At 50.8% G+C, this 57,671-nt stretch carries 9 protein-coding genes and 1 pseudogene (2 of these 10 cut by a window edge); 3 read left to right on the plus strand and 7 right to left on the minus strand.

The window, feature by feature from the left end; translation table 11 throughout:
* The 3 genes from ACOMHB_RS10820 to ACOMHB_RS10830 all read right to left on the minus strand — a co-directional run.
* Nucleotides 1-10,848 carry the 5' end (the start) of a TcdA/TcdB catalytic glycosyltransferase domain-containing protein gene (locus ACOMHB_RS10820; protein WP_448216627.1) on the minus strand. It extends 16,662 nt beyond the left edge of the window, so the window shows 10,848 of its 27,510 coding nt (coding positions 1-10,848); it begins with the start codon at nucleotides 10,846-10,848; the stop codon falls past the left edge of the window.
* Nucleotides 10,849-10,971: 123 nt separating this feature from the next.
* Nucleotides 10,972-11,832: a hypothetical protein gene (locus tag ACOMHB_RS10825; protein ID WP_448216628.1), complete on the minus strand. Its 861-nt coding sequence runs from the start codon at nucleotides 11,830-11,832 to the stop codon at nucleotides 10,972-10,974.
* 309 nt (nucleotides 11,833-12,141) lie between these two features.
* Complete coding sequence (locus tag ACOMHB_RS10830) at nucleotides 12,142-13,995, minus strand: hypothetical protein (RefSeq protein WP_448216629.1); 1,854 nt, start codon at nucleotides 13,993-13,995, stop codon at nucleotides 12,142-12,144.
* Nucleotides 13,996-14,283: 288 nt separating this feature from the next.
* On the opposite strand from ACOMHB_RS10830, the pseudogene ACOMHB_RS10835 reads away from it, so the two are divergent.
* A pseudogene (locus ACOMHB_RS10835) lies at nucleotides 14,284-14,520 on the plus strand (ISNCY family transposase); the annotation flags it as partial.
* Between the two features lie 186 nt (nucleotides 14,521-14,706).
* Nucleotides 14,707-16,401 carry an ankyrin repeat domain-containing protein gene (locus ACOMHB_RS10840; protein ID WP_448216630.1) on the plus strand — a complete coding sequence of 565 codons (1,695 nt, stop codon included), beginning with the start codon at nucleotides 14,707-14,709 and terminating at the stop codon, nucleotides 16,399-16,401.
* A gap of 293 nt (nucleotides 16,402-16,694) precedes the next feature.
* Here ACOMHB_RS10840 and ACOMHB_RS10845 read toward each other — a convergent pair whose 3' ends face one another.
* The 3 genes from ACOMHB_RS10845 to ACOMHB_RS10855 form a co-directional block, all read right to left on the minus strand.
* Nucleotides 16,695-17,234 (minus strand): DUF29 domain-containing protein, encoded by a 540-nt coding sequence (locus ACOMHB_RS10845; RefSeq protein ID WP_448216631.1) that lies wholly within the window; start codon nucleotides 17,232-17,234, stop codon nucleotides 16,695-16,697.
* 419 nt (nucleotides 17,235-17,653) lie between these two features.
* Complete coding sequence (locus ACOMHB_RS10850; RefSeq protein ID WP_448216632.1) at nucleotides 17,654-46,165, minus strand: TcdA/TcdB catalytic glycosyltransferase domain-containing protein; 28,512 nt, start codon at nucleotides 46,163-46,165, stop codon at nucleotides 17,654-17,656.
* 30 nt (nucleotides 46,166-46,195) lie between these two features.
* A complete protein-coding gene (locus tag ACOMHB_RS10855) occupies nucleotides 46,196-54,145 on the minus strand; it encodes a hypothetical protein (protein WP_448216633.1) in 7,950 nt (2,649 codons plus the stop codon).
* Nucleotides 54,146-56,433: 2,288 nt separating this feature from the next.
* Between ACOMHB_RS10855 and ACOMHB_RS10860 the strand changes: the two genes are divergently transcribed.
* Nucleotides 56,434-57,066 (plus strand): LysE family translocator, encoded by a 633-nt coding sequence (locus ACOMHB_RS10860; protein ID WP_448216634.1) that lies wholly within the window; start codon nucleotides 56,434-56,436, stop codon nucleotides 57,064-57,066.
* A gap of 75 nt (nucleotides 57,067-57,141) precedes the next feature.
* On the opposite strand, the gene ACOMHB_RS10865 is transcribed toward ACOMHB_RS10860, so the two are convergent.
* On the minus strand, nucleotides 57,142-57,671 hold the final stretch of the coding sequence (locus ACOMHB_RS10865; RefSeq protein ID WP_422133289.1) for a NarK family nitrate/nitrite MFS transporter. The gene runs 940 nt beyond the window's last position; only the last 530 of its 1,470 coding nucleotides appear in the window; its start codon lies beyond the right edge, outside the window — the gene reads right to left on this strand; its stop codon occupies nucleotides 57,142-57,144.

Consider the following 57,671-nt stretch of genomic DNA (forward strand, 5'->3'; position numbering starts at 1 on the left):
ATCGCCTACGGTATAACCACCCTCAGGTATTTTTCTTAAAACAGAGACCATTGTCTTGGTCGCCTGAAATAAAGCTGAGGATTCACTGAGATAAGCCGAGAGCGGTTTGGGCCCGGTAATGATTTCAATGATAGAGCGACCCTCATGGATATCCGTAGACAGGAGCATATCAGGATAATCAGGGTTAATAAGCTCATTAGCATTTGATTGACTGCGTGCAAGCAATTCGCCGTCTTCAGCATCCACTTTTGTGATGAGATTCTCTATTTCAAGACCGATCTGTCCTCTATAATCGTCCCGACGGGTCTCTGGAGTTTTGCTCTTTTTTTGTAATCCCTTAATGCCAAGTTCAGGCAGAATTCTTTTTCGAATAGTTTCAAAATCGCTGCTGACACCTTTCAGCCGATTTGATGCAACAATATAACCTGCTATCAGGCTTGATCTTGAGAAACTTTGATAGTGTCCAACCAGCATTTTATCTTCGGTGAAATACTGGCTCGGATCCACTTTCAGGATACAACCGGTATTATCAACCAGAACCGGCTGTGGCGTTTTTGTAGTGGATGGATCGGGAGGAGTAATGACCAGTAAGAGCCGGACAGAGTCGGGTATTTTGGCCTGGTCGAAGCCTGTCCCGAAAGAACCATCAATAACGCCCTGATTCACCAGAGCCCGGAGATCACCAAAGACCTGGCTCTGATCCTCTGCCAGGGTGTCGGAAAAAGCCTTGAATTCAGAGGTGGTTCTGAGCAATCGAAGGGTTTTGATAATCTCATTGCGTAATGAAAACAGTTGTTTGGAAGGAGTATTGTTTTCTGGATCATTGTTTTCAAGAACATTGTTTTCAAGAGCATTGTTTTCAAGAACATGTTTGATAAACCGGGCAGAGAACAAGATCGCGATCTTCGAAACCGAACCCTTATCGCCATAGGAATCCGGTGTCACTTCACTAATAATTCCGGGGCTGTTCTCCTTTATTTCACTGCTATAGACGTCCGTGTCATGAGAAAACGTTTTGCCTGAAGGGTTTTCAATATTAGCCAGATCTGCAAATAACCTTTTCTTGTTTCTGGCGGATAAACCAGATCTGGCTATTCGTTGTTTTAACATCTGGTAATCCGGGTCCTGCAACTGCAGTGCAGACCTCAGTTGTGAATCCCGCATCTGTTTCCAGAACTCTGCGTGTACTTTAACCAGACCTTCTGAAAAAGTACAAACAGAGCCCACCGGGGCTCTTGCAAGGTGACGAATAACGTTTCTGACCGAACGGGAGAGATTTCCTTCCTCAAACAATACCTCCAGTGCCTGCCGGAAATCATCTACAGTACCCTCGGCAAACTTAAGCCCATGGTCATTGCTATCAAGGACCAGTTCACGATAAAGCGGGTCGCCGGGATCCGGTAACCGCCGCATTGTCATACTGTTGTCAAAGCCGAACTCACCAAGAGGATCACTATAGAATTGTGTTTGCCATATCTCCGAAGCACTGTTGAGAATGTATGGGTTTGCCCCAATTAACCGCAGTTGCAGGAATAGAGCCATTCCGTAGGATTGGGTCATCACCCGGGCCAGGTTGGCATCAGACGAATAATGCTCTACATCCTTCAATCCAATCTGGAGGAAAGGCCCGGCTATTTCCCAATCCAGGACAATTACCCGACTGTCCGCGAGCAACCGGTCTTGTTCCGGGCGAACACTAATGGGCACCCTTCTTGCGACAAAACCAGTCTCTATCTCCCATTTGCGCCAGGCCAAAAGGGCATCGACGAATTCATTAGGTTTGCTGAAATAACGAAGCAAAGGCTTCAGCCTATCTAGGGTTCCATCCAGTTTGTACAGCTCACGCAGCTGAGAGCGATAGGCTCTGTGCTGGATGGTCGAGAAAAAAAGGGGTGAACGAGCCCCCAGAGTGGTTTGCGCGGTAAAACGCTGATGCTTGTCGACAGGTATCAAATCGTCGAGAAAAACCTTGCGATGACGGCTTCCTGAAGGTGGGAGCTCAACGATGAAGACCCTTTCGTCGGGGGCCAGGGCGAGTAATTCTGCGATCAGTAACCTCTCCTGGTGATCGGGTTTCTGATCAGTGTCCAGGGCTTTTTCTGCGTTGGTCACCAGACGAAGCAACAGTCTTCGTATCAGGCTTCGCAGAGCATCAGGCTCCGTGTCCATGTTAATGACTTCATTGGCCAGTGTGACTACATCAGCCAACGGCAGTTGGTCTATTTTTTCATCAAGCTGCTGTCCTGCCAGGGAGTCTGAGTGTTGGGTAAAGGCTGACTCAATGGTATTGATCAGTGTCCGGGCATCACGCGACCCAAGCGGACCAGAGGACTGAAGCATAGACAGGGTATTGCGCAGATTATCCGGAAAAGCCAGGCTCTTGCTCTCTGGCACGTCCACCAGAACATAAGTTTCACCCGAAAGGTCGGTGACAACAGGCAGGTACTTGTTGTGTTTGTCGCTATCAAACGCCTCGCCACTGGCCAGAGACACAGGATCAGTAAAACTGAAATCGCCATCAGGATCGTGCTTCAGCCTTTTGTTAATCCCAAGGGAAAGGCTTGCTTGCAGCGACTTTCTCTGTTCGCTCCTTTTTCTGGCGTTCAGTCTCAGTACTTTTTTGTCTGCTTGGTCCGTCAGATAGTGACCCAGCAAATCTTTCAGAGACTTGATATACCAATCGCTCAAGTCGGAAAAGTTAGTTTGTGACCGTCGGACCGAGAGGGCAAGCAGGTCATCTTTTTCGAATACTGAAGCTATCAGGTCAGGGCTGGAGATCCGGAACGGGTCTATGTCATTGCCACCAGGTGCGACAATGTCCTGCAAAGACCCAAGCAACAGGCGAGTAAACAATGCTGTCATCTCTTTGGATGGCGGGTTTGCGACTTTCCGGGCCAGTTGATACCCCGCCTGCTGGGTCCGGAAAAAATTCTCCCGGGCAAAGGGATCGCCATAGGCCACCAGACCCACCCCGGAAAACGGGTCACCGATTGAGTCTGCGCGGACAAAGGCGCTCATCTGACGTTTTTCTTGTGGCTGAAGCTCTTTTGAAGCCCCGGCCCGGGCAACAGGGAGTTCGACATCGGCAGTCGGCAAAGGCATCAACTGGTAAGGAGAAAGGTTATCACCGGTGTTTTGATAGAGTCGACGGTTGTAATCCTCAATCAGATCGGAGAGTTTCTGCCTGCCATTGTTTTCGATAATCGCTTCAAGCAGTAAACGTTTGGCTTGTTGGAAATCAGGGTCACTCTCTTTACCCAGACGAACATAATCCCTGCCGGTGGGCAAAACGGGCAAATTCCGGAGTTTTTTCACCACCCCTTCTGCAACCGGGAGCTTGCGGGTTATTAACTGCCCCTGGGCGTCTTTCTCAAGTACCAGCTTGACGTGAGGGTCTGACTGTGACCAGAGCACATCGCCGTCGGCGGGCAGCATGCCGGTCCATTTGCGCCCCAACTCATCCACCGCCACCAGGGCGTTACGGACAGTGATTCGTTTTGTCCGGATTGCAGCAAACAGAGTCCTGGCAAAACCTTCCACGGGGAAATGCTCCCCACCGGCATCCGCGCCACAACCCACCAGGCTGACCGTTTTGACAAACCGCTCACCGCTTATGCGCTTGATTACTTCGGCCAGTTGCTCAACTGTTTTCCCGCCCAGGAGAAACTTGTCGGAGCCGTCTCTTTCCCCCGGATCTCCCGGAACCTGACTGCCGTGGCCAACTACAATAATGCGGGTGTCGTCTTTAATAAAGTCAGCTTGCAATTCTTCAAGCTCAGTGTTGAAGCCTGTATCCGGGTCGAACAGGGTACCATCAGAATCCAGAATTATATGGCGGCTGAAATCGGGCTCGTATTTGTTTGCCAGATATAAGCTGGCTTTGGTTTCATTGTCGCTGTCATCCAGTTGCAGAATGACCTGGTTTTTGTAATGGCTGTCTTGCTCAGCGATCAGGGCATAACGCTGGGTTTTATCAGCATCGGGTACCCAGCTACTGGGACTTTCATCAGTATCGACACTGGTTAAATCAATCTTTGATAAAGGATTGATTCGCATGAAAGAGGATTGTTCGTCAAGATCATTAATGTCTTTTCTTGAAAAAAAAGTAGACATATAACTCCGGGTGATCTCTGTAAACACACGGGACCCGGATATATACATCGCCGATCTGGAATCACGCAGTATTCCATCTCTGCGATAATAAAAATAGGTGCTGGCAGTTTTTCTTGGAATATTTAATTCCCTACTGATTGATTTTACAAGTTTGTTTTTATCTGCATCGGAAATATCCAATGGTTTATCGATATGTAAACGTTCAATCAATTGATAACGTCTTAGGATATTTTGCTTAACTTCATTGAGAACCTCACTGTCAGGTGGCGCGATAATCAAGTTATTATTGGCGAATATGTTGTCTTCATACTTTAATCTTATTTCCACTGAACCAGGAATAACCCTGAGGGAATCCGGGAAGACAAAAAGAGGTTTTTCGCCGTGATTAGCTATGGCTTCTTCGATTGCTTTAACAAAATCAGGGTATTCTTCCCTTACTCTGTCATAGTATTTATCGCGTTCAGGATCAGGTGTCCTGTCAAAAAGCAGCTGCTCCGGCCCTTCCTGGGAAAGATAATTAAGAATTGCATGGTTAATGGGGTAAGCCGGACCGACCCAACCGCCGTCAAAGAAAAATTTTTCCGGAAAACTAATGTGCTTAAACAATTCCTTGTTAAAAGCAGGTAGAATATCAACATCCAAATAGACCCCCCCTCCTTGCTTATCTGTGGCTTGCTTATTTTTGGCAAGTACTTCCACTCTTACCAAATCTGATGCAGCGGCTAAAATCCACCTGAGTGCAACTTCTTTCTGGTACCACTCTTTCAGGCTGGCTTGATCGTCTGTCTGCCAGAGTTGATTGATGTCTGCCAGCCTGAATTTAGCGGGTTCAGAGCTGCCCTTAAGCTTGGTTATCTCGTCCTCCAGCGCCTTGATTTGCTTCAGGCTTTCACTTTCTATTTTCTCTAATTCACTTCGATCCATACTCAAATGGTTGACTAAAAACGTCTTTGCCATGTCGTCGAAGGATTTACCCTCTGCGATGCCTTTTTTTATAGTGCTATAGGCCAGATCTTGCAGCTCATTCAAGCGTTCCACAAATTCATCCCTGACATTTTCTTTTTTCAGGAATGATGCGGGTATTTTCTCAGCGGCAACCGTTTTATGCATTTCCCGGGCAAGTACGTGGGCTAAAAACGCGTTCGGATCATACCAGAGCGTCATGGACCAGGAGGGAAACTGTGAAACCCAGATCTTTAGATAGTCTCCAACACCTTTTTTGAGCGGACCAATCCAGACAGTGTGAAACTCTTTAGGTACCTCAACCAAAGTATCCAGCAGGTACTGCTTTATTGTGGCGCTCAGGTAGGGGACTGCTCCTTCACCCACAAACGTTTTGGGCAGGTTTTCCTGCATCTGATAAACAAGGCCGTATTTTTCAAGGGCGGTTCCATCCGTGCGAAGAGATTGGTCAAATTGTTCAATTTTTTTCTCCAGCGACGCTAAATCATACGAACCAAGCATACCCAGACGGGGCTTCAGGCTGCGCTGGAACATCGCCAGAGTCGGTATTGCATCATCGGGATTGACGGGCCCCAGTAACCCGCTGTTCTGTGACAAAACATACGACATTTGTCGTAATCCCACAGAGCTTTCAGCGAGCAGGTCTTGTTCAGGCAAACGCTCAACTTTGACGCTCCCGTCACTCTTGCGCACTGCTTTCAGTTTGTCAGATTTGTCGGACAGTGACCAGGTTACCAGACCGGTATCCGAAAGCAGGCCAACCCAAAGGCGACCCCAGATATCGACTCTCAAAAGACCGTCCCGGGCAGTTACTGACGAGGTTTTTGTGGTTGTCAGGGTTTCTTTCAGATAATCGCTGACATGCCCATCGTTATCGATGCCTGAGCCAATCAGGTTGATGCTTTTAACCGGCGTATCACCGGTCAATTCATTGATTTTTTTAGACAGATCTGACGCGCTTTGACCGCTCAGGGTAAATGTCCCATCGCTGGATTTGCCCAGACCTACCACATGAATCCGGCTATCACCGTCCAGAAATCTGCGAATGTCGGCATTATTAACCTTTGCACCGGTCTCACCATCTGACCAATGATCGCTGCCAATGACCAGCCAACGGATTGAGTTGTAACTTTCTCTGGTTTGTTCTCTGGTTTGTTGGCGGTTTTTATATTTTTCAAACAGGTAGCGACTGGCCTTGCTAATTGGGTTAGCATCGCCAGGCTCCATCTGGATAACCAGTTGTTGACTGTATTGGCTATGCTTTTGTGGAGCGGTGTACACATAGCGTCTGATATCGTCTTCTTGGACCAGGCCAGCGACCGCTTCGCTGGCAATGGTAAAGCGTGCTCCGTCAGAAAGTTTAAGAGCATCAATTAAAGCTTCGAAGCCTGTCGTCCAATTCATTAAAACTTTGCTTTCCCTCAGAGCCTGATTACCATTGAAGACTTGATAGCCTTTCGTAAACCTTTGTACACCTCCGAATCGATAATAAGGTAATCTCCCATCAACCTTGTGACTGGTTACGTACAATTCTTTTTGTTGGGCATCTGGCCAATTTTTCAAGCGGTACAACTGAAATCGATCAATCTCTTCGTATTGTAATAAGAGCGTGTTAAGAGCAAACTGAATGCTTGGATTTTCTGGTTTTGCCGCAAAAAATAAACCCGGATTTTTTTTTGATGGCAGGTAGGTCTGATAGGGTATGAATTGAATTTTCTCTAAAGGCTTAAACAGTTGCGAGGGATCAGCAGCCGCCAGACGCCGCTCAATGTCGCTCTTCAACTTGGGGTATTTTTCACCTAACCAGGCGATATCGTCTGAAATCTTCTGTGTAATGGCGGGATCCTGGTTATCAGGAAGGAATTCTTTGCCAAGCCGCTGGACGACCAGCTGGGTCTGTACTGCCCTTACCCTGCTCCAATCCGCATTGCTGACGTTTGAATCATCAAGCCCCTTGAAAAGATCCTCATTAAATGCAGGCGTAAGCGACGTGTCAGAATAAACGCCACCAACACTGGCAATAATCCTCAGTTTTACCAGTGCATTAGCCGCAGGCTCATGATTACGCAACCCCAGTTCTCTGTAATAGTAATTTTCGGCATCCTTACCGTCTTTCCCGTAACCATCGCTCCAGATATCATTAATATCTTTTAAGGTGAACTTCGCGTTGGGATAAGCAGACTGTATCTCCTGTGCAAATTCCCGTAAGGGTTTTTGCAGTTGTTCTTTTTTTTTGTCAACGTCCGTCTGGTACTTGAGTCGGCTGACCAGAAAATCCTTCACCGCCTGATCAAACTGCTGGCCCTGTTCTATTTTTGGTTTTATGGCTTGCCAGGCCTCATCTTGTAAATTCATCAGGTCTTTCAGTAAATTCGATTCAAAATCGGACGGATTACCGGGACTGGGTTGGCCGGTCAATTTACTGGTCACTGATTCTTTGAGCGCTTCCCTAAGTACACCGGCGAGCATTGCCTTGGGGTCATACCAGAGGTTTATTCTTAAAGCGGATTCTGAATTGGCCAAAATCCATGTCCGGATACGCTTCAGCTCCCTATCAGTTGGGTTAACGCTAACAAAATGCAGCTGCGAAGGGACTGTATCCAGGTTGGTTTCTAACCAGCTCCAGATGTCTGAAGCCAGTTGCGCAAATTTTACACCGGTTACCTGCGGGTAAGTTCCAATCAGGTTGACGAGTTTTTCGGAGACCTTTAATACCGAAACAAATGTCAATGGCTCATTCTTATGGCGATGGCTATCAAGCATCACAAAAGACGAGAGCAGGTCTTCAAAACGTGCGTTAAGGTCTGCGTTCATAACGCGGTGATACCCTAATAACGGCCCAAATTCCTTATTGAACGTCTTGGCGTCAGGAATCAGTTGGCCGATTGATTTCGGTGCTGAACCTTCAGCAGGATCCGTATCGGAACGGCGAACCCTGCGAGCTGCCGCCGGATCGGTGATTGTGGGATAGCGCCAATGGAAGGGCGGCTGCAGACCACCAATCGGAGTCATTGTGCTAACCGGTGTCATTGTGCCAATGGACGCCAGTTGCAGGCGATAGCTGCCGTTCCCGTCAGGTTCTGCCGTCAGTTCCACGTGACGCCCCAGAGAGCCGTGTCCGGTTACCGCCAGACGCATGGACTTTCTGTTGTCTGTCTCTGTCGTTTGATTAAACCTTACCTCAACGGGAAGGGTGTCTTTGACCATTACCTGACGGGGGTTCACTACCGGTAACGGCAGTTTGTCCTGTCCGGGATAGTGCCGTGGCAAATCAAGCTCAGCACGAATCCGGTTTTTGGCCGCATTGGCATCTTCTTCTGGTGCCAGCCCAAGGGCCAGCCGCAATGCCTCCCCCAGTTGGTAAAAGAACGAAAGATGGCCTGACAGCCAGCCGAAACCATAGGGCAGGTCTCCCTCGTCCGGATCAAAATGGATGACCGTGAATGTGCCGTCATTGGTTGTCTGGTTAACCGGTATGAACGTATCATTATTGGTTGTTTGGTTAACCTGTACGAGATCATTAACGGTATCATTTTTTGTACTATGCTTGATCGGCAGGTAGGTCAGCGGACCGGACTTACTGCCGGGTAATGCACCATTGCGACCGGGGATAATTAAACTGACATACTCTCCGGGGATCGTCCTGTTACGCTCATCGGGAGAGACTTTCATTAAACCTTGGTCGTGTATATCACCAAGGGTGTCAGGTCTTATCGGGATCGTTAGGTTACCCGCCAACATCCTTAACGCATCGGTATTGTTCAACCGGTGTCTGAACAGGTCGCTGGCATCCACCAGTTGCCACAGGTCACTGCCGAGGGTCTGGTTACTGGAACGGGTCAGGTAGTCAGGCGTCAGGTAAACTCCTACTCTCTCACCCAGAGCTTTGAGGGTAAGGAATCTGCCCCGAACGCTGCTGGTGCCGTTGTTTAAGAGCGACTCCGGCTCGGCCAGACCGTCGTATTCATCCTGTTGTGCTTCGTCATTTTTCTTCAGGCGCTGAAGATTTGCCAGAGCCGTATTGTTGGGATCTCGGGCGATCAGCCAGTCCAGACTGTCATCAAGCGCCCTGCGGAAAAACCATTGTTCACTGCGCAACGGTTGTTCGTCGTAAACGGTTTCGATGGCCTTGAGCAAATCCGCCATTTCCCCGCCTGTACGGTTACTCTCCGCTGACGCCTGCCAGTCTCCCATAACGCTGGCAAGTGCTGGCGCCAGCCCGTCACCTTGATAAAGTTCCCGGACGGCATCAACAAAGTCTTCCGCTGTGCCACCTCGTTTCCTGAGATCATGGCGTTGGCCTGACACCAGTCGCTGGTAGAGATCGCCGGACTCTTGTGGCCATTGCCGGGCCTGGTAGCGTTCATCAAGCCCATAATGCGGTTGCAGTGCTTTCAGCCTGTTGTCAGTGATTCCCCAGAGCTGTTCAATACCGGCCACAGCCACGGCATTGTCGGTCAGGGTTTTTCGCCATGCAGGTACCAACAGGGATGACAGTCCGTGTCCAAGAGCCTCGTCAGAGTGCCGGGAAAGATCAGCGGCCCCCAGACGAATCAGTGGCTGACTGTCGTTTGTGAAGGTTGCGTCACTGTCAATAAACAATCGGTCGGACTCTGCCTTGATAAGAGGGACCTTGTTATCCGGGCCACCCGGATCACTGGCAATCTGCAGTCCGTGAAGAAAAGTCAGCAATTGCCGGTTAAAACCACCGTATAGAAACAGTCCTGCCAATTTCTTGAGGTCAAAAACCAGCCGCTGGAGCGTTTGTGCCGGATCCTTGTAACCGAGTGAATGGTAGCTTTCCACATCAAGGGTGATGTCGGCCAGTCGCAGTGGCGGAGCGGCGTCGCCCTGGGGGTATACCCTGATGTCTATTTCTGTTCCGTTAACCCGGGTGCGGTAACCATCGCCAAAAGCAGGGCAGGCTATTGTCTCGTCGATGTGCAAAAGAGGCGCGACGGGTGTGAAAGCATAATAACTGTCAGGCACTGGTCTGGTAACATTGGCTGTTGGGACGATCTCCTCGCTTTTGAGCCAGGCAAGTGTTTGACCAAGATCGTTTTTAGAATGCCAGTGTCTGGCTTGCAGTTGGGCACTTAGAGGAGTTGGCGGCTTCTCAGGATTTTTTGGGGCATTGAACAGATCAGGAAGCAAAGACTCCAGCCAATAGAGTGAAACCGGTGATACTTTCTGATTCAACCATTTGGCAGCCAGGGTTTCAGAGATAAAGTCGAGCTGTGTTTGAGTGGCTATAGCGGAAACCACGTCATCAGTCTGGCTGATGGGAGACGGGATTAAACCACCACTATTTTCTGCGGAACCATGCTGGCGAGCCTGAAATTCTGACCAGAAGTTATTGGGGTCACAGGCTTCATAAACGACCATTGCCATATTTTTCAGCAACCTGGCAACGAGTTGGTCAGCTCCGAGCGATTGCCCGATTAACAATGTAACGCCATCGTCGTCATAAAAGATATTCTGACCCGGCAAATCAGAGTCAGACAGGATAATACTGATATTCCGATGTAAATAGTGGGGAAAAAAACCGGACTGCTCGATTAACCAGAAGGCTCTGTCAATGGCTGTCCTGACCGTACTGATGTGTGCTGGCGTGGCAAAGGCTGATCCGGGGCTGGCCTGATCCGTTGACAGTCTGATGCTAAAAATATCGGTATTAACAATGGCCGGGTAAAACCAGCCATCGCTGGTCTTGAACCACTGCCTTTTGGGAGTAGAATTGAGAGGATTTGTATCAGTTAGATTGGCGGGCATGCAGGAAGCTCTCCTGAGCTGTAATGAATTCTACCGAAGTACGACAGTGGGCAAGACCAATTTGAGTAATGCAACAGATGTCGTTTATCAGTAATATCACTGTGTTAATGATTTCTGAGTTTTTCAACCCTGACTCATCGTAGTCGAAGGTAGCGGAGTCGTCAGGTTTTGTATCATTCCCTGGCTTGCCGATGGTACAAACGACGTGCTCTCGCCACTGCGATTGCCCGATAGGGCACTGAGGTCCTGAACCAGTCGCTGGTAGTGCTGGTAAAGTTCCGTATCATTCACGCTTGCCATCACTGGTTGCTCACTTTCCGCTGTACCCGTTCCAACGTCGCCTTCCTCACCTCCGACCAGGCTGCACAGGTAATTAACCAGCCGTTGCCCCCTGGATCTCAGGCTTAAGCTGATGGCATCAGAGCCGTCAGCTGCGGCAAAATGAATCAGTTTGCTCCCGGCCCGTGTTCGCCTGCCCAGCGGCAGGCCCCGGCGAATCCAGGCGGCCAGGATAAAACTGCCGCCAGTGACCGGAGGTGGCATCAGGCGGGATAAACCGGCGGGGCAACGAGCCTGGTCACCGCTGTCAGTGGCATTACGCCGAGCCAGCGAATGCCAGCTTGCCGCCTGCAAATCTGCGAGGCTAACACCAGCCATTCGAACACGGTTAAACGAAGCAGGGGCGAAGAAGAGCTTTACCGCGCCATTTTCTTCTGCATTCTCCAGCTCCAGACTGACAAGGTTATTGCCAGAGCCGGGGTGGACACTGGCACCCCTGCTTTTAAGGTGGAAAATATCATTTCCCGAATCTCCATACAGCCCGGCCTCGGGCTTGGCAGTACCTGAGAAGAAAAACACGTCATCACCTGGCCCGCCATGCACTGGTGCTGTGATATTGCCAAGCTGGTAAGTGCCATCCAGTCGTTTATCAACCGTCAGCCTGGAGTGAGCAAATAAAAAGACACCCTTATATTTGACAAACAATCCAACTTGTCTACTTTTTCCCTGTGTCTGATTTCTAGTTCCGGCAGGACAGGTTATGGCCGGTGCGCGAAGTTCGCTGAGCGAGAGGTTCTTGACCCGGTTTCTCCACACTGGTTTCAAAAGCCTTATAAAATACCCTTCTCACGATTCCAGCGTTCCGGGCACTTGCAGAAGTTCGAGTTCCGCATTGGACGCCTTAAAAACCACTATCTGCTGGCCGTTGATGGTACGCAAACCTTTTTTCTCCGGAAAGCTGCACGGTGACGACTGCTGTGTAATGAACAAGGGCAAAGCCAGTGAGGCTTACTATCACCAACTGATGGGAGGCTGTATTGTTTTATCAATAACAGCAGTGTTTCTGAAGATATTAATATTGCTTCCGGATCCAATTGCAATCTGAGCCAATTCCGAGATTTTGCCCTGGAATGCGTTACCAATTATTTCGAGTTTGTTTGACAGGTTATTGATGTTGCGAAGATTAATGAATATTGCTTCCTCGGGAATCATACTGAGTTTTGTTGTGTGGATGGTTTCACCAATGACCTTGTTATTAGCGAAACGTAAGCCTGGGTCCGTGTGCAAATCATTGGTGGATGCATCCAGATTCGCAGAACAATGAATGTTAACTGCGGCCCAGACAGGGAGATAAAAAACGTTGTTCTCTATAGATAGTGCCCCATAATAGCAGCTTGTGTGGACAATAACGTGAGTTTGAGTACCTGGATTAACTCCGGTTGGCTGGAAAGTAATGTGTTTTATATGATTGTCTGCTGTTTCTCCAAAATTGAATTTGTCATCGTACTGAACGCCAACTCCGATCATGTATCTACTTGTAAAGTTATCATGAAGCTTGATAACAATTTCAAAACCGTCATCAGCAGCCCCGATGATGTCCTGACCGCTCTTCAAAACGATTGCATTGGCGATAAGATATTCAACAGTGGGCTTACCTGTCACGAGGGCAACGGTTGAAGAAGTTGTTTTGGAGGAAAGCAAGATAACAGTGTTATCAGGAATCTGTTTTATCAACTCACTTAAGTCATCTGCAGGGTCGGCACTGAGAACAACGCAATGTCGTTCCCTGACAAGATCACTGTCGTCGATTAGCCGTTTTTGAACCCCCGTCGTTTGACCTCTGAGAGAGCTGCATAATTTCCTTGGAGGGGAAGTTGCAGTAGTAGGAGCTGCAGTAGTAGGAGCTGCAGTAGCATTAGCAGGAGCTGCAGTAGCATTCTGTTGATAGGTACCGTTTATTGGATAGTCGGGATGTAGGCCAATCTTGCCCAGGGTTCCTGCATAATTAATTTCTATGGGTGTTGATGCTTTAGTGGGTGTTGACTCTTTAGCGGCTCTTGACGCTGAAGTGGCTGTTGACTCTTTAGTGTCTGTTGACACTGTAGCGGCATTTACCGGGCAAGCATTACTATTCGAAAAATCCAGCGCATCCAGAAATTCAGTTCTCGAAGAGCAATTGGCTGTTAACACACGTAGGTCGGCTTTTTGGCAAAGAAGCTGATCATTGGAGATAGATCCAGAATTCGTTATATTGCCATTGATAAAGCTGTTCACCGCCGTGGTGTTGCCAACCGTACCTGTAACGTACCCCCCCCCGATGCCGGCGTGTGCAAGCCTGCCCGAGGTTTCGACCGTGCTGTTCACCGCCGTGGTGTTGCCAACCGTTCCTTTTACCTGCCCCCCCCCGATGCCAGCGTAATTTTTATCACCATTGGTGAGAATATGAACATCTTTCGCCCAGATATTACTGACTGTGCCAGTATCATCAACAACACAGGCTGCTAACCCGGTCGTGTTCTGGGAAGTTATACTGGCACCAGTAAAGTGAAGGTTCCTGATGCTGCCTTTCAGAGTGTCAATAAAACAGTCAGACAGGCCGCTGATGGTACGGCACTGCCCATAGTACTCCCCGGTGAATGGGTGGGTATCATTGCCAATGGATTGATAGTCTTTAGTGACAACAATATCTGCTGTCTGTTGATAGGTACCGTTCAGTGGATATTCTCGACCAATCTTGCCCAGGTCTTTTGCATCATTAATTTCTATGTGGGCTGTTGACGCTTTAGCGGGTGTAGATTGAGTGGTCAGGGGCAGTAACAGAAATACAGGAGCGATGAACAGAGCCGAATTGTGCTGCAACTTGATCATTTTCAGGACTCCTTGGAAAAGTCGGTAGGAAGCCTGGACGCTGTGTTTATAGTTTTCCATTAATATGATTATGGTGTTGCAAGAAAACAGGCGGATCTTTTTGTCAATCCTCTCTTTAGTGCTGCTATTCAGGGTATTAGCCATGACTCCTGAGCCGTTCATATACAGGGCAAGGGCGCTGCAACAGCCTCTTTTAAACGAGGGGGTGAATCACTCAGGCTATAGATTCAACAATATGGCCAGAGAGGCTATGATCCCCAGAGCATTGGTCACTGGGGTTGTATCAATGAGAAGATTTTTTCATTGTTCGAACGTCATACCGAATGGATCAGCAAAGGTAAGGCTGGAACCCCTGTAGAGCCTGGCCTCAGAGTCTGCGTATTGCAGGATCAGTTCGGCTTTACCCTGCATCATCTGGTCATGGGAAAACAGATGAACGACCAAGTTACTGTATCTATTGAAGAAGGTGCCAAACAGAGATTTCCCCAGGTACCACAAGTCAGTTATGACCGGGGTTTCTTATCTACGCCGTCACCATGGATGCACGACGAATCGTGTCTAACTTCACACTCGCGTAGGCTGTCCCGGTAAAGTCTGCGCAGACGTTGGCTCTTGATCCAATGCTTTGCCAGCAACTATTTTGAAAAACCTTGGTACTACTTTTGATCAGCTACAATTTCCATGTTTTGCTCGCTACTTGGTTCTTCTCACATGAAAACTCCATCCTACTTTGCAGCAAGACAGCAAACAAGCTTGTTATTCATGCCTCCTGATTCATCTGTAGTTATGCCTGATATTTCCGTTATTGATAACCCTGAAGTTAATACTGATGCCGATCGCGCTGAGCAAGAGCAATTATTTACACATTTGCAAAATGAGGTTCGCCAAGGGAACGTTGAAGAAGTTGGCAACCTGTTAGATGCTTCTCCGGATTTAATTAATCAATTGGATTCCTTTGGAAATACGCTGTTGCATGTAGCTGCAACACAGGGGGACGCAAGTACCTTAGAAGCACTCTTGAATGCGGGGGCAGATATAGAGATACTTAACAATCAGCAACACTCACCACTGCACTTAGCAATCATTAACAATTATCCTGAAGCTGTAAAACTATTGATAGAAAGCCCAGCTCGTATTTCTGAACGATTGAGAATTCTCAATCAAGAAGACTCTCAAGGCAATACACCTCTTCACTTAGCAGTATTGGCAAGGAACACTAAAGTCGTGACTTTACTTCTTAGTAATGGTGCTAGCCAGGAACGATCCAACAATTATGGATTTACACCACTGTACCTTGCTGCTATTAATGGAACACAAGATGCAATAAAAGTGTTATTAGACTGGAAATCTGCGATTTCTCAAGATGAAGTGTCAGCACTTTTTCATATTGCCGCAAATTTCAATAGTGAGTCCCTTATGGAAGGTTTGCTAATTAGAGGTCTACATCATGGGTTTAAGTTCTATCAACCATGCATGCCTGATACAATGGACCAGTTTTGCGTTCAAACTGAGTCAGGTCTAACTGTCTTACATGAGGCGGTTCTTGCTAATTCATATTCTGTAGTAAGGCTTCTAATAAGAGTGGGTTTGATAAAAATTAATGCACAGGACGACCAAGGTAATACTTCGCTGCACTATGCAATCCAGAATAACGATATGGAAATGATTGAAATTCTTTTGTCAGCAGGAGCAGGTATTAATATAATGAACGGCCTTGGATACACGCCTTTGCATCTTGCAGTCCAACTGGAAAATCAGGTAATTGTAGATTATCTACTGAATGAAGATAAACATAAAGATGAAATTGCCAACCCCAATATTCGTGCGCAAGATGGCCGAACACCTTTAGATATTGCCTTTGAAAGAGGGCTATTGAAAATGGTAAGAGCTCTGGGCCCGATTACATGGCATAATACTTTACCTAAAGAAAATAAAATATTTCATACAATTATCCATCGGATGTTTGTTTTGCAGGGGATTGACCACGCAGAACTTCTTCAAACACTTTATGAGCATGATCCCTACCTGTCTTTCGATAAAAATATGCAAGATTTTTCCGGTAATACGCCTTTGCATGTTGCTTTAGAAATGGGTCTTGACCAAGCTTCTGTATTATTCATTCGTTTATACAAGCCAGCTTTAAATATCCAGAATAATGAAGGACAGACACCTCTACATGTTGCTTTACGTTATGGAAATCAAAAAGCTATAGAATTTTTAATAGAAAAAGGTGCAGATTTACAATTAACGGATAACAATAATGAGTCGGTTTTAGACTTGGCAACGTCCATTGGTAATGAAGAAGCTTCTTCATTGATTCGAAATAAAATTGAGAGTTCGAAAACCAACGGAACGAAAAGTGACTCTGAGCGGCAACCCCCTGTGGTTACTGAGCTGCAAAATTGAGGTATACTTCATCCTCAACTTTAGAGTTTTCAAAGGACAATAGTTCTACTTAATTCATCCAGAATCTGCTAAAAGCAACCGTCTCAAGTCCAGTAAAAAGCGAGACGGTTGCCATGCTCAAGGTTGTGCGTCAGGAAACCGAATATAAAACCGGACTTGGATGAAGAGTCTGGCGGATCGGACTATCCCTTTCCTGGGTTAAGCGACAGTGGTTTTTTTACCTCGTTCCCACGCTGGGACCCGCAGGGCCTAAAAGCATGGGAGCGAGTCAAAATGGAGCAGCGCCAGAAAGGTTAGAGTTCAACTCCATTAAGGGGATACCAGCCTTTTTCCATTAGCTTTTCATAAGACCATGGGCAGGTATCAGGGAAGCTGCTGTTGTCCAGTTTTGGGTATTTAGTGGGGATATGGCGATTCATTTCCCCGATAGCACCCTCTTTGGCATCTGGGTAAGCACCATTCAAAGCACCCTCAACCCGTCTTTCTAAACAAGCGTTCCTCCGCATTAACTTATTAATCTCACGCCTTGCATTATCAATAGAGTTCAGCCACCCATTGATAACCCTTTCCGTGGCAACCGAATCTCTTAATACTGTTGTTTGATAATCACACTTGAGTAAATGGAGAATAAGATTGGTTAGAAAACGTTCAAGATTATCGACTTTTGATTCTATGCCCAACTCCAAATCCTCTAACAGATTTTCTAAATCCAACTGGTCAAAGTGGTGATTTCGCAGCAAGGCTACCTGATTGGATAACCACTGGTGATAATCAGTTTCGTATAAATTACTCATAATGTTCACTCCATTAAACGGATACCATTCTTCAGCCATCAACCGCTCCCTCCCAGTCGCGCTCCAGGCGCTTGGTGGATACCCCCCATCCCTGGGGATAAGTCGGCCAGCAGGTCTGAGTTTCACTTTTGTTCGAGGTTTGAGGATAGCAGTTGGTGAGGGGGGTGCAAAGTTGTTGGCGGGGGTTTCACCTGGTGAGTAGACCGGCGGAACTTCCCCGCCAGCCCCTCTCAGAACAGTACGTGAACCTCTCGATTCATACCGCTCCCATCAGGCAGGCTTCCTCATTAGCCAAAATTTACTCGGGGGATACCTGTCTTCCAGCAGGTATTACTTGCTAAACCTTGATATCATGCTCGACTTTAGAGTTCTCAAAGGACAATAGTTCTAATTAATTCATCCAGAATCTGCTAAAAAGCGACAGTGGTTTTTAATTTTTATTAATTAACCTCCGTCGTCTATATTCCCGGCGTCGTCAGGTTCTGAATTATTCTGCCACTTGCCGTCGGCACATACGACGGACTCTCGCCACTGCGATTGCCCATCGTGGCATTGATCTCCTGAACCAGGCGCTGGTAGTGTTGGTTCAGTTTTGTGTCATTCAGACTTACCACCACGGGTTGTTCACTGTCCGCTTCACCTGCTCCAACGTCGTCTTTCTCAACTCCTGCCAGACTGCCCAGGTATTTAACCAGCCGTTGCCCCCGGCGAATGATCCTGTTTAGAAGAGACAGGGTTCCGTTGCCTCCACTCTGAGCAGCCAATGCATCCTCCGGGATGCTCTCATTCAGTGGGCGTTTGCCATTTGACTGCGGGGCGTCGACTTGCGCAAGCACCTCACTCATGTTTAGCACCTTGTTATTGACGATCAGGCGCTCAATGGTCTCGCCTTCCTTGCTGAAAAAATTTTGCACCCGAAGGCTCTGGCTGGAGTTTGTCGGCTCAGCGCTATTGTCGCTGTTTTTTAGCAGGCCAGTATTTGGCGAGACCGTCAGGATAAGATCCCCGCCTGCTTTTTGATAGTGCAATGTCTGGCAGTCATGGGTATTAACCTCGAGCTGGTCAGCCGTGCCAGTGGCGTTTGCCAGAACCCATGGGTCAGTGTTAGAGAAGTCATCGCCAGCAAAGTAGTAAGTGGTGCTCTCTTCATCTATCAGGTACTGATGTTCGGGGATTTTTTCATGCAAAAGTGAATAGCCAGATTTCAGCCGTTGACGGATGAATTGCTTGTTATCCAGAATCCCGTCATCCAGCTCCAGACTGTCTGGCCAATCATTGGCATAGAAGAGGTGAGGGTATTGCCAATTGCCCATCCTCACCAGATGTTTGATACCGGATGCCATCATGTTTATGCCTTCAGGCGACGGGAGATGCCGACTGATGACCAGTTTCTCAACAGCATAACAGTTCAGCGCCCGAATTTTTCTGCGTGGCCTGAGGGCCTCGGTTTCCAAAACAACCCGGCCATCCCGGTAGATGGTTAGAAACCCACTGTCATCTATTGTCATAGCCAGGTGCTGACGGGGGGAGGTAAAAAATGGCATGACCTTTCTATGAAAGACCCTGACGCCCTTCGTTAGCCTGATCTCCAGCCCACCAGGTTTCTGGCTCAAGCTGATGGCATCAGAGCCGTCAGCATCGGCAAAATGAATCAGCGTGCTCCCGGCCCGTGTTAGCCCGCCGAGGGGCAAGTCCTGGCGAATCCAGGTTGCCAGGATAAAACTGCCGCCAGTGACCGGAGGCGGCAGCAGGCGGGATAAGCCGGCTGGACAAGGAGCCTGGTCACTACTGTCAGTGGTATTGCGCTGAGCCAGCGGACGCCAGCTTGCTGCCTGCAAATCCGTAAGGCTGACACCTTCCAGCTGAACCCGGTTAAACGAAGAGGGGTCAAAGAACAGCTTCACCGTGCCATTTTCTTTGCCATCTTTCTCAGAATTTTCCAGTTCCAGGCTGACAAGGTTATTGCCGGGGCCGGGATATACGCTGGCACCACTGCTTTTAAGATGAAAAATATCATTTCCCGACTCTCCGAACAGCCCGGCCTCCGGCTTGACCGTACCCGAGATGAAGAACACGTCATCACCTGGCCCGCCATGCACCAATGCCGTGATATTGCTGAGCTGGTAAGTGCTGTCCAGCCGATTGTCAACAGTCAGCCTGGAGTGATAGTAACTCCGAAGGTTTTGGCCGGTCAGAACTCTGGCTTCGTTACTGACCGGATCAATCGTTGTCAGGTGCCAAATATGCTGCTCCAGACTGTCAATAAAGTGCCCGGTAACCAGACTGCTGTCTTCGCGTACACAATGGGGAACGTGCCGTAAATCGATGCTGAAAAATATTTGTCCATCGTTGTTTACTTCCAGAAGGGTATAGTTTTCGGTCAGCCGCCAGTCCAGCTTTTCCGGTTGTACCCCATGCAATATCAGGCTATTCCCGTTGTCCCGGTCTATGATTTGGGTGCCATTGGCCTGGGCGTGGATAACGTAAGTATCCGGACCCAGGTGACCAGAAAGCAGGTCCGGGCCCAGGTTCGCCACCATCCGGTCAGCGTCTTCGCTACCATAATGTCGGTTGTATCCTGTTCCCCCGATGGTGGTGGTGATTGAACTATTGCCCCTGATGTGGGCAGCGGAAATTATGAAAGTATCATCGCCCCCTTTGCCATCGACGGTGAGTCCGGCGAGGGCCGGGATTTCGAAAAAATCGTCGCTGGTCGGGCCATTGAAAACCTCAAAATTTCTGACCGTGGAATCCCATGTCTGATAGGTGACCTGCGATCCGGGCAGCCGGAACGTAAAGAACAAACGACTTTTGATGTTTATATCCGGTGAGCAGGGTTGCGTATCGTTTACAGGACAAGAGTGGCGCACTGAGTTTTTTTGCACCGACAGTTTCAGCCGGACAAATTCCGGGGCAAGGGTTGCCTGGCTTAAGTCCAGTGTGTCTTTGCCCGGACCACCGTTAAAATGGATATAGGCGGGCAGCTTCAGAACAAAAAGGTAGTCATCCCCTCCCTGGCCATTAAAACTGCGCAGGGCACCTCTGGACACATAAACGTTATCGTTATCATCACCGGAAAATCTTATGTTGCCCTTCCCGGTGTCCTCCAGGATAAAGTGATCGACCGTTAAACCATTCTTCAGGTCGACCGTCACATCACGACTCACCGACAAATCAAAGACCAGTGTATTGGCACCGCTACCGCCGTCCAGCGAGGTACCCTTCTGCCAGGGGGCGTCAATGATGACCCGGTCGTCTCCGTCCCCCATGCTCACCTTGTCCAGGCCACCCCCGGTGCTGAAAATATCCGTACCATTGCTGCCAAAGTAGCTATCATCTCCGGAGGTCCCGGCAATCTTGTCCATAGCATTGAATAGGGTCTGGTGATAGCGCCAGCTGCCGGTTGAGTCAGTATTTCGCCATCGGGTCTTTATGATGCCCTCTGTCACATTGACGGTCATGCCATCCAGTTGATACTTCAAGAGGGTCACCTTGGCGGTCAGACTTCTGGAGCTTCGCCGCAAGAGCCGGGTACTATAAACGACGGCAGACTTGTCATGTACCAGCTGGTTGTGTCCCTCTCCGCCGGTAATCACTGTCGTATTACCCAGGCCAACCGTGAACAGGTTATTGCCTCCCATATCCTGCAACCGGTCATCACCTCCCATGCCCAGCAACACGTTATCCGTGGATGGGTTGCCCGTCAGCTGATCATTGCCCGGGCCGCCAATAATAATGGGGATGCCAGAGTATGAGTCTGAAGACAGGTCAAGGTGAACCGTCGGCATAATCACCGAGCTGTTGTATAAAGGGGAGGGACTGCATTTGCGAATAAAAGGAGTCTCGAAGGTATAATCCATCTCCAGCATGTTCAGGGTTTTGGCCATTGGCTGACCGGGGAATATTTCGGTCCATTTAGACAACGAGGTATATTGGCGCGCCTTCCTGAATCCCGGTATCACCTGAGGGCGGCCATGTTGTTTTCTGCGACCGTCTGCCCCGGTTTCAAACAATGTTAAAGTCAGTGTGTGCCATAACTCCAACAAACCAAGACCCTGGGGCACAACAGAGAGACTCCGCAAAATATCAGAACCTTCAGTGAGCACCTGCTGTTGATTCAGCTTAAACGTCAGCTTCCGTAAAACACCACTGCCTGGATTGCATCTGGAAGAGGCGAAACCAAACTCAACCACCAGCGTGATATTATTGCTTTCCTGGCTGGCAATCCTGTGCAGGCCAGCGCCGAGGGTTTTTCCTTCATCGGCAAGGCTTTCCAGCTCAGTCTTTTGACGCCATTGATCCCGGGGGAATTGACCTACCGGTTTTTCAGGGTAGCGATTTAAAAATGCCAACATCTCCTCTTGGGTAAAGGCATAGTCATCCACTACTCTTGTGATCCGGCATGTTCTGCTGCCTGAATTAACACGAGTCGAGAGGGTAGTGTTCCTAAGGGTTGTCAGAGCCCCGGTCAGTGACCGGGAAGGTTGTTTGCCCGCCACGTCGTCCCAGTAAATACAAGTATTGACCTGTACTGTGTTGAAGTCGGATAAGCCGGGGGTATGAAAGACAAATGTCGCATGCTCATCAGGCTTTTGAGCGTCAAAAAGCAGGTTCAGGCTCTGGTCAAAGGGATTAAACGTCAAACTGGCCTTCTGACGGTGCTCACAAGAGTTACCGGCTATTTCCCAACGGACGACCACGAATGGCCATTTTCCTGTTGCAGGCTTCTGGTGTTGATAAGCGTGAATTTTGTGATTGCCCAGATCGCTGCCACGACGCAGCAAGATGATGTCCGAGTGAGTGCCCGTGTATACCTCATGCCAGCCCTCACCCAGCATCACCCTGTTAAAGCCGCTGCGCAACCGGATAGAGGTTTCTCCGCCGTTGGCGACCACCGTGTCGTTCCCGCCCCGGACATCCACGACATTGGTGCCGTTGGTGATAACGAACAGGGTATTGCCGTGGTCTCCCCAGATCCTGTCATTGCTCGGGGAGCCCTGAATGACCTCTACCTGTTCCAGATGCTGCCCTGTCGACGAATCAGACGGGTTCCGGTGGCTGAGGTCCAGCCTGACCCCATTTTTTTTAAGACGGTAAGAAACGGTATCCCTGCCAGGACCTCCATACACCTCGTTCGAGCCCACACCCAACAACGCCAGGTCATCACCCGTCCCCAGGTGGATCAGGTTGGTGCCATCGCCAGCACTGACAACATCATTCCCGCCCAGGGTATGGGCTACATTTTTACCCCCCCGCAAATAAATTTTGTTGGGCTCGGCGGTTCCCCTTACTATCAGACCTTGCTTCGAACCCACCACATTTTCAATACCGCTAATTGTCCCCCCGGTTTCCAGCAGCTGACAGAGGGTTGTGTAGAATACGGTGGGCTCATTGGGTTGGTCTCTTTTGCTGCGTTCTATCAGTCCCTGCTTGCTGAAGTAATACACGTCCTCGTTTGATTTCAGGTAGATGCCCTGATTCGAAAAATAGACATGACCTCTTTGTGTATGTCCTCTCCAGTTGCTGGCGAATTTGTACAGGATTTTCCCAGCGTAATAGAAGGTCTGGCTGCTGTACTGATCAGAAATCCGTTTTACGCCTGTGTGCTTTTGATCGTACCCCGTCAGTAAATGTTCAGATATCAATACTTTGTCGTCTTGTTCACGCAGGTAGTCAGCTTTTATTTCTGACAGCGGGGCAATGTATAATTTCTTTGGATTCAGATCCTCGTCGGGGGTGGATGCGGTGGTTCTGAAACTGCGCTCCGATATGCGAAAGAGCAGAAGAGAGGTTGTTCCCCCTGTTTCCCTGCCATCCGGCGCAAGGCGTTTAAGGTTGTGGTCTTGCAGGTATTCAGCAAAATGGTTACGCCAGCGTCCCTGTTCCAAGTTAACCTCGAAGAATGCCCGGGATTCTGTCCTGCGAAGGTAATGGTAACCCTTAACCTTTTGCGAGAAGTTGTTGATTCTGGAGTAAGGAAACCTGACCTCTGCCGGCAAAACCAGGGTATCTTTTCCATACCCCCCTCTAATGTTTCCTCTGCCTAAACCCGGTTGCAGCACGTCATTGCCAGTACCGCCATACTGTTCGATATCGCCAAGGCCATCTACGAGCCGGTCATTATCAGCGCCGCCGGACTGTAGCGCGCCGTCAAAAAGAGTGTCATCACCGGGTCCGCCAAAGCCTTTCCCGCGATATTGCAGATAGAGGACGTCATTACCTCTGTTGCCATAGGCACTCCCTGAATCGCCGATCCAGATCCTGTCATTACCGGGGCCCCCAAACGCCGTCCCTGACTTTTCGATCCGGATAATATCGTGGCCGCGGCCTCCTTCTGCTTTACCTTTCTTAAGGATCAACTGGTCATGGCCTGTTCCGCCATAAAGCTCCCCCCGGTCAGCGATCAGGGTGTCATTGCCACCCAGACCATAAAATATCTTGTAACCTTTCTCACCATACATATAGTCCTGCTCAGACGTCCCACTCAGCACTCGCCTGAGGTTGAGCTTATCTTCAAGAGCAAGTCCCTTGTCTCTTTTACCATTCAGAATTCGGCTAATAGATATCTTCAATGACTCAAGATTATCCTCATACTTATCCTGATCAAGAAAATCGCTGGCGTCCTGGAAGAGCTGAAACTTCCTGTAGCCCGCTTTCTCAAATTGATCGGCCTTGCCGTCAACGTATTTCTTGAATTCGTCGCCCGCCAATAAAGCCTCGAAATCCTGCCTGGCGTTAGGTGGCGGCATCAGTGCCGCCAGGGCAGTCTGCACGAAGCCCAGCAGTGTGCTGACCAGGTCCACTAGCAGACCCAGCTGTGGACAGAGGAAGTCCAGCGCCGTACTGAGCACATCAAGGCCAAGCGTCATCAAATCCAGGCTCATCATTGCCACAAAAAGGGTCGCCTGTTTGTGGTTGCCAGCCTTGCTTGCCGCATCGGCGTTTTCGACATTACCTTTCAGCGAAAGAAAACCAGAGACAATAGCAACGACATTGCCAATAACCGGTAAAGCCCTGGCAACCATTCGCGACGCTTTCGGGCCCAGTTTTAAAGCGACGCCAATAGTCCCTGCCGGATTTTTCGTTTTGACAAGGGTTTTGCTCAGCAACCAGTTGCCGCTCATAGCGAGGGTGTAGGTTGAGCCGATGATGTTCAGGCTCGTCCCTGCATAGGCCATGTCCCTGGCATCATCAGGCATCGCGTACCCGTACTTTTCCAGATTGATCAGTGTCATCGTGGACATGGCTAAACCAGCGATGGCATTCCCTGCGCCGAAACCCACTCTGGCTCGGGTGAATTTCTTACTCCGGTCCAGCCGGTCCAGCGTGCGCATGAATTTCCCTTGCCATCTTTTCGACCCGCCTCCAGGTGTGGTGTCACCGGGCTCAGAGCCATCGCCGCCGGTATGGCCTTTTCGGGGCTGGAGGCGCGCCATGAATTCCGGGCTTGCAAGCAGCTGTTCCTTGACATAGCGGGTGTCGTCGGCGCTGTAGCCCGAGTCATTGAGCAAAATGACCATTCGGTCAATGACTTGCTCCGGCGTCAGTCCCTGTCGTTCCGCCAGCGCTTGCCGTAACAGATCAAGAAGATTCTTTCTAAACCTCGGATTGTCGAGAATGTCCTCGGTGGTAACCGCCGCAAAACGTCCCTGTTCCAGCAGCAGGAAGGCGTCTGCCAGCAACCCCTTGTCACCAGCAGTCTGTCTGATATTAATGAAGCGTCCACTGACCTCAATGGCATCCAGGTGACTGCTGACCCGGTCCATCAGGGCCATCAGGGTTCTGACCGGCCCGAAGCCGTAGCACAGTTCGCAGTCTGCATCGGGCAGCCTTGTTGCCTGACCGGCTGGCAAACCTGTCTGGTCCAGTTTCTGCAGGGCCTCCCGGAAATGACGGTCGGACATATCAACCATGTCAGCCATCTGGCCAAAATCGATATCACTTCTGAGTGCGGCAACGCTGTCGGCCACATTCTGGCGAATATCTCTGGCCAGAGTGCGGGCTTCGGAGGAACTTTCCCGCTTCAGCCTGTCCGCCATCCCGATAAAGCTGGTCAGACGTTCCAGCAAGCCGGAGAGGGTCAGCTTGCCTTCCTTAACCGTGAACTCGCTGACCAGCGACTCTGGCGACAGGCTGTCTATGCCCTCGGGTAGTCTGACTCGCTTCTGTTGCAGGGCCAGGAATGTTTTTGTCTGATCCTCTGGTTTCTGTGCTTGGGCGGCTTGCAGGAGAGCCAGTGCTGCCGCGGCGGTCAGCGGACTGTCAGCGTCGCCATTGCCCAGCACCAGTGTGTGTTGGGCAGGCATCAGGTAGGAGGCATCGGCGGTCATTGAAGGGTCGGTCAGCACCCGAATCATCAGATTGCCGGAGGTCAGCGAAAATGCCTTTTTCCCGGTCAGGCTCAGTAGCCCGTTGAGCCGCTGATAAAGCCCGGTGGCAAGCCTTTCAGGCAGGGAACCCAGCGCGGTGACCTCTGCCGCAAGCAATTTCCCGGCGATGGTTTCGGCCAGACCGGCCGGGATGGCTGACTGCCGGGTATATTGCAGGAAACCCTCTGCAAACTGCTGGCGGGTGACATCGTCCATCTTGTCAATAATGGCATTGACCTGGCCGGTAATGTCAATGTCCTTCAGTTCACTAAAAGTCTCATAATGGCGTGCCAGCTGTGACAGGTAAGCCTCGGTGCCCGAAGCACTTTTACCCGGATTCAGGGGCCGCCGTAACAGTTGCTTCAGACCATCCTGTGATTGGGGAGACATAAGCGGGAAAGGATTGCCCGGGCCCGCCGGGGTTATTTTCAGATAACGCCTTTTACCGTCTGCCATAACGATATGACGAGGGCTGCTGGCGGTGGTTTCAATGGTCGTATCCTGCCCCACTAAAGCTTGCACAGACGTTGGTTCTTTGCTCTGGGCGTCCTGCTGTTGGTTAACCGGCAACTGGAACGGCTTGCCGACGCGCTGTCGCAGTTCTACTGCCTCTTTGAATACGGTGTCCACATCTTGCTTCATATTGGCCAGCAGGCCGGTGTCAAAACGCTCCCAGCCGAGTCCCCGGGCAACAAAAGTGCAGGCTTTTTCCAATGCGGCGACTGTGGATGTCCTCGAATTTTTGGATGTCCCCGAATTCTTCACCGAATTCTTTATGGATGTCCTCGTATTCCTCTCCAGGTTTGCGATTTCATTGATGTCGTTGTCAGGCAGTATGGCCGTTACTGCATCGGTGACTCCCAGGTGTATCCGGCTGGCTGGCTGGCCGTTGCTACTCAGAACCTGCTCCATCTTCCAGTAGATAAAATGAACCAGCAGTGACTTCAGGTAAGCGCTGGCAAAGACTTTTGGCCCGAAAAAGTTTTTTGCCGCCACCCGACTTAACCCCAGCAGCCTGGCGTCAAGCAGGGATTCCATGCCGGAACCGACACTCCAGAAGGCCCGGTAATCCGCGTTGATCAGCTCAGAGCCGGGGGGCGGGGGAATATAGGGGGCGATGGTATGATCAAAGTGGGGAGCTGGGATCAAGGGAGCAGAAGATCGTTTTTCACTGACGATCTTGTTGAAAAGAGTGCGCTCACTGACACTGACTTTAATTTCCCCTTTGGCAAGGCTGTCCTTTATTGCCTGAATCCTGGCGCTATTATGCAGCTCCAAATACGCCAGTGCCCGGCGGTAATCGGCTTCAGTACCACCTTCAGCTAACAGCAGGTTATGATAGCCTACGACCAGTTGCCGATAGAGGCCTGTGCCTGAGGGATTGTCAGCCACCGGGGTCAGTTCGAACTGACGGGTCAGTCCCAGGGGGCGCGACTCACCGTCAGGCACTGTCCCGGTGTTGATCCCGAACTGCCGCCGCACTTGCTGGCGCAAGGCTGACAGCGACCCACCACCACCCTCAAGAGCTTTCAACAGACTGGCACCGACCAGGCTCGCCAGGGTTTCCCGGAAAATAAATGGCTTGTTCCTGTCCTTCGTGCCCAGCCTTAAAAGGACAATGCCGCTGCCTGTCCCACTCACCTCGACACGACTGTCCACCAAGGGCAAGAGAGGCTTGAGGCTGATTCTTATTTTAAACGGGCTATCATCGGCAATGCCCGCGTCCCTGATGGTTTGCACCAACGCCTGAAGAAGGTTCGACAGACGTGACTCAGCCATCCCCCGGGCAATGAGCTGAAGGTCGTTCTGTAATTGCTCTTTGCCAATACGGCCCTTCCGTTGCAGCCTGCGATAAGGCTCCATGAAGACAAGCAGCCTGATCTGCAAAAGACGGTCTGGCCAGCGATCGGGAAGCTCGACGCGAAAGACCTTGCGGTGCTCTTCGCTGCGGATCAGGGTATAGCCAGGCCCTTGGTCGGAAAAAGCCAGGTCATCCCGGCGACCCAGCGTGAACGTCTTTTGGCCGGCTGTGGTCTGAACCCGGGCCTGGTGACGGCCCAGCCCGGTATCGGTGATGAAAGTCGGGGCCTTCCTGCCCGGGCCCGGAGGCAATGGCGGATTTTTTTGCAGGCGATCAAGCCATTTATTGGCCCTCAGGGCATTGGTCCGCAACCTGGTCTGGTCTGTGGTTTCCAAACCTCTGAGCCGCCGTTGAAAAAAATACTCCGCCAGCAGCGGCTCAGCGCCGGTCAGGGACGGTTTTTTGAGCAAATCAACAAGGGTGTCGTCCAGGTTGTCGGTCTGCTGCCGGGACAGCGGTGACAGGGTACGCTCGATCGCGTCCCGGTAATAGTCCGGGTCGGAGGCAGGGGCATGCTGAAGCTCGGCCTGCAGTGCCGCCCCGGCAGGCGGCTGCTGTCTCAACAGTGCCAGCAAACCGTTAAGCTCATCCCCTGCCGGAGCGGCCAGGGGGCTGTTCTGGCTTTCAATGGCAATGAGATGCTGGTTACCCAACCGGGTGACCTTTTGCCGCCCGGTGCTGGTCAGGACAAGGTTTTTCCGGCTACCAGCGGTGACCGGCACATTGTCGTAGGAATCCTCTCCGAGAGGAAGCTGTCCGGGGTCGGCCCATTTATCGCGCACCGCCTTTGCATCTGCCAGTAACGTCTCTGCACGACTTAACCAGGTCAACAACGACTGTCGTTTGGTCGCCGTGAGGGTGCTGCCCCGTCGGTCTTTCAGGGCATCGCTCAGCACACCCTCAAGGTGCCTGGCAAGATCATCGATCCCGGCCAGTGCTTTCAGCTCATCTTTGTCGAGCACAGCCGTGACCACATCCGCCGGGTCAGCCAGAAGTGCAAGCTGCGCAGTCACCATACCCTGGCTGACCAGCCCGCTCCAGGCCACCTGGGTCAAGAGTGAGCGGAGGTTCCCCAGCCTCGAACGACCAGCGCCGGGTAACTGGTCAACCCGTTGGTTGCAAAAATACTGAACCCGCTGAAACAGTAGACGGGTTTCCCTATCTCCTACCAACTGGTCAAAGCCGGACAGGGGCTCGGCAATGGCTTTATAGGCAATGCGGACCTGCTGGCGGGTTTTCACGGTCGTTATCCCGCCTGCTGCAGTGACCACCTGAACAGGCTCGGGGGCGGCAGCATTGGTCTGGACGGTCTGCAGGTCGAACTGCTTGCGAAGTTGATTTTCCAGTTGCAGCAGCGTCCGGTCCCCGGTGATTTTTTTCCCCTGCAACCAGGTCATGGCGATAGCCGGTGAGTCCGACTGTTCAGTACTGGCCAGTGCTGCCCGACACAAATCTTTCAGGACAGAGGCCAACGCCCCCAGGTAATTACTGGTGGAGTGACGTTGCCCGGCCAACACCGCCGGGTCCACCTGCAACAGCACCAGCCTGTTGCCGCTCAGGTCCCCGTTGCCATCGCGGCGATAGGGTATCACCCGGTCAGCGAGAGCCTGTTTGTCGAGCCTGATCACCAGCCTCAGAGGGTTGGGGGGCGCCATACCTGGGAACAGCTTAGTGTCCAGCTCAGTCATAGTGGCGGGTTGGATAAAGCTGTCGGGGAATCCCAGGGCATTGACCAGACGCTGCCCTGCCGGGCTGGCAATAAAGACTCTCAGTTCTGACAGCAGCCGTTGGGCCTGGTTTGCCAGTGGCTGGCCGGGGCGATAGTCGGCAGTAAGGATCACGGCTATCCTGTCATCCGTGCCCGTCAGCGTCCGTAGCTCGGAACTGACGGCTGACAGCCGATGATTTTCCCGGCGGGCAGCGGCCAGTTGCTCCTCCAGCGGTTCCGCCGGGTTGAGTTTGAACAGCCCGTTTGTATCTGACGCGGCATTGTCCAGTTTCAAGCCATAAACTGTCTGGCCATGGTCGTTCTTTTCCAGCACCGGGATCAAGGTTTTCCCGCTGCTGTCGTAGGCGGCTAACAGCCTGTCGTTGGTTTGCAGGCGGATTGCGCGGTAGTGACCGTCATCTTCCGAAATCAGCTGATAAACCTCGCCACTGGAACGCTTGACCGCTACAGACGTGGTAGTGACCCCTGTGGCCGGAATGACACGCTCTAATCGGGAACCACTGCTATCGTGGATACTGTCATGAAGCGAAGTTCCCTCGCTCAGGGGGGTGGCTGTGATATCGCTATCTGAACGGCTAAGCACCCTGTGCAGCTTACCCTGGAAGGTCAGGAACTCAACTTTGTAATAAGGTTTGCCGGTATCGGTGTTACTGATGTCTGTACTGTCAATGCCCAAAAGGGGATGATCCGCCAGATTTCCCGTCAGGAGCAGGCGGGTTCCGCACCCGCCGACCCCGCGTCGGCAGCGTTTCTGGTCTGACGCATCCGGGTCCTTGATGACGACAACCTTCAACCCGCTTTCAGAGCGAACCAGCCGGTAGGTCGATGGAGCAAACCCGGCTGCATCGGTTACCGGGGCTTGGGAGTTGACCGCTGTTTTAAGTGTGTTTATGAAGCTGATCAGTTCCCGCTGCTCAGGGACCTGATAGGCCAGAACGTCGCTCAGCCGTTCGACCTGCTGATGGCTGAGCATCCCCCTGAACAGGTCCCTGTTATCATTCGACAGTTTCCGGTCAAACTCGTACAGTGCCCTGGCGAAGGTGCCAATATCCGGGTCATCCCGGTGCGTCTGAAGGTAGTCAGAGACCCTGTCAAAGCTCAATGTGAGTAATTCAGGCTTCCAGGCGAACAGCCACGTCATCGCCTGTTTAAAGTCTTTCTGACTGGCGGGTGAGCCAATAGGGTCAAACTGACGCTCAATGGCTTCCCGATTGTTGTCTGCCAGAAGGGTATAGAGAGTATTGGCCTGGTTCAGCGCAGGCAGGGAAACCCATTGTTGGGCAGCGTCAAAACCAATGGAGTTGCCCAGTTGCGCCAGTTGTCCGGCCTCCTTTGGCCAGCCAGATTGGAACAGTGCAGCATCAACTGCCTCTATACTCTTGGCCAGACTCAGGGCATAGAACCGGTCGACAACTGTGCCGAAGGACTCTAGGGTCAGCGAAGGGTTCTTCTTCATTCCAAGCTCAATGATGACCGCCGTATCCGTGACCCGCAAGCTGGACGCCTGCAGTAAAAGATGGGGGTTTAACCGCCAGTGGACAGGCCGCCCCGCACTCAGGTCAAGCCGGTGCTGCTTGTGGAATTCTCGACGATGGCTTTCCCCCTGGTGACTGAGAATTTCAATAAACCGCCCGACATCATCCCGGAAACGGTCGGGTGCCAGCTGGCCGTCCTGCAGGGCTTGCCGGTACAGTCTGCCGCTGTGGCGCCTATCCAGAAACGATCCGGGAAACTGGCTACTGTGTGACCCCCTCAGCAGCATCTGTTGAAGATCGGGTGATGGGGCCTTTTTGTGGGTTACCGGCAACAGAGAGCCAGCATGAAAATAGACCTTGCTGCCATCTTCGGTGGTCAGCGTGTTCTCGCCTGAGAGCGATTCCAGACTCTTGATGCGAAACATCGCCGGTGTCTCAGGATTATCACCTTGAATGATCTGCTCATTAATAACGCCAAGCTGGATTTTGGTAAGGGCACGGGCCAGCCGCCTGACATCGGCCTCCGGATAGTTGGAAGAATATTGACCCAGTGCTTCCACCAGGGTGAAACGCCGCGATTTCGGTAATGACGAGAAGCGTCTCGAAAACCACGGCCAGTCGGTATCCATCCTGGACATTGCCATTTCAAGAAAGGTACGGGTAACCTCCTGATCGCGGCCCAGCGAGTCTGGTTTTAACGCCAGCTTGAGAGGGCCCGTCAGCTTATCGGACTGATACAGCTGCTCCATACTGCTACTTTCGAGCGGCAGAGCTGCGTCCAGCAGATAATGGCCATCGGCGTCTTTGAAGACCCGTCGCGTTGTGTCGTACTCTGACATCAGCCCGGTCCAGAGTTCCCGGTATTTTCCGCCATCCGCCAGGGGTAGCGAGTAGGTGTCAGGCAGTGTGCCGGGCAAGAGTCCGGCGCCGTTGGCAAGTCGGTAATCCAGGGTCGTCCCCAGCAGATCCTTGATCCTGTCTCCTGCTTGCGGGTCCGGGGTACCGGCTGCCTGTTGTGCAAGATCAGTGACCAGATCGTCAGTGACTTGTTGCAGGCCAACACGGTTGATGTGGTGACTGAGTGTGGTCACGGCACCGTCTGAGAGGTAAGTGTGGATATAGTCTGCCAGCCTTACCCCCGGAAACAGGGCTTGCCCGGGCAGTTCGTCGCTCGACAGTCGGAACAACAACAGGGTAAACAGCGACCTTAACTGGGCATGGGTTACCTCGTTGCCTGAAGCCGGGGTAACAGTGCTCACAAACCGGGTGGCGGCCTGCAGGCTGGCCAGCAGCCGCTCTTTCTCAGGACCATCAGTGACAGCAAACAGGACAGGGGCCAGGGGCTTGTCCAAATTCCCGGAGGCAAACCTCAGGATGATTCCGGTGTCTGCACTGCCGGTGATTTTTGTCTGCCAGATGGTCTTCGGCTCATCAACATAAGGAGGCAGCCGGTGCCTGAAATACCCGTCAAACTTTGAGTGAAAGAGTTGGTCACTGAGCGGTTGAGGCTGCGTCGAGATAATTTTGTCCACTGCGTAAAAAGTGGCTTCCAACTTATCCCTGTTGGTGGTCTGGTGACTCAGTGCAAGGGGGGGCGTTACCAGTTGCAAACCCGGATAGAGTCCCGGACCAAGCCATTTCAGGGTGGTCAAAGGTGTAGCACCGATTTTTATCGGGCTTTGATACATCAGGGTGTGTGATCCGGTGGGTCTGTGGACCGTGTAAGTTATTTTTTCAAAGATTAACCGGCCCAGGGCGTTGTCTTTTTTTACTGGCTCCGTGTTGGCAAGCCGTTCGTGAAAGGTCCAGACCAAATCCCGGTTTTTAACCGAGCCAGACAAGGTCGAGATTGTTTTACCCAGTGCCTGAAAAGCGGCATCCAGCAAAGGCCGGTGCCTGCTTAGCTCATCCAGGGAGAGCGGGGCTGTTATCAGTTGCAGGCCCGGTTGACTGTCGGCAGCCAGCCATTGAAGGGTGAATAAAGGTGAGTCATTGACGACTGTCGGGCTTCTGGCCAGCAGGCTTTCCGGTATGGCAGGTTTGTCAATGGTGTAGGTTTTTTCAAAGACGATCCGGCCAGATGCGGTGTCCTCTTTCAGATTCAGATTCCCGGTGTCGTCAAGCTGCACCAGGGGCGCCAGCCCCATTTGCTGGCGAACCCTTCTTTCAATCCCTTCAACCTCTGAAGGGGCAAGCTGACGGCCACCGTTCAGTTCATGGCCGGATTTAACCAGGGCAGTAAACACTGGAATCAAGCTGGACAAACGGTTTTTTTGACTGGCAGCGGCATCGGGGTTAATCACCACTTTCTCGCCAGTGTGTGATAACCAAACGACGATTTGCTGCTTTCCGGCCACGGCTTTCGGGGCATCAACGGTCAGGGTCTGATCTTGAGATGAAGTTGCGGGATCGTTCCTGATTTTCTTCCGGTAATCTTCGCCCAGGGGCGTTGCCAGGAAGTCCTGAAGACCATCGACTAATAAAAGATACTCTGTGCCCCCATAACGAAAGTAAGCAGGGCTCAGTTTTACCGATATGTGGCGGTCAATCTTAAATGCAGTAGTGCCATCGAACGAATCACGGTCATCATAAAACGGGTCAATAGTCTCGACCAATATCATTGTTTTCAGACCGGCAACCAGGGATGCTTTCTTCTCCGTAAGGGCCTGTTGCAGATAAGTGCATCCCGCTTTCCCGATAGCCTGACGCAGAACCAGGCCCGCCCGTTTATCGGGCAGATTCCTGTGTGTCTCCACCAGAGCCGAGATAAAAGTGTCCAGGGATACTTTGGGGTGCTGACGATGGTAGTTCCTAACCCGTTCAAAAGCCTCTTTCAGCCTGCCCTGATCATGCTGGGAGGACAACCGGTACAGAACCCGGGCGAAATCCGCGACCGACCCGGAAGCAAATTGCCAGTTGTGATTGATGCGGCTGATGCCATCCACAAACTGTGTGTACAGGGCGTCTTTCTGCTTTGGAAAAGCGACCGGTACCAGTTCTGAGGTCAGGCCATAATTACGGCCAGTGGTGATTGCCGATAATCTCCAGATCGCCCGTAACTCCGTTTGAGCCTGACCGACAGCCGCCACGTCGGGATGGTTTAGCAGGGCGGTTGCGAACAGCTTTCCTGTAGCGATAGCCTCACGGTTATCAAAAGTGGTGTCTTTTATTCCCACCGTCAGGGTCAGTGGATTGCTATCAAGGTGACTCTGATACAGGTAGCTTTCGGAGTTAAGGGTAATGATTATTTCACGACACAAGCGACCCAGTGACATTCCGTTCCCGGAAACTGCCTTTCCCGACTCAAGAACCGCTTTAATAAAATCTTCGGCTCCGGTAAACAAGTACAGAAGTCGGTAAAGACTGGCGGGCAGATTGAACCTTGCCAGCTGCTGCCAGCGGGCGACAAGCAGGGCGTCGCTGTCAGTGGCTGTGGCAGGCAGCTGATGATCCCAGCTGGGCATCCGCTGAAGGTTAAAATCAACAGACACCATTTTTTGCAACTGCGCCAGGGTGTCCCAGGATGATTCTGACCGCCCGCCGGTCATTGCCCAGAGGTTGGCCGTCAGCAGCAACCGGCTCAGTGTGTCCTGCCCGATGATGTCCGGTGCTGCTTCGTGATAGTCGAAGAAGGAGCGGGTTACATGCTCCAGCTTTGCCTGGCTGAGTTGACCCAGCCGGTCGAGGATAGACTGCTCGATCCAGTCCCGGTGATGTCTGGACAGGATGTCAGTGGTGAGCAGGGATCGGGCTCTAATAAAAAAGATCCCGTCAACGTCCGGGTCTGCACCCAGTAAACCCCGGTTCTGAACGAATTTTATTACCGCAGCCGTTGAATGGCCGGGAGGGGAAAAGCCTATCTTTTTGAGTGCAGGCCAGGGTTCACGAACCTCCAGGGTGCCGAGGTAACGGACTCCATCCAGGCCACTGTTGTAACGAGTGACAGGTTGTCTTAAGGTTCCTGGGGCATCGATAAAAATAAACGTCGGTTCTTTGTCTTTGCCTTGCGGTAATTCAATATAGTCATAGTAATTACTCAGGGGTAAAGGCATCCTCCCATGTTCGATACGATAATCCAGGGTGTCGATAAACAGCGATTTTAATCTGGCTTGCAGTAGTTTTTCGGGCGCTGTCCACTGTCTGCCAGTCCCTTCAGTCTCGGAGCCCACTCTGGCCAACTCATTGACCGTTTCCTGCATCAATGAAGCAAAGGCTTGCCAGCCGTAATCCCGGATGGCTGACTTAAGTTGAGCAGCATCCAGATCAGAGATAACAGTCATTAAAAAATCGGCGGTACCCAGTTTCAATAATCCTTCAAGTTGAGTGACCGGTGAGCCTTTAATACCCTGTTTATCTCTGTCAAATTCCCTGGTTGAACTGTCCAATGCCTGCTTGTATAAATGGGCAGTAAACATGGATTTCAGCAAGTCAGAATTCAGACTCAGTTTTTTTGAGACATTTGAAGCCATATATTGGCTCAACTGAAAAACTCGCCTTAATACATCACTTTTCCTCGGAGCAATAAGAGTGGCAATATAGGATGTTATATCCCCAATCCCGCTAAGATCGACCCCGATATTAACCTGAACATGATAAGGTAATGGCTTTCCTTTTAGCTCGGCAGGCAATGAGACCTCAGGATTCATCTTTGAATTAGTGTGTAACCGGTATTCTTCTAAATCGTCAGTGGGATTATTGCCAAGCAGCTTGTTATTATACTCTTGAGTGATGTCGTCTACGGTATAACCACTCTTAGGTAAATTCGCTAAAACCTTGGCTAAGGTATTGGTGGCTCGTGATAAAGCTGAGGATTCATCCATATAATCCGAGAGAGGCTTGGGCCCGGTAATGATTTCAATGATAGAGCGACCATCATTGTCATCGGTAGATAGAACCAGAGCAGGGTAGGTAGGGTTCAAAAGCTCTTTAGGGATATATTTAGTAAACGCAAGCGATTGTCTCGATTCAGCATCTACGGTTATGCAATCAAACTCTATTTCAAGACCGAGCCGTCCTCCTTGAGTGTCATCAGGGACAGCTGGAAGTTTTGCATCCTTTTGTAATATCGTAATGTCATCAACGCCAATGTCCCGCAGTATGTTTTTTTGAAGGGTTTCAGAATCGCTGTCGATGCCTTCCAACCGATTTGCTGCAACAATATACCGGACTATCAGGCTTGATAAAGTGTGATAGTGTTCAACCCGCATTTTGCCTTCAGTGACATACTGGCCCGGATCAATTTTCAGGACACAACCGGTATTATTAACCAGAATCGGTTCCGGCTGAGTTGTACCCGATGAAGCGGGAGGGGTGATGACCAGTAATAGTCGGACAGAGTCGGGTATTTTGACCTTGTTGAAGCCTTTGCCGACAGAACCATCAATAATACCTTGATCCACCAGTTTCTGGAGGTTTTCAAAGGTCTGGCTCCGCGTTTTCTCCAACGTTTTGGAAAAAGCCTGGTATTTAAAAGTGCTTTTGAATATTCGAAGCGTTCTGATAATAACATCCTGCGCTGAATGCATCTTGTTTGAAGGCGCATCGTTTTTCAGAATATCTTCGATATATTGGGCAGAGAACAAGATCGCGATCTGCGAGCGCGAGCCTTCGTCGCCATAGAAAGCCAGCGGCACTTCTCTGAGAATTCCGGGACTGCCCGCTTTGATTTTGTGACCATGGAAGTATGAAGACGTTCCGCCTGTGTCTGGAGGGTTTTGCATAGAACCCAAATCTGTCAATAACCTTTCCCTGTCTTCAGCGGGCAAACCGGAGCTGGATATTCCTGTTTCCAACGTCTGGTAATCCGCTTTCTGCAACGCCAGCGCAGAACGCAGCTGCGAATCCTGCGTCTGTTGCCAGTAATCCCTGTATATATTAACCAGACCCTGCACAAACCCATCGACAGTGGTCTCCGGCTTTATTTCGAGGTGATTAATAACGGTTCTGACGGAGCGGGCAAGGCGCTCTTCCCTGAACAATACCTCCAGTGCCCAATGAAAATCATCCACAGAGCCCCGGGCAAACTTAAGATCATGGTCATTACTCTGAGCGGCCAGCAGCTGATAAAGCGGATCGCTGTCAGCGGGCAGCGGCTGCAGTTTCAGTCCGTTGTTAAAACCGTAACGGCCAGCAGGAGATCGAGGGTCATCCGTTTCCCATATTTCCATAGCCCTGGTGATAACAGAGTGGGGTGCCTGCCTTGCATGCAGTTGCAGGAGCAGAGCCAGTCCGCAGGATTGGGTCATCACCCGGGTGAGGTGGGAATCAAACGATTCTGGTCGTGCACTCGACAGTCCGACCTGAATGATAGCGGGCTCATTTTTTTCCCACTGCCGTATAATCACCCGGCTGTCGAAGATCAAACGGTCGGGTGCCAGCTTTATATCAACGGGTGGCGTGATCGTCTCCAAACCATTCTCTGTCTGCCATTTGCGCCAGAGCAGAAGGCTATCGATGAATTTATTCGGTTTATTGAAATAGCCAATCACATCCTCCAGTCCTTTTGGTGGTTCATCCCATTGCGCCAGCTCACGCAGCTGGGAGCGATAGGCATTATGATCAATGGCAGAGATAAAAAAGGGCGAACGAGCCCCCAGAACGGTCTGTGAGGAAGAATAGCGATCTTCGTCGTAGGGCAGAGAAAAGTCCAGATAAGCCCGGTGTTCAGGGTTTTCCGGAAGCGGAACCCTGAAGCCGCTGTTGTCGTCGGGAAGTCGGCTGGACAACTCCGCAATCAGCAGCTTCTGCTGGCGATTGGGTTTGTCACCGTTTTCCAGCGTGGTGACTACGCTGGCCACCAGACGCGACAAGAGTTTTTGCATCAGGCTCTGGACTGCCCGGTGCCCGGTGTCGAAGTGTTCGATTTCATTGGCCAGTGTGACCACATCAGCCAGCGGCAGTCGGGCCATTTTTTCATCGAGCCGCTGTTCTGGCAGGGAGGCTGAGTGATGGGAATAGGCTGACTCAATGGTCTTGATCAGCGTTTGGGCATTACGCTTCTCCAGCGGACCTGAGGACTGGAGCATAAACAGGATATTGCGCAGATTGTCCGGAAAAATCCCGCCGTTAAACTCTGGCACGCTCACCAGAACATAAGTTTCGCCCGCAGGGTTGGCGACAACAGGCAGGTATTTGCCAGGTTTGTCGCCAGCAAAAGACTCTCTGTCAGGCCGAGGCACAGGATCCGTGAAACTGACCTTACCATCCGGTTGGTGCTTCAGCCTTTTTTTAACCTCACGCGAAAGGGTATTTTGAAACGACTTTCTTTGTTCATGCCTTTTCCAGGCGTTCAGTCTCGGTGCTTTTTGTTCCGCCCGTTTGTCGGCCAGAAAGTCACCCAATAACCTTCTCAGAGTCTTGACGTACTGCTGGGCCAATTCGGAAAAGTCATTTCGTAGCTTTTGGGCATTCAGGGCAAGCAGGTCATCTTTTCCCAATACCGAAACCAGCAGATCAGGACTAGAAACCCGGAACGGATCTATGTCGTGGCCACCGGGTGCAATAATGTCCTGTAAAGACCCATGCAGCAGGCGGGTAAACAGTGTTGCCATGGCGTCAGATGGCGGGCTTGCGACTTGCCGGGCCAGCTGATATCCCGCCTGCTGGGTCTGGAAAAAGTTCTCCTGCGCATAAGGATTACCATAGGCCAGCAAGCCAATACCCGAAAACGGGTCACCGATTGAGTCTGCACGAACAAAGGCGCTGAGGTGCAGCTTTCTTGGTGCCCCTGTCTGCACAAAAGGCAGTTCAGCATCGACAGTCGGCAACGGCATCAACCGGTAAGGGGAAAAGTTATCACGGGTGACTTGTTGCAGCCGAAGGTTGTAATGGTCAACCAGGTCGGAGAGTTTCTGCCTGCCATTGTTTTGGTGATTGTTGTCGATAATCGTATCAAGCAGTAAGCGTCTGGCCTGATCGAAATGAGGGGCATTCTTGCCCAGATAGGCATAATTCCTGCCGAGGGGCAAAGCGGGTAAATTCCGGAGTTTTTTCACCAGCCCTTCTGCAACCGGGAGCTGGCGGGGCATTAACTGTCCCCGTTCGTCTTCTTCAAGCACCAGCTTGACGCGAGGGTCTGATTGTGACCACAGCACATTGCCATCGGCAGGGAGAATGCCGGTCCATTTGCGCCCGAGCATATCCACCGCCACCAGGGCATTACGGACAGTGATTCGTTTTGTCCTGATTTTACCAAACAGTTTCCTGGCGAACTTTTCCACAGGGTAGTGCTCCCCGCTGGCAGCAGCGCCACAACCCACCAAACTGACGGTGCTGACAAATTGCCCGCCAGTTATGCGCTTGAGCACCTCGGCCAATTGGCCAACCGTCTTCCCGCCCAGGAGAAACTCTCTGGAATCGGCCTTTTTGCGAAACAGGCCCAAGCCAGCCTTGTTACCCTCACTACCATGACCCACAACAATAATACGTGTGTCGTCTTTAATAAAACCGGCTCGCAATATCCTGAGCTCAATGTCACGGCCTGTCACTGGATTAATCAAGGTACCATCAGGCTCCAGTCGTATATGCCAGCTAAAATAGGGCTGGTATTTTTTCCTCAGGTAAAAGCTGGCTTTGACTTCATTGTCGCTGTTACCCAGCTGGAGAATAATCTGGTTGCCATAATGGCTGTCTTGCTCATCGTTCAGGGCATAACGCACGGTTTTATCAACAGTGGTGACCCAGCTACTGGCCTGTTCATCAGTTTCCAAACTCACTAAATCAATCTTTGCCAATGGATTAATTTGCGTGAAATAGGATTTTTTTTCGTAATCAAGAAGATCCTCTCCTGAAAGATAAGCATTGAAATATTGCTTCATGACATCACGAAACACACTTGGCCCTGATAGCTGCAAGGTCGAGCCGGATCCATACATTATTCCATCAGTCCGATATGAAATAAAAAAACCGGCGGTTACTCGATCGATTCCCAATTCATTGATAACGGCTGCCTTGACTTCAGCGAGATCGTAACTATAAAGTTTTGATGGATTGTCTATATCTAAACGTTCAATCAACTGATGCCGTTTTATCATTTCTTGCTTAACTGTCTTGAGAACCTGGCTGTCCCGTGGCGCAATAATTAAACTATTTCTGGGCTCGACCATTTTTGAAAAAACCAAGGTTATTTCTGCTGAACCAGGAATAGCCCTGATGGATTCTGGAAAAACGAAAAGAGGCTCTTTTTTGTGATTGGCTATGACCTCTCTAACAGCCTGGGTAAAATCAGGGTATTTTTCCTTTAATTGATTATATTTCTCCTGTATTTCCGGATCAGGATTTCTTTTAGGAAAAAGTTGTTCCGGCCCTGGCTCACTTAAATACTCCATAATCAGATGATTAATTAAATTATTCAGCTGGCCTTCAATTAAAAGATTTTCCGGAGGGTTAATGTGTTTAAACAAATTTTGATTATAAGGAGGTAGCGAGTCGACATCCAAATAGACACCTCCCTCACTCTTATCTTTAATAAGCAGATCTACTCTTATCAGGTCCGATGCTGCTGCTAAAACCGCCCTCAGCCCAAGCTCTTTCTCGTACCACTTTTTCAGGCTGGCTTCATTGCCTGCCTGCCAGAGCTGGTTGATATCGGCCAGTGTGAATCCCCCGGATCCGGGGTTGCCCCGAAGCCTGGTCAGTTCATTGGCAAAATCCGTGAATTCCTTCAGGCTTTGCCTTTGTATTTGTGCTAATTCTCCTCGATCCATACCCAAGTGGTTGACTAAAAATACCTTTGCCATGTCGTCGAAGGTTTTGCCCTGGGCAATGCCATTTTTTATAGTGCTGTAGGCCAGATCTTGTAGCTGAAAAATACGTGCCAAAAATTCATGTTTGCTACTTGCTTCTGCCAGAAATGCTTCGGGTATTTTCTCAGCGGCAACAGCGTTACGTATTTCCCGGGCAAGCACCGGCGCCAGCAACGCTTGCGGGTCGTACCAGAGCGTTAGCGGCCAGGAAGAAACCATCTTGGCCCAGACCTTGAGATGAGCTTTAACACCTTCGTTGAGACGACCAATCCAGATAAAGTTAAGCTTTTCAGGTACCTCGACCAAAGCATCCAGCAGGTACTGGTTTATTGTCGCGGCCAGATGGGAGGTCACAGCTCCACCAGGAAGAATTCTGGGCAGTTTTTTCTGCATCCGATAGACAAGCATGTATTTTCCAAGAGCCGTTCCGTCCTGACGACGTTGGTCAAATTTTGTGATTATCCTCTCCAGCGCTGCTAAATCATTCGGCTCGAGAACACCCAGCAGATGCGGCTCCAGACTGTGCTTGAACATGGTCAGGGTCGGCACCAGATCATCAGGATTGCTTGGCCCCAGCAACCCGCTGTTCTCTGACAAAACAGAGGGCAGCTGACGGAGTCTGATGGCACCTTCAGCCAATGTGTCTTTTGCGGACAAGCGTTCGACTTTGATTTCACCGTTACTTATGCGAAAGGCTTTCAGCTTGTCAGAGCTGTCGGCCAGTGACCAGGTCGCCAGACCCGAGTCAGAGAGCAGGCCAACCCACAGGCGCCCCCAGATATCGACTCTCAAAAGACCGTCACGGGCAGTCACTGCTGAGGTTTTTGTTGCTTTCAGGGTTTCTTTCAGGTACTGGCTGACAAGACCATTGTCGTCAATGCCTGAGCCAATCAGATTAATGGTTTTAACCGGGGTATCACCAGTCAATTCATTGATTTTTTTTGATAGTTCAGAAGCGGTTTGACCGCTCAGGGTAAATTTCCCGCTCCCGGAGTTACCTAGACCTACCACATGAATTCGGCTTTCAATGTCCAGAAACCTGCCAATATCGACCTTGTTGACCTTTGCGCCTGTCTCTCCATCTAACCAATCACCATTATCAATGACCAGCCAACGGATTGAGTTATAAGTTTGCTGGTGATTTTTATATTTGCGAAACAGGTAACGGCACGCCCTGCTGATCGGGTTATTATCAGCAGGATCCAGCTGGATAATCAGTTGTTGGCTGTATTGGCTTGTGCTCTGCGGATCCGTCTTAATATAATTTGTGATGTCGTTTTCGTGGTACCAGAAAGCTTCTGTTTCGCTGGAAATGGTATAGCGTGTCCCGGAAGGCAATAGAAGATAATCAAGTAAAGCTCTATGGCTTTCAGTCCAATCTACTGCACTATTGCTTGCTGACAACGCGTCATCACCATTCAGTAATTGGTAGCCTTCCGAAAATTTCCATACACCACCGAGTCGATAATAAGCCAATTTCGGGGTATCAATTCCTGCTTTGGTGAAAAACGTTTTTGTATCCTGGATAGATTTCCAATCTGTTACGCTTGGCAATTTATATTGATCAATCGTCTGGTATTTTAATAAGAGGCTGTTTTCGACCGCCTTCATGGTCGGGTCGCCCTGTGATACTGAAAAAAAACGACTTTGCATGTTTTTTAGTGGCAGGTCGATCGTACCGGGAATAATTTTAACTTCTCCCAGAGGTTCAAACAGTTGCGAGGGATCAGCACTCGCCAAACGCTGCTCGATGTCATTCTTTAACCGGGGGTATTTTTTACCGAACCAGGCAAGATCGTCTGCAACCCTTTGTTCAATCGCAGGGTCTTTGTCATCAGGAAGGAATGCTTTGCCAAGCTGTTGGATGACAAGCTGTACCTGTACCGTCATTACCCTGCTCCAATCGGTAATGCTGACGTCAGAGAAATCAATACCCTTGAAAAGATCCTTATTAATGACCGGCGAAAGGAACGTATCAGAATAAACACCACCGAGAGTGCCAAGCACCCTGCTTTTCACCAGTGCACTGGCTGCATGCTTGTTACCACGTAACCCCAGCTCTCTTAAATAGTAACCTTTGGCCTTATCTCCCTCTTCTCCGTAAGCATCGGTCCAGACCGTTTTAATATCCTCGCGGGAAAACTTCGCACCGGGATAAGAAGACTCTACCTTCTGTTTAAATCGCCGGTAGGCATTCATCATTTGGTTTTTTATCTCATCAATATCCGATGATTTATGGTTGAGGTGGCGCACCAGAAAATTCTTCACCGCCAGATCAAATCCATGACCCTGTTTCATGTCTGACTCTATGAATTTCCAGGCCTGGTCTTGCAGCTTCATGAATCCTTCCATTAAATCCGAGTCAAAATTAGACGGATCACTGGGACTGGATTGACTGGTTAATTGACTGATCACTGCTTTTTTGAGGGCATTGGTAAGCAGAGTAGTGAGCATTGCGTCCGGGTCGTACCAGAGGGTTATTTGTAAATCGGACTTTGAATTGGCTGCAATCCATAACCAGACCCGGTTTAGCTCCCCGGCCGTTGGGCTAATGCTGACAAAATGCAGCTTTTCAGGGACTGGCACCATGCTGGATTCAATCCAGCTCTGGATGTCTGTAGCCAGTTTCGCAAATGTTTCACCGGTTTCCAGCGGGTGGTTCTCGGTCAGGTCAATGAGTTGATCGTAGACCCCTAATACCAAAGCGAAGGTAGATGGAGTCTGCTCATGGCGAGAGCCATCAAGCTTGACAAAAGCTTCTAGCAGGTCTTCAACACGTGCGTTCAAGTGGTCGTTTGCGGCGCGCTGATACTCTAATAACGGCGCGAATTTTTCCAGGAACGCATCGGAGTCAGGAATCAGTTTGTCAATTAATTTCAGGTCCTGAACTTCAGCAGAATCAGGATCGGTATCGGAACGGCGAACTCTGCGCTTTGCCACTGGTCTGGTCACTGCGTTATAGCGCCACAGGGGGAGAGGCGGTGAGTCGTCAAGCGCAGTTATTGTGCCAATGGCAGCCAGTTGCAGACGATAGGTACCCTTCCCGTCAGGCTCTGCTGTCAGTTGCAGATGACGCCCCAGAGACCCGTATCCGGTCACTGCCAGAGTTATGGATTTTTTACTGTCTGTCGCTGTCGTTTGATTAAACCTTACCTGTACGGGCAGGGTTTCTTTGATCATCACCTGACGGGGGTTTACTACCGGTAACGACAGTTCGTCCTGTCCGGGGTTGTCCTGCCGTGGCAAACCCAGTTCAGTACGAATCCGGTTTTTGGCCGCATTGGTATCTGCTTCTGGCGCCAGCCCGAGCGCCAGCTGCAATGCCTCTCCCAGCTGGTAAAAGAACGAAAGATGGCCTGCAAGCCACCCGGAACCATAGGGTAAATCCCCTTCATCCGGATCAAAAGGGATCAGCGTGAAGGTGCCGTTATTAACTGTCTGGTTAACCGGTACAAGATCATAAGCCGTGTCATTTTTCCTACCATGCTCGATTGGCAGGTAGGTCAGCGGGCCGGACTGACTGTCGGGGAATGCACCATTGCGACCGGGGATAATTAAACTGACATACTCTCCGGGGATCGTCCTGTTGCGCTCATCGGGGGGTATTTTCAGTAAACCTTGGTCGTGTATATCGCCAAGGGTGTCAGGTCTTATCGGGGTTGTTACGTTGCCCGACAGCATCCGTAACCCTTCGGTATTGTTCAACCGGTGTCTGAACAGCTCGCTGGCATCCACCAGTTGCCGCAGGTCACTGGCGAGGGTCTGGTTACTGGTGCTGGTCAGGTAGTCCCGTGTCAGGTAAACCCCAATCCAGTCACCCAGAGCCTTGAGGGTAAGGAATCTGCCCCGAACGCTGCTGGTGGCATTGTTGCTGGTAGAATTGTTTAAGAGCGGCGCCTGCTCCGGCTCGAACAGACCATCGTATTCATCCTGTTGTGCCTCGTCATTTTTTTTTAGTTGCTGAAGGTTTGCCAGGAACGGGTTGTCGGGGTCTCTGGCAGTCAGCCAGTCCAGACTGGCATCAAGTGCCCTGAGGAAAAACCATTGTTCACTGCGCAGCGGCTGTTCGCCATAAACTGTGACAATGGCCTCGAGCAAATCCGCCATTTCCCTGGCTGTGTGGTTAGTCTCAGCTAACGCCTGCCAGTCTCCCATAACGCTGGCAAGTGCTGGCGCCAGCCCGTCACCTTGATAAAGTTCCCGGACGGCATCAACAAAGTCTTCCGCTGTGCCACCTCGTTTCCTGAGATCATGGCGTTGGCCTGACACCAGTCGCTGGTAGAGATCGCCGGACTCTTGTGGCCATTGCCGGGCCTGGTAGCGTTCATCAAGCCCATAATGCGGTTGCAGTGCTTTCAGCCTGTTGTCAGTGATTCCCCAGAGCTGTTCAATACCGGCCACAGCCACGGCATTGTCGGTCAGGGTTTTTCGCCATGCAGGTACCAACAGGGATGACAGTCCGTGTCCAAGAGCCTCGTCAGAGTGCCGGGAAAGATCAGCGGCCCCCAGACGAATCAGTGGCTGACTGTCGTTTGTGAAGGTTGCGTCACTGTCAATAAACAATCGGTCGGACTCTGCCTTGATAAGAGGGACCTTGTTATCCGGGCCACCCGGATCACTGGCAATCTGCAGTCCGTGAAGAAAAGTCAGCAATTGCCGGTTAAAACCACCGTATAGAAACAGTCCTGCCAATTTCTTGAGGTCAAAAACCAGCCGCTGGAGCGTTTGTGCCGGATTCTTGTAACCGAGTGAATGGTAGCCTTCCACATCAAGGGTGATGTCGACCAGTCGCAGTGGCGGAGCGGCGTCGCCCTGGGGGTATACCCTGATGCCTATTTCTGTTCCGTTAACCCGGGTGCGGTAACCATCGCCAAAAGCAGGACAGGCTATTGTCTCGTCGATGCGCAAAAGAGGCGCGACGGGTGTGAAAGCAAAAAAACTGTCAGGCACTGGTCTGGTAACATTGCCTGTTGGAGGGATCTCCTCGCTTTTGAGCCAGGCAAGTGTTTGACCAAGATCGTTTTTAGAATGCCAGTGTCTGGCTTGCAGTTGGGCACTTAGAGGAGTTGGCGGCTTCCCAGGATTTTTTGGGGCATTGAACAGATCAGGAAACAAAGACTCCAGCCAATAGAGTGAAACCGGTGATACTTTCTGATTCAACCATTTGGCAGCCAGGGTTTCAGAGATAAAGTCGAGCTGTGTTTGAGTGGCTATAGCGGAAACCACGTCATCAGTCTGGCTGATGGGAGACGGGATTAAACCACCACTATTTTCTGCGGAACCATGCTGGCGAGCCTGAAATTCTGACCAGAAGTTATTGGGGTCACAGGCTTCATAAACGACCATTGCTATATTGTTTAGCAACCTGGCAACGAGCCGGTCAGTTCCGGGAGCATCGGCCAGACTGGAGGGTTGGCCTGAAGCCTGGGGCAATGATGACGGATTGATGATCGATTGCCCGATTAAAAATGTCACGCCATCGTCATCATAATAGATATTCTGCCCCGGCAAATCACGGTCAGACAGGATAATACTGATATTCCGATGTATATAGTGAGGAAAAAGACCGGACTGCTCGACTAGCCAGAAAGCTCGGTCAATGGCTGTCCTGACAGTACTGATGTGTGCTGGCGTGGCAAAGCCCGACATCGGTCGGGCCCGGTCCGTCGACAGCTTGATGGCAAAAGTATCAGTATTAACACTGGCCGAGTAGAACCAGCCATTGCTGGTCTCGAGCCACTGTCTTTTGGGAGAAGGATTGAGAGGATTGGTATCGGTCAGACTGGCAGGCATACGGGAAGCTCTCCGTAACTAACAGGTTGTTCAGCCCCCGTCTATCCTAGTTAAAGGTTGCGGAGTCGTCAGATTTTGTTTCATTCCCTGGCTTGCCGATGACGCAAACGATGGGCTCCCGCTACTGTAATTGCCTGACAGGGCACTGAGGTCCTGAACCAGTCGCTGGTAGTGCTGGTAAAGTTCCGTATTATTCAGGCTTGTTCCTACTGGCCGCTTACTCTCCGACCCAATGTTGTTTTTCTCACCTCCGGCCAGGCTGCACAGGTAATTCACCAGCCGTTGCCCTCTGCGAATGATTTTGTTCAGAAAGGTCACGGCTTCATTCTCTCCCCCGTCACTGTCGTCCATGGCTGACGTACTGTCATTTCTGTTGATCATAGCCATAGGGTTCAGGCTGACTTGTCCACCTTTAAAGTGCAGGCTGGCCAGCACCTCCGGTTTCACCAGCGCCATTGTCTGGTTGTTACGGGTATTGATGATCCTGAAGGTTTGGCTCTCCAATGGCAGGGAAGCGCTGCTGCGGGTAAAGTTGCTGCTGCGGGTGAGGTTGCTCTGCGCCTGCGGGTTACACTGGCTGAACGCCACCTGTTCCGGGGTCAGGTCGGTAAAGAACAGTGCGGTGCTGTTATCACCCGACAAACGTCGTAAATCCGCCTTAGACCCGGACGACAGTAGAACATAATGCTTGCCACGGCTGTCGATTGTGCGGGCTGGCCTGCACGCCCGCAGGTCATAGACGTCATTGCCAACACCGCCGACCAGCGGGCGGGTCCAGTCCAGGATGGCTTGCCACAGGCTGGTGTTGCCGGGCGTATCCAGCCTCCGGTTGTCACACTGGTCGCCCCGGTTTGCCAGCACTTCTGGCCGTGCTGCGATGTTGCCTGAGGTTCCCAGCAGCAGCAGGTCATGACCGCCCCATCCACGGAGTGACCACTGTCGGGCGTCGGCGCCAAGGTACAGAATATTACTGCGGCTATTGCCCCAGAGTCTCGCTGTCCTGTTACCGACGGCGGACGAGCTGATTACGGTGGGTAGAAACGGCCATGACTGGTAACCGCTGTCGGGTTTCGGCCCGCTCACCTGAACACTGCCCGGCTCCCAGCCCCACTGTCCTGTGCCGGTAATAAACACCTGACGTCTGACGTATGTGGCGTTCAGGGGTTCCAGTGTCAGTTTAATCCCGTCCATCGCCTGGTAGGTGACGATTTTTACGGGTTGGTCCTGCTGGATGTACAGGGGGTTGCTGGCTGTGGCGTTGATGAATCGGAGGCGTTCCTTCCTGACGAGGCTGCTCACCGTGAGTGGCAGGACGACCCCCTGACCTGAGTCCGTCACCCGTGCTGCCAGGTCGGATAATGACAGCTCAAGGTCATTGAACACCAGCGTTGTGGGTTGCAGGAACTGGTCGTGCTGTCTGGCCCAGACCTGCTGAATCTCGATCTCGGCATCGCCGGTGGTAAACCGGTTGGACAGCACCAGGTTCTGACCCCGGCGCCAGACAAGGAAGAGGAAGGCCGATACATTCAGTTCAATGCGGGTTTGTGCCCTGTCGTGCTTGGTGATGCTTTCTTCAGCCAGGCCGGGATGGATGAGGATTCGGGTAAAAAATGACAAGTCTGTCTCATCCAGTTTAATCACGTCGGACCCACCCTGGCCCTCCACCATGATCCCGAACCGCTGTCGGGTACCGTTCCGGACAAAGGCCACCCGATGCTCTTGGTAGTAAGTGTCCAGCCGCAACGCTTCCAGTTTGATCTTGTCGGCTCTGGGGGTTCCTGACAGCAGCAGACCCTCGGCCATCACGGCGACCCTGCCAAAGGTCCCCAGTGATTGGTAACCCTTTTGGGTGACCCGGTACAGCGTCTGGTTGTTCCGGTTATAAACGACCGTGCTCGTTGACGGAGGGAGCGAGAACTTCCGGACGCTGCCAATCACTTGCTGAACGCCGTGCTCCTTGCCAGGCAAACCGAACAACAGTCTTTGTTTACGGGAACTCTGGCCCTGGTAATCCATCCAGGCTACCTGGGTTGGGGAATAGCCAGGGCGCAGCGTGAGGGCGATCAGTTCGGTGTCAGCCTTCTGGCGTATGCCCGCTGGCAGAGATCCCATGGCCTGGTTAAAATCTTGCCGGGTCCAGTAGACCAGGCCGCCGGTGGTGTTTCTGGGTCCCATCAGGCTGAGGTCCAGCGCCACCAGGGCCAGATGCTCCCGGTTAGCCAGGTATTGGGCCGTCGGTGTCTGGATGCGCCACGCCCGGGCACCCTGTTCCCAGTGGTGGCTACCCCTCAAGTCGATACGCTTAGCCATGTAACGGCAGGGAACGGAGATTTGGTCATCGAACTCACTGGGCACCCCGGTCAGCGAAGCGGCGGCGGCCTCACCACAAAAGGGATGGCCTTTGGCGCCCTGATCAGGCTGTCGGAAAAACTCGAAAGCCTCCTCTTTGCGAGTGTCCGACAGGGCGAGCAGTTGGCCGTCGTCGTTCACCATGACTTCAAACTGGTCACGGGTGTTGGCTGCCAGCAGGGTGTCGCTGTCCAGGTAGTACCAGACGTCCAGTTGCCTGATCGCGCTGAACAGGGGGTGGTCGATGATTGCGGTGATGGGTCTCAGCGGCACCAGCCCCACCTTGGCCGAGAACCCCTCCCGGGCCCCTTTCAGCCGGTCTCGCAGCAAACTCTTGAGCTCACGGATGAAAAAACGGGCACTGGCGGTGGTCCAGGTTGTACCGGGGTGTTCTATGGTCAGTTTGGCGAAGATCAGGTTGACTACCTTGCCCAGGTTCAGGCTGTCCACCATCAGGCCAGACTGGGGGGTGAACTGGTGCACACTCAGGGTATCGTTCGACTTGGCGACGATCTGCCCGGTGGCTTCCACCTGCCAGTTCTTAAAAGGTCCTGACTCCACCGACAGGTTTTCGCTGACCACCCGGGTGTTATCCCAGGCCTTGTCCGGTATCCACAGCCGGTAGCCACCGTTGGTATCGGCCAGGAGGCTGCCGGAGTGCGCCTGCACATGCCTGAAGACGCCGACTCTGGCTATCTTTGCCTTTACTTTTGCCTTTTCCAGCGCTCGCTTCTCACCTGCAGGGCGGATCAAATGGAAACCGGAGCTCAGCCGCTGGATACCACCGGGGCGATTCACGTCGGTGCTGAAGTAATACAGTTTGCCGGAGTGCCGACTGAACAAAATGTAGTAAACAGTCTGGCCCCGAACCACCACCTTGTGGACCGGCAGGTGCTCTTCACGCAGTGCCCTCCGGACACGCTCATTGATCGTCTGTAAACGGCTTCCGTCGTTTCTATTGTTTGGCATGTCGCCATCCAGCAGGCTGCTCAGGAAGGTAATATAGGTTCGGGTGGCGTCGTCATAAAAACCGGTCCTAAGAAGACGACGACTGTCGTAGCTATCGACATCCCGCAAGGGAATCAGCCCATGGTCGGATGTCGTTGTGTCAGATGCCACTGCAGGTGGGGTAGGGGGTACACTGAGCTGGCCATCCAGGGTTTCTGCCGCAATCACCTGGTGAGCCAGCTGACCGGACGGGCTGGCCGTCAACAGGTAATAATAGGGGGCATCAAATACCAGCAATTGTGACTCATCTTTGTTCGGTACTATCTTTGAGACATGGCGGCCAAACGAGCGGGCACTCAACTCATCGAAGTGCCTGATTTCCCGGGTCAGTGCCTCTTTATTCTGAAATAACACCTGGCCGTTGGCGGAGTCAAAAAAATAGTAGCCGGTAGCCGGGTTTCCCTGGACCGGTTGCAGCTGGACCGGTTGCAGCTCGGCACTGGCAGCAATGAGCCGGATTACCTGACGGTTAAGGGTGTCGTACCAGAGTCGGATACGGTCTAATTGATTCCGGTTCGCTTCCGCCAATCCCAGCCTGTCAGGGAAGCAGCGGTAAGGTTTACTGAGATACTCATTGGCCTGTCGGTCACAGTCCTGCTTGTGTTGCAGCCAGGCCGGGTTCTGCTCGACCCGCGAGGGCCGATCGGGTCCCATAGGTGGCGGGTCAAAGGCACTGTTCATCGCCCATGGGTTCGGTTTTTCGGGCGCCAGCCAGATTGTGAGCCACTGCTCCGGCGCTCCGGCCATACAGCGTGCACGGATCTGAGGTGAGAAGTCGCAGTCTTTCAGCTCCAGCGGCAGGAACCGGCTGGCCGCATTGTAACGGCTCATGATTCTGTTCAGTTTCGACGCCCTTGATGGCCCGTCATTCAGTCCGCTATTGTCGTACAAGCGTTGAATCACTTTTTGATCCAGCAGCCGCCACTCAAACTGTGCGTTGGGATCCCGGGCCACTACTTTATACGAGGAAGCCTGTTCATACCAGGAGTGTGGTCTTGGTTCAGGAAATCGGAAAAGGGTCTCACCCAGCTTGAAGTCCCGGTTATCTTCATAGGACAGGCTCACCCAGGACCGACAGTTTTGTACCTGGTCATCCCGCTCAGTAATGCAGGCATAGGGGAGCTTGCCGTCGTAGTTCAACACCCAGGTAGAGGCCGTCTGCCCCTGGGGGTGAAGGTGGATAGTGTGTTTACCGTTGGATATCAGGGCGTAGGTTTTGTTGGCCCCTTCAGGACTATACACGTCATACTTCAGAAGTCGGGAGAATGTCGATGAGACCTCGCGAAAGAGGACGACGTGATCCTTGTTATCGAGATACAGTCTGCTGGTTGACTGACGGTATTTCAAACTGTCGGTATGGGTGAACATCTGGCCAAGGTATTTATAGTCGTAGCTGATGTCATCACATGAGCCAAGCCCGTCGCACTCGGTATACCGGGTGTCTTTCACTTTTTTCTGGTATAACCGTTTCAGCTTGCTGTCGCTGACAGCATCCAGAAGTTTCGCACCGGGGGAACTGTTGTCTGGCGCACTCCCTGGATCGCGCTGGTCAAAGGGAGAGTAGAGGAGCTTGACCTCCCACGGGGGTACAGAAGGCATGAAAATGACCTTTTTATCGCTCATCTGCCCCAGGTTGCGGAATACCCCGTCTGAGCATTGATACCCGGTTAAACGCGACTCCGTCCGGCACAATGTCGCCAGGGCATCGTCGATCAGGTTAAAGGTGTCAGGGGAGTATTCGATCCGGTTGATGTCGCTGGCGCAGTGCCGTAAAGGAGCCTTAGGTACATAGGGTATCTTCTCACAGTTTTTCTGTTTCCAGTTGTCTTTTTTCCCGGCGATTAAGGTGGGCTTGAATGAATAGACGCCACCGTAGGTCAGGGTCTGGTTCACCAGGTTGATAGACCGGATGTTCAGGGTCAGGAGACTTTTGCCATCCCCGCTCATCAAGGCATTGAGGGTCTGCTTGTTGGCCAGGAAGCTTTTGGGGTCCAGCTGGGCGTGGATCAGGTCAAAGATTTTGGCAGCCTCACCCGAGGCATCCTGCAACTTTTTGTAGGCCAGCTTTTCTAACTTCCTTTTATAGTTCTCCTGAAAAATACCCCTGACGTAGTGCATGATCCCGTCAATAAATGCCCCGACTGGCCCGAGGAACTCTGAAATGACGGAGACATAGGTATCCACCCACTCAAAGGTCACCATGGATTCCATGAGTTTCTTGACTTCCGGGTCCTCTTCGTTCTCGTACTCAATGAGGGTCAGGGTGAGACTGGCTCCCGGCACGGCGAGACCCAGTATGGGCACAAAACGACCGACTTTTTTACCCAGCCTGCCGACTTTTTTCAGACCGCCGGGCAACTTGCCCGACCCGGGAATATCGGGTAGCTTTGGTGGTTTCTGACCGGGGGGCAATGACGACCGGATGGCCGGGATGATTGTCTTGATCCCCTGTCGCCCGAGATTGATGATCTCAATCCCTTGCAATGCCACAGCCGTATAAAAAAGCGTCTGGCGCCCGGTATAAATCTGCTGTTGGGTGTCCGTCATATTCTGAGACGGGGGATTTTTGTAATGGTGTCCCACAGGGGAAAGCCCTGCTATCAGGTCGTAAAGGCCTATAAAAGACCTGAGCTTTTCCAGTCCGTTGGTGGAAGATTTTTTTCCTTTGACCCGGAATCCCTGACGACCCGTCCCCTGGAGAAAGCTCCGGAAGCGATCAAAGGCACCGGAGGTAAAGCGGATGTTCTTACGGGTCAGGGTATCGGGTTCCATAAAGTCCATGCGCCAGCCACGGCCATCCCGACGGAGGGTATCCAGTTGGGGAACCATGCTGTCGGCGAGTGAGTGCCGGGCTTTAATGTCCCCCAGGGCGGTGTCAAACTCCAGCAGCCGCTGCCTGAATTCGGCTCGTTCAGAGGCCACACCTGAGAGGCTGTCTTTAGTCCGGAGCGGCACCGGAACCGAAAGGTGGCTGGGCGGCAAATAGCGGAGCGGGGGATTTGAATCCGATGGCCGGGGCGACCTCAGCACAGTCTTTTCGCCAGGAAGCAGGCGGTACTCCGGTTGTCCGGTGCCGGGTGAGCGCAGCACAAGGCTTTCAATCGCCGGGCGGTCCTTCGGCATCAGATGCTGGATATCTTTCACCAGTCGTTTGAAAACCTGGGGGCTGCCACTTCTGGGTTCGACAATCAGCTTGCCCACCAGGGGTTTGCCATGGGTGGGCGAGCGGGTCATAAAGGTTTTCAGGGCGTTCAGGGCTGTGATTCCGCGGGACTGGTTGCTGCTGGCAAGATCGCTGACGGTCAGGGTGGCGATGTAGCGGTCCGGGGTAAAGTCGACCAGTGTCTCCAAAGCATGGGCAATCATTCTGGCTGGCCGACCGAGAACGGTGACGCGGTTGCCGTCTCCCCCGGCGATGGCCGACTGAACCCGGCCATCGGGTGTGAGCAGCGCATAACTGCCAGAGGGGGTGGTTTTCAGCAACAGGGGTTGGCCACTCAAGGTCCCGTCTTTTATCTGCTGTTGAGCACGGGTAAACGAATCTTCGTTCAGGGCAATGACCGAGTGCATGCCCCGGGTGTCAGCTAATGCGTCCTTGGCTTCGAGGCGACGAAACCGGGTGAAAAAATTTTGCAGCCAGCGCTCACCTTCGTTGGTGGTTCTGAGCAAGGCGATATCTTTTTTGCCATCAAGATGGAGCTGGGTTTTGAAGCCGGAAAGTAACCGGAGGGCATACTTCAGGTTTTTGCGTTGAGCATCGCAGCTGTCGGCACCGGCTGCTCTTCGACGTCTGTCACAAGGCATCTGTAGCTGACCTGTGAGAAGCTTGATGTTGGCGAAATCATTTTTGTATTCCTTGTTGAGTTTGGCGGCACCCAGTATCGATTTAGGATCGAGAGTGTAGATATCGAATGCCTTGACCCGTATCCGACGTTTGAGGGTTTCGAAGGCTCTGGTCTTTTCTTCGTTGCTATGGAAATTGGCCATTGCCTGCTCAAGCTGATCTATCTGATCAGGCGCGCTGAAACGCAGTGCGTAGCGCTCAAGCCACTGAGTATATGTGTGAGAACTCATTGCAAGGCTAAGTGTGTCTGCCAAACGAATAGTTTCTCCTGCAACCAAAGTGGCGAAAGTGGCTTTTTCAGTCCGTGGGTGTTCCTTTAATCCATGAAAGATCGCGGTTTTGAACTCAAAGTGTAATGTGTAATTTTCAGCATTTTTTCTTCGATCCCCAGGCTCATCTTCGCCTACGGCTTTAGACAACTCATCTTCGAGTCCGGCAAAGGTAGACCTGTCTTCGATTACGGCTTTGACCAAATCATCGTTGAGTTTGGCATCAGCAAACTCTCCTTTGAGTAGAGCTTCGGTAAATTCTTTTGTGAGTTTGTCATCGTTCGGATCCTCTTTGCTTGTCTTTTCGATAAACTCATTTTCGAGGTCAAAGGAGGCCAACCCGAACTTGGCTCGGTATGTCACGGCGCCGCTACGGTCCAGGGTAAAAACAATGCGGTTGAGATCTGGATAGGGGGCATTTTTCGAGGTTGACGGCCCGTGAGGATCACCTGCTGACAAGAATCCTCGAATCGCAACAGCTGAGTTTGCATAGATACCTTGTTTGGCCAAGTTCCTTAAAACTTCAGGTACAATATAATTTTTCTGGCTGGTATTTAGTACACCCTCAGAATCTTCAATGCCTTGTGCAGAGTTATCAAAAAAGAATTTTATGGTTTGTACTCTGGTATTTTTTGGGATCAACGTTCCCAAAACCGCTGATAGCTTTAACATTAAGCGCTTGTAATAGAAAGTATCATATACATTCAAGTCGCTATTATAGAAATGAAGGCTTCCAGTCATGATGACTTTAGTGTCTTCGCCAATATTTTTGAGCGTTACTCCTGACACTTTTTGAAGTGTTATTGTTTCTATTTGATTTGAATCAACAGCATTGTATAAGACGCTGTTTTTTTCAGTGCGGTACTTATTATAAAGTTTAAAGCAATGTATTAAAGAATCGCTTATGCCTTCCATGTTTTTATCTGAATAATGAACGATTATTAATCTTTCATATGATTGCTGACCTCTTGTTGGTGACGAGTTAAAACCAAGGTTTCTAAAACTTCTGTTGTAGAAGAGATTGTTTGCTATGAAGTAGTTAATTGGAATGATTTTGATATCTTTTGGCTTTTCAAGATTTATTAATCTTTCAAAAGCATCATAACCTAATTTTGCAGTAATGATGCAGTTAAACTTGTCGATATCATGCCGAAGATCAGTTGATATGGTTGCAATTTTATCGATGTCATTATCAGAGATGATAACTTTTCTTTCCATATAGAATTTATGGATAGCCTCCCTTATCTTTAATGTGATTTCTTTTTTTCTTAGTGGTGATTTTTTTAAATTTTCTACAGTCTCATGAAGTAAGCAGATTTCATCAAGTAGTAGTTTGATTGTTGGGTGTCCTTGGCGAGAGGCCACCATCAACGGCTGGATTGAATCATCAAGAGCTATAGTGGGAGTATCATATTCAAAATTTACTTCCTTACTGAAGAATAATTTATTATGGCTATACTCCTTTAAGTCATATTTCGGCAGACTATGGAATAAATCACTAATACTGCTTTCTGCTACGATACCTTGGATTCGAGTGATTTCTTCTTTCGACAGGGTTGTACCGTATCTCTCAAAATAAGGGCTGGGATCTGAAATAGTTCCATCTGAAAACATTTTTTTAAAAACAGCATGTAGCTTGGCACTTTCGAGCTGCTTTTCCTTCTCAGAAGTCACTGCCGTCCCCGATATAGGATCAAGGGAACTGCTTCTTTTTAGAAAGGGGTGACTGTCCATTTCCGGAAGTAGTCCTTTATCAATATATACCCCTCCTAGTACGAATTTTTGACTTAGCCCGATAAATCTTTCGATTATTAAACTGTTAGTAAGGCCTAAACTGTATCTGATAAAATTTTTATATCCTTGATTTAGGTTTTCCAGTTTTTTATGAACAATAGCGTTGCTGATTGAATTTTTAATTTTATCTAAAGAATTGTTGATTTTATTCCATTGGATGACAAATTCCTTCTTTACACTGTCTGGAAGATCAGATTCCATTATATTTAATTCTTCTATTTCACTGCTTTCTCCCATAAAGCTATCAATTTTTCGCCAGATGCTGTCTTTCAGCCGAGCAATATCACCGGGGTCATCTTTTTCGATAGCGTTATTGCTTATCTCGGAAAACAGCAGCGGATATAGAATTTTTTGGTATATCAAACGTTCGGGGGCCCAGACATTGATTTTATAATCCGGGTTAACCTCGGCCCATATTTTTAGAAAAGCAAGCTCCAAACCTTCAATAGGGCTGACAATACTAACATGAATTAATTTGGGTACTTCGTGATTTGGCATGATAACACCTGAAGGATTGACCCACACGGTCTCCAGAGGGGGGGCGATACTTGCCCTTTCACTGACGTGATCAAAAGGCTCAGAATGGGAAAAAAGCGCAACATGCAGTTTAGTACGGAACTCCGTCAAGTTCCTCATGAAATTTGCAAACAATTCTCCGGTATAGCTCAATAGCTTGATTCATATCCTCTGTTCAATGATTCGATCTATCAAGAACTGATGAAAGAGGTAGGGGGGAGGAGGGACAGTGATTGAATTTTCTGATTTTTTATTTGCGAACAATGTCGTTTATTGCGCAACTACTCAAACCAAAGCGGCGGGGGCGTCCAGGGATCGACGCTATGGCCTCCTGCTCTGTCAGGAGGATTCGGAATCAAAGCGGTTTTTTGCAGGCATGTGTGTGGGCCATGTATCTTAAGGAAGTGTTTTATAGGAGAGGTAAAAATAGCAACTGGTAGTGCTATAGGGAGTGCTATAGGGTACAGTCGCTGCTTTTGGAGTGAATAATGAGTATTGAAGTTTGGTTTCTGTATGTTGTTTCAATCTTTGTAGTCATACTCATTCCTGGTCCTCTATCTCTGTACATGGTGTCCAATTCTATTAACTATGGGGTTATCAGGTCCTATCCGGCATTTTTGGGTGGTACGCTGGCTTCATCACTTTACCTGATTATTTCGGCCACTGGTCTTGGGGCCATTCTTACGGCTTCGGAAAACATGTTTCTGATACTGAAACTGATGGGAGCTCTTTATCTGGTTTATCTGGGGGTTGATACTATCAGGAAGTCGATGGCTGACACTACCAGTAAACGTCTCAATGATTGTTCTTTGCAGTTTCCCGGCTTCAGTAATCTGTTTAAAAAAGCTTTTCTATTGGGAGCCAGTAATCCAAAAGATATTATTTTCTTTATGGCTTTCTTGCCTCAGTTTATTAATAGAGATCAGGATCTTGTGCAACAAATATTGATCATTGTAATGACTTGGGTTGTAGTGGATTTGGTTTGCAAGCTTCTCTATGGGCTAATGTCGAAATCTGTGAAACCTATGCTGAGTACAAAAAAAAGTATGTCGTTATTTGAGCGTTCTACAGGGGGGCTCTATGTGCTGGCAGGTATCGCTGCCGTGTTGGTTGTGAAATAGAGGATCAGGCTGAAGAGTATCCGGTGGCTGTGTTTTGTTTTCAGTGGCCCATTGTGGACCACTGAAACAGAATGATCAGGTCACATCAATCATGGTGACACTGCCGTCAGGCATCACTTCGGCCATCTGACCCTTGGGTTCTTCCATCAGGAAGAGGGTAAAGAAACCCAACACTGCAGTGCCTGCGATAACCATGAAGAAGGTGGAGTAGTCCACCAGAGACAATACTGTCAGGTAGAAGACAGCGCCCACGTTACCATAGGCTCCTGTCATACCGGCAATTTGACCTGTGAGTCGACGCTTGATCAGGGGTACAGCCGCAAATACCGCACCTTCACCGGCCTGCACAAAGAAGGAGCAGGCCATGGCAGCAACAACAGCAAGAACCAGTGGCCAGCTGGAATCAATGATACTCATCATGTAGTAACCACCGGCCAGGCCTGCAGTGAGAACCAGCAGAGTGATCTTGCGGCCAAACTTGTCACTGAGTAATCCTCCGCCCGGACGGGACATCAGGTTCATGAAGGCATAAGCGGAAGCGACCAGACCCGCCATGACCGGATCCAGTTCAAAGGTATCTGCAAAAAACAGAGGTAGCATGGACA

This window comes from Endozoicomonas sp. 2B-B, from assembly GCF_053470045.1.

What these genes read in the sequence shown, in the direction of transcription:
- ACOMHB_RS10860 (WP_448216634.1), top strand. Translation starts at nt 56,434, where the DNA reads ATGAGTATTGAAGTTTGGTTTCTGTATGTTGTTTCAATCTTTGTAGTC.
- ACOMHB_RS10830 (WP_448216629.1), bottom strand. Translation starts at nt 13,995, where the DNA reads ATGATCAAGTTGCAGCACAATTCGGCTCTGTTCATCGCTCCTGTATTT.
- ACOMHB_RS10850 (WP_448216632.1), bottom strand. Translation starts at nt 46,165, where the DNA reads ATGCCTGCCAGTCTGACCGATACCAATCCTCTCAATCCTTCTCCCAAA.
- ACOMHB_RS10840 (WP_448216630.1), top strand. Translation starts at nt 14,707, where the DNA reads ATGAAAACTCCATCCTACTTTGCAGCAAGACAGCAAACAAGCTTGTTA.
- ACOMHB_RS10845 (WP_448216631.1), bottom strand. Translation starts at nt 17,234, where the DNA reads ATGGCTGAAGAATGGTATCCGTTTAATGGAGTGAACATTATGAGTAAT.